56 protein-coding genes and 3 tRNA genes (1 of these 59 running past the window's edge) are annotated in these 55,736 nt (G+C 64.4%); 43 read left to right on the top strand and 16 right to left on the bottom strand.

The window, feature by feature from the left end:
- The 3 genes in view from ACFULT_RS25600 to ACFULT_RS25590 are tightly spaced (each overlapping or abutting the next) and all read left to right on the top strand, a layout consistent with a single transcriptional unit that may run on beyond the window.
- Positions 1-94, top strand: the 3' end of a protein-coding gene (locus ACFULT_RS25600; RefSeq protein ID WP_378482890.1) for an enoyl-CoA hydratase/isomerase family protein. It extends 1,004 nt beyond the left edge of the window; only the last 94 of its 1,098 coding nucleotides appear in the window; its start codon lies off the left edge, out of view; its stop codon occupies positions 92-94.
- Positions 91-999, top strand: coding sequence for a 3-hydroxyisobutyrate dehydrogenase (mmsB, locus tag ACFULT_RS25595; RefSeq protein ID WP_378482889.1), 909 nt, complete (start codon positions 91-93; stop codon positions 997-999). The genes ACFULT_RS25600 and mmsB overlap by 4 nt, the downstream gene beginning before the upstream one ends.
- Positions 996-1,772, top strand: a complete 777-nt coding sequence (locus ACFULT_RS25590) for an enoyl-CoA hydratase (RefSeq protein WP_037104649.1) — start codon at positions 996-998, stop codon at positions 1,770-1,772. The genes mmsB and ACFULT_RS25590 overlap by 4 nt, the downstream gene beginning before the upstream one ends.
- Here ACFULT_RS25590 and ACFULT_RS25585 read toward each other — a convergent pair.
- Positions 1,762-2,613: a hypothetical protein gene (locus ACFULT_RS25585; protein ID WP_241483600.1), complete on the bottom strand. Its 852-nt coding sequence runs from the start codon at positions 2,611-2,613 to the stop codon at positions 1,762-1,764. The two genes, ACFULT_RS25590 and ACFULT_RS25585, sit on opposite strands and share 11 nt — an antisense overlap.
- Before the next feature lie 78 nt (positions 2,614-2,691).
- Positions 2,692-3,225 (bottom strand): MarR family winged helix-turn-helix transcriptional regulator, encoded by a 534-nt coding sequence (locus tag ACFULT_RS25580; protein ID WP_378482888.1) that lies wholly within the window; start codon positions 3,223-3,225, stop codon positions 2,692-2,694.
- 115 nt (positions 3,226-3,340) lie between these two features.
- Between ACFULT_RS25580 and ACFULT_RS25575 the strand changes: the two genes are divergently transcribed.
- Positions 3,341-3,414: transfer RNA gene (locus ACFULT_RS25575), tRNA-Cys, on the top strand.
- Between the two features lie 847 nt (positions 3,415-4,261).
- On the opposite strand, the gene ACFULT_RS25570 is transcribed toward ACFULT_RS25575, so the two are convergent.
- Together ACFULT_RS25570 and ACFULT_RS25565 are read right to left on the bottom strand one after the other, a co-directional pair.
- Positions 4,262-4,468, bottom strand: a complete 207-nt coding sequence (locus tag ACFULT_RS25570) for a hypothetical protein (RefSeq protein ID WP_378482887.1) — start codon at positions 4,466-4,468, stop codon at positions 4,262-4,264.
- Between the two features lie 4 nt (positions 4,469-4,472).
- Entirely contained in the window at positions 4,473-5,702 is a 1,230-nt protein-coding gene (locus ACFULT_RS25565; RefSeq protein ID WP_378482886.1) for a hypothetical protein, read from the bottom strand.
- Between the two features lie 760 nt (positions 5,703-6,462).
- Here ACFULT_RS25565 and ACFULT_RS25560 point away from each other — a divergent pair.
- The 8 genes from ACFULT_RS25560 to ACFULT_RS25525 all read left to right on the top strand — a co-directional run bounded on the left by ACFULT_RS25560 (position 6,463) and on the right by ACFULT_RS25525 (position 13,662).
- On the top strand, positions 6,463-7,296 hold the full coding sequence (locus ACFULT_RS25560; RefSeq protein ID WP_378482885.1) for a hypothetical protein: 834 nt from the start codon (positions 6,463-6,465) through the stop codon (positions 7,294-7,296).
- A gap of 184 nt (positions 7,297-7,480) precedes the next feature.
- On the top strand, positions 7,481-9,808 hold the full coding sequence (locus ACFULT_RS25555; protein ID WP_378482884.1) for a bifunctional DNA primase/polymerase: 2,328 nt from the start codon (positions 7,481-7,483) through the stop codon (positions 9,806-9,808).
- A gap of 204 nt (positions 9,809-10,012) precedes the next feature.
- A complete protein-coding gene (locus ACFULT_RS25550; protein WP_378482883.1) occupies positions 10,013-10,231 on the top strand; it encodes a hypothetical protein in 219 nt (72 codons plus the stop codon).
- Positions 10,232-10,485: 254 nt separating this feature from the next.
- Entirely contained in the window at positions 10,486-11,076 is a 591-nt protein-coding gene (locus ACFULT_RS25545) for a hypothetical protein (RefSeq protein WP_378482882.1), read from the top strand.
- Positions 11,077-11,178: 102 nt separating this feature from the next.
- Positions 11,179-11,421, top strand: a complete 243-nt coding sequence (locus ACFULT_RS25540; RefSeq protein ID WP_378482881.1) for a hypothetical protein — start codon at positions 11,179-11,181, stop codon at positions 11,419-11,421.
- Complete coding sequence (locus tag ACFULT_RS25535; protein ID WP_378482880.1) at positions 11,418-12,077, top strand: recombinase family protein; 660 nt, start codon at positions 11,418-11,420, stop codon at positions 12,075-12,077. The genes ACFULT_RS25540 and ACFULT_RS25535 overlap by 4 nt, the downstream gene beginning before the upstream one ends.
- A 20-nt stretch (positions 12,078-12,097) precedes the next feature.
- Positions 12,098-12,268, top strand: coding sequence for a hypothetical protein (locus ACFULT_RS25530; RefSeq protein ID WP_378482879.1), 171 nt, complete (start codon positions 12,098-12,100; stop codon positions 12,266-12,268).
- A complete protein-coding gene (locus tag ACFULT_RS25525; RefSeq protein ID WP_378482878.1) occupies positions 12,268-13,662 on the top strand; it encodes a tyrosine-type recombinase/integrase in 1,395 nt (464 codons plus the stop codon). Before ACFULT_RS25530 ends, ACFULT_RS25525 begins: the two co-directional genes overlap by 1 nt.
- Here ACFULT_RS25525 and ACFULT_RS25520 read toward each other — a convergent pair.
- Positions 13,659-14,519, bottom strand: coding sequence for a hypothetical protein (locus tag ACFULT_RS25520; protein ID WP_378482877.1), 861 nt, complete (start codon positions 14,517-14,519; stop codon positions 13,659-13,661). The two genes, ACFULT_RS25525 and ACFULT_RS25520, sit on opposite strands and share 4 nt — an antisense overlap.
- Positions 14,520-14,568: 49 nt before the next feature.
- Entirely contained in the window at positions 14,569-15,255 is a 687-nt protein-coding gene (locus ACFULT_RS25515; RefSeq protein ID WP_378482876.1) for a DUF5343 domain-containing protein, read from the bottom strand.
- A gap of 245 nt (positions 15,256-15,500) precedes the next feature.
- Between ACFULT_RS25515 and ACFULT_RS25510 the strand changes: the two genes are divergently transcribed.
- A tRNA-Ser gene (locus ACFULT_RS25510) sits at positions 15,501-15,560 on the top strand.
- A gap of 86 nt (positions 15,561-15,646) precedes the next feature.
- On the opposite strand, the gene ACFULT_RS25505 is transcribed toward ACFULT_RS25510, so the two are convergent.
- Positions 15,647-16,144, bottom strand: coding sequence for a MarR family winged helix-turn-helix transcriptional regulator (locus tag ACFULT_RS25505; protein WP_037104653.1), 498 nt, complete (start codon positions 16,142-16,144; stop codon positions 15,647-15,649).
- A 115-nt stretch (positions 16,145-16,259) separates the two neighbouring features.
- Here ACFULT_RS25505 and ACFULT_RS25500 point away from each other — a divergent pair, with 115 nt between their 5' ends.
- Positions 16,260-17,201: an NADP-dependent oxidoreductase gene (locus tag ACFULT_RS25500; protein ID WP_378482875.1), complete on the top strand. Its 942-nt coding sequence runs from the start codon at positions 16,260-16,262 to the stop codon at positions 17,199-17,201.
- A gap of 7 nt (positions 17,202-17,208) precedes the next feature.
- Here ACFULT_RS25500 and ACFULT_RS25495 read toward each other — a convergent pair whose 3' ends face one another.
- Positions 17,209-17,685, bottom strand: coding sequence for a DUF1707 domain-containing protein (locus ACFULT_RS25495; protein ID WP_378482874.1), 477 nt, complete (start codon positions 17,683-17,685; stop codon positions 17,209-17,211).
- A 97-nt stretch (positions 17,686-17,782) separates the two neighbouring features.
- Here ACFULT_RS25495 and ACFULT_RS25490 point away from each other — a divergent pair, with 97 nt between their 5' ends.
- Positions 17,783-18,346, top strand: a complete 564-nt coding sequence (locus ACFULT_RS25490) for a PadR family transcriptional regulator (protein WP_378482873.1) — start codon at positions 17,783-17,785, stop codon at positions 18,344-18,346.
- On the opposite strand, the gene ACFULT_RS25485 is transcribed toward ACFULT_RS25490, so the two are convergent.
- Complete coding sequence (locus ACFULT_RS25485) at positions 18,312-18,902, bottom strand: class I SAM-dependent methyltransferase (RefSeq protein WP_378482872.1); 591 nt, start codon at positions 18,900-18,902, stop codon at positions 18,312-18,314. The genes ACFULT_RS25490 and ACFULT_RS25485 overlap by 35 nt on opposite strands.
- A 72-nt stretch (positions 18,903-18,974) precedes the next feature.
- Between ACFULT_RS25485 and ACFULT_RS25480 the strand changes: the two genes are divergently transcribed.
- Positions 18,975-20,108: a 3'(2'),5'-bisphosphate nucleotidase CysQ gene (locus tag ACFULT_RS25480; RefSeq protein ID WP_378482871.1), complete on the top strand. Its 1,134-nt coding sequence runs from the start codon at positions 18,975-18,977 to the stop codon at positions 20,106-20,108.
- On the opposite strand, the gene ACFULT_RS25475 is transcribed toward ACFULT_RS25480, so the two are convergent.
- On the bottom strand, positions 20,081-21,313 hold the full coding sequence (locus ACFULT_RS25475; protein ID WP_378482870.1) for an erythromycin esterase family protein: 1,233 nt from the start codon (positions 21,311-21,313) through the stop codon (positions 20,081-20,083). The two genes, ACFULT_RS25480 and ACFULT_RS25475, sit on opposite strands and share 28 nt — an antisense overlap.
- 52 nt (positions 21,314-21,365) lie before the next feature.
- Between ACFULT_RS25475 and ACFULT_RS25470 the strand changes: the two genes are divergently transcribed.
- Positions 21,366-22,190 (top strand): TioE family transcriptional regulator, encoded by an 825-nt coding sequence (locus tag ACFULT_RS25470; RefSeq protein WP_378482869.1) that lies wholly within the window; start codon positions 21,366-21,368, stop codon positions 22,188-22,190.
- Here ACFULT_RS25470 and ACFULT_RS25465 read toward each other — a convergent pair.
- Both ACFULT_RS25465 and ACFULT_RS25460 read right to left on the bottom strand, forming a co-directional pair.
- The gene (locus ACFULT_RS25465; protein ID WP_378482868.1) at positions 22,120-23,040 is read right to left on the bottom strand and encodes a hypothetical protein; all 921 of its coding nucleotides are present in this window, start codon (positions 23,038-23,040) and stop codon (positions 22,120-22,122) included. The genes ACFULT_RS25470 and ACFULT_RS25465 overlap by 71 nt on opposite strands.
- A gap of 34 nt (positions 23,041-23,074) precedes the next feature.
- Positions 23,075-23,147: transfer RNA gene (locus ACFULT_RS25460), tRNA-Arg, on the bottom strand.
- Between the two features lie 122 nt (positions 23,148-23,269).
- Between ACFULT_RS25460 and ACFULT_RS25455 the strand changes: the two genes are divergently transcribed.
- A complete protein-coding gene (locus ACFULT_RS25455) occupies positions 23,270-25,666 on the top strand; it encodes a phosphoketolase (RefSeq protein ID WP_037104667.1) in 2,397 nt (798 codons plus the stop codon).
- Here the strand turns inward: ACFULT_RS25455 and ACFULT_RS25450 are convergent.
- Together ACFULT_RS25450 and ACFULT_RS25445 are read right to left on the bottom strand one after the other, a co-directional pair.
- Positions 25,659-26,366: a DUF305 domain-containing protein gene (locus tag ACFULT_RS25450; protein WP_037104669.1), complete on the bottom strand. Its 708-nt coding sequence runs from the start codon at positions 26,364-26,366 to the stop codon at positions 25,659-25,661. The genes ACFULT_RS25455 and ACFULT_RS25450 overlap by 8 nt on opposite strands.
- Positions 26,366-27,280, bottom strand: coding sequence for a DUF3105 domain-containing protein (locus ACFULT_RS25445; RefSeq protein WP_037104672.1), 915 nt, complete (start codon positions 27,278-27,280; stop codon positions 26,366-26,368). The genes ACFULT_RS25450 and ACFULT_RS25445 overlap by 1 nt, the downstream gene beginning before the upstream one ends.
- A 219-nt stretch (positions 27,281-27,499) precedes the next feature.
- On the opposite strand from ACFULT_RS25445, the gene argS reads away from it, so the two are divergent.
- From argS to ACFULT_RS25330, 23 genes are all read left to right on the top strand, one after another.
- Positions 27,500-29,152 carry an arginine--tRNA ligase gene (argS, locus tag ACFULT_RS25440; RefSeq protein WP_037104673.1) on the top strand — a complete coding sequence of 551 codons (1,653 nt, stop codon included), beginning with the start codon at positions 27,500-27,502 and terminating at the stop codon, positions 29,150-29,152.
- Positions 29,149-30,570, top strand: a complete 1,422-nt coding sequence (gene lysA / locus ACFULT_RS25435) for a diaminopimelate decarboxylase (RefSeq protein ID WP_019667265.1) — start codon at positions 29,149-29,151, stop codon at positions 30,568-30,570. Before argS ends, lysA begins: the two co-directional genes overlap by 4 nt.
- Positions 30,567-31,865, top strand: a complete 1,299-nt coding sequence (locus ACFULT_RS25430) for a homoserine dehydrogenase (RefSeq protein WP_019667266.1) — start codon at positions 30,567-30,569, stop codon at positions 31,863-31,865. Before lysA ends, ACFULT_RS25430 begins: the two co-directional genes overlap by 4 nt.
- On the top strand, positions 31,862-32,929 hold the full coding sequence (gene thrC / locus ACFULT_RS25425; protein WP_019667267.1) for a threonine synthase: 1,068 nt from the start codon (positions 31,862-31,864) through the stop codon (positions 32,927-32,929). Before ACFULT_RS25430 ends, thrC begins: the two co-directional genes overlap by 4 nt.
- Before the next feature lie 17 nt (positions 32,930-32,946).
- Positions 32,947-33,873 carry a homoserine kinase gene (gene thrB, locus ACFULT_RS25420; protein WP_019667268.1) on the top strand — a complete coding sequence of 309 codons (927 nt, stop codon included), beginning with the start codon at positions 32,947-32,949 and terminating at the stop codon, positions 33,871-33,873.
- A gap of 415 nt (positions 33,874-34,288) precedes the next feature.
- Entirely contained in the window at positions 34,289-36,364 is a 2,076-nt protein-coding gene (rho, locus tag ACFULT_RS25415) for a transcription termination factor Rho (RefSeq protein ID WP_378482922.1), read from the top strand.
- Between the two features lie 201 nt (positions 36,365-36,565).
- Entirely contained in the window at positions 36,566-36,799 is a 234-nt protein-coding gene (gene rpmE / locus ACFULT_RS25410; RefSeq protein ID WP_019667270.1) for a 50S ribosomal protein L31, read from the top strand.
- 95 nt (positions 36,800-36,894) lie between these two features.
- The gene (prfA, locus tag ACFULT_RS25405; protein WP_094721011.1) at positions 36,895-37,974 is read left to right on the top strand and encodes a peptide chain release factor 1; all 1,080 of its coding nucleotides are present in this window, start codon (positions 36,895-36,897) and stop codon (positions 37,972-37,974) included.
- A gap of 62 nt (positions 37,975-38,036) precedes the next feature.
- Positions 38,037-38,777, top strand: a complete 741-nt coding sequence (locus ACFULT_RS25400; protein ID WP_378482867.1) for an SHOCT domain-containing protein — start codon at positions 38,037-38,039, stop codon at positions 38,775-38,777.
- Positions 38,778-38,818: 41 nt separating this feature from the next.
- The gene (prmC, locus tag ACFULT_RS25395; protein WP_378482866.1) at positions 38,819-39,703 is read left to right on the top strand and encodes a peptide chain release factor N(5)-glutamine methyltransferase; all 885 of its coding nucleotides are present in this window, start codon (positions 38,819-38,821) and stop codon (positions 39,701-39,703) included.
- 85 nt (positions 39,704-39,788) lie between these two features.
- Positions 39,789-40,454, top strand: a complete 666-nt coding sequence (locus ACFULT_RS25390) for an L-threonylcarbamoyladenylate synthase (RefSeq protein WP_037104693.1) — start codon at positions 39,789-39,791, stop codon at positions 40,452-40,454.
- Complete coding sequence (glyA, locus tag ACFULT_RS25385; RefSeq protein WP_378482865.1) at positions 40,451-41,734, top strand: serine hydroxymethyltransferase; 1,284 nt, start codon at positions 40,451-40,453, stop codon at positions 41,732-41,734. The genes ACFULT_RS25390 and glyA overlap by 4 nt, the downstream gene beginning before the upstream one ends.
- The gene (locus tag ACFULT_RS25380) at positions 41,731-42,945 is read left to right on the top strand and encodes a glycosyltransferase family 4 protein (RefSeq protein ID WP_019667276.1); all 1,215 of its coding nucleotides are present in this window, start codon (positions 41,731-41,733) and stop codon (positions 42,943-42,945) included. Before glyA ends, ACFULT_RS25380 begins: the two co-directional genes overlap by 4 nt.
- Positions 42,946-42,976: 31 nt before the next feature.
- A complete protein-coding gene (locus tag ACFULT_RS25375; RefSeq protein WP_019667277.1) occupies positions 42,977-43,417 on the top strand; it encodes a hypothetical protein in 441 nt (146 codons plus the stop codon).
- Between the two features lie 408 nt (positions 43,418-43,825).
- Positions 43,826-44,551: a F0F1 ATP synthase subunit A gene (atpB, locus tag ACFULT_RS25370; RefSeq protein ID WP_019667279.1), complete on the top strand. Its 726-nt coding sequence runs from the start codon at positions 43,826-43,828 to the stop codon at positions 44,549-44,551.
- 93 nt (positions 44,552-44,644) lie between these two features.
- The gene (locus ACFULT_RS25365; protein ID WP_019667280.1) at positions 44,645-44,896 is read left to right on the top strand and encodes an ATP synthase F0 subunit C; all 252 of its coding nucleotides are present in this window, start codon (positions 44,645-44,647) and stop codon (positions 44,894-44,896) included.
- A gap of 6 nt (positions 44,897-44,902) precedes the next feature.
- Positions 44,903-45,466 carry a F0F1 ATP synthase subunit B gene (locus ACFULT_RS25360; RefSeq protein WP_019667281.1) on the top strand — a complete coding sequence of 188 codons (564 nt, stop codon included), beginning with the start codon at positions 44,903-44,905 and terminating at the stop codon, positions 45,464-45,466.
- 7 nt (positions 45,467-45,473) lie between these two features.
- On the top strand, positions 45,474-46,295 hold the full coding sequence (locus tag ACFULT_RS25355) for a F0F1 ATP synthase subunit delta (RefSeq protein ID WP_019667282.1): 822 nt from the start codon (positions 45,474-45,476) through the stop codon (positions 46,293-46,295).
- 91 nt (positions 46,296-46,386) lie between these two features.
- Complete coding sequence (gene atpA, locus ACFULT_RS25350; RefSeq protein ID WP_019667283.1) at positions 46,387-48,030, top strand: F0F1 ATP synthase subunit alpha; 1,644 nt, start codon at positions 46,387-46,389, stop codon at positions 48,028-48,030.
- 55 nt (positions 48,031-48,085) lie between these two features.
- Positions 48,086-49,060: a F0F1 ATP synthase subunit gamma gene (locus ACFULT_RS25345; RefSeq protein ID WP_094721014.1), complete on the top strand. Its 975-nt coding sequence runs from the start codon at positions 48,086-48,088 to the stop codon at positions 49,058-49,060.
- Positions 49,061-49,063: 3 nt separating this feature from the next.
- Positions 49,064-50,512, top strand: coding sequence for a F0F1 ATP synthase subunit beta (atpD, locus tag ACFULT_RS25340; protein ID WP_019667285.1), 1,449 nt, complete (start codon positions 49,064-49,066; stop codon positions 50,510-50,512).
- Positions 50,513-50,542: 30 nt separating this feature from the next.
- On the top strand, positions 50,543-50,902 hold the full coding sequence (locus ACFULT_RS25335) for a F0F1 ATP synthase subunit epsilon (protein ID WP_019667286.1): 360 nt from the start codon (positions 50,543-50,545) through the stop codon (positions 50,900-50,902).
- A 32-nt stretch (positions 50,903-50,934) separates the two neighbouring features.
- Positions 50,935-51,372 carry a DUF2550 domain-containing protein gene (locus ACFULT_RS25330; RefSeq protein WP_037104705.1) on the top strand — a complete coding sequence of 146 codons (438 nt, stop codon included), beginning with the start codon at positions 50,935-50,937 and terminating at the stop codon, positions 51,370-51,372.
- A 1-nt stretch (position 51,373) separates the two neighbouring features.
- Here the strand turns inward: ACFULT_RS25330 and ACFULT_RS25325 are convergent, their stop codons facing one another.
- Positions 51,374-51,958, bottom strand: coding sequence for a cob(I)yrinic acid a,c-diamide adenosyltransferase (locus ACFULT_RS25325; RefSeq protein ID WP_378482864.1), 585 nt, complete (start codon positions 51,956-51,958; stop codon positions 51,374-51,376).
- A gap of 55 nt (positions 51,959-52,013) precedes the next feature.
- Between ACFULT_RS25325 and murA the strand changes: the two genes are divergently transcribed.
- Positions 52,014-53,267 carry a UDP-N-acetylglucosamine 1-carboxyvinyltransferase gene (gene murA, locus ACFULT_RS25320; RefSeq protein WP_094721016.1) on the top strand — a complete coding sequence of 418 codons (1,254 nt, stop codon included), beginning with the start codon at positions 52,014-52,016 and terminating at the stop codon, positions 53,265-53,267.
- Here the strand turns inward: murA and ACFULT_RS25315 are convergent.
- Positions 53,260-54,648 carry a PLP-dependent aminotransferase family protein gene (locus ACFULT_RS25315; protein ID WP_378482863.1) on the bottom strand — a complete coding sequence of 463 codons (1,389 nt, stop codon included), beginning with the start codon at positions 54,646-54,648 and terminating at the stop codon, positions 53,260-53,262. The two genes, murA and ACFULT_RS25315, sit on opposite strands and share 8 nt — an antisense overlap.
- A gap of 76 nt (positions 54,649-54,724) precedes the next feature.
- Here ACFULT_RS25315 and ACFULT_RS25310 point away from each other — a divergent pair, with 76 nt between their 5' ends.
- Positions 54,725-55,420: a pyridoxamine 5'-phosphate oxidase family protein gene (locus tag ACFULT_RS25310; protein ID WP_378482862.1), complete on the top strand. Its 696-nt coding sequence runs from the start codon at positions 54,725-54,727 to the stop codon at positions 55,418-55,420.
- Positions 55,421-55,736: the final 316 nt, after the last annotated feature.

Below are 55,736 nucleotides of genomic sequence, written 5' to 3'. Positions count from 1 at the left end.
CGTCGATCGGTACTTCGCATCGTTGGGTGACAGGGAACTGGGGTTGGAGTGGAGCCTGCAGAAACGACCGATGGGACTGGAGAAGAACGCATGAGTGAGAAGACGATCGGCTTCATCGGTCTCGGCCACATGGGCGGCCCGATGGCGGCCAATCTGGTCAAGGCCGGGTACACGGTGCAGGGTTTCGATCTGGTCCCGGCAGCGTTGGCGCAGGCCGAGTCCGACGGGGTGACCGTCGTCGACTCTGCGGTGGCAGCAGTGAAGGATGCGGGCATCGTCGTGACGATGCTTCCGAACGGGCGGCTTGTCCTCGATCTGTACAAGGATCTGCTGCCGGCGGCGGCGGCGGGCACGTTGTTCATCGACAGTTCCACGATCGATGTCGCCGACGCCCACGCCGCGCACAAGCTGATCGACGACGCGGGCCATCGCGGTCTCGACGCGCCGGTGTCCGGCGGAGTCGGCGGGGCGGCTGCGGGGACGTTGACGTTCATGGTCGGTGGCTCGGAGGAGGACTTCGCCTCGGCAGCAGCGGTTCTCGATGTGATGGGCCGCAAGGTCGTGCACTGCGGGCAGGCCGGTAACGGTCAGGCCGCCAAGATCTGCAACAACATGATCCTCGGCGTGTCCATGATCGCGATCAGCGAGGCGTTCGTGCTGGGGGAGAAGCTCGGACTCAGCAATCAGGCTCTGTTCGACGTTGCGTCGACGGCGTCCGGTCAGTGCTGGGCGCTCACCACCAACTGCCCGGTTCCGGGCCCGGTCCCCACTTCGCCGGCGAACAACGACTACAAGCCGGGCTTCGCCGCTGCTCTGATGGACAAAGACCTCGGTCTCGCTGCCAATGCGTTGCGCGACAACGGTGTCGAGGGAGTTCTGGGGTTGCAGGCCGCCGAGATCTACGCGAAGTTCAAGGAGACGTCCGGCGGCGGTACCGATGTCGACTTCTCCGGCATCATCAACGACATTCGTGAGCGTTCGACAGGAGCAGCGCAGTGACTGACTTCGAAACCATTCTGCTCGAGCGTCGTGGACGGGTCGGCATTGTCACTCTGAATCGGCCGAAGGCATTGAACGCGCTCAATTCTCAGCTGATGCACGAGGTCGTCTCGGTCGTCGAGGAACTCGATCGTGACGAGAACATCGGCGCCATCCTCATCACCGGTTCGGAGAAGGCGTTCGCTGCCGGAGCGGACATCAAGGAGATGCAGCCGAAGTCCTACATGGACGTGTACCTCGACGACTTCTTCACGGCATGGGATCGTCTGGCCGCGGCCAGAACACCGATCGTGGCGGCGGTATCCGGCTATGCGCTCGGCGGTGGGTGCGAACTCGCGATGATGTGCGACGTCCTGATCGCCTCCGACACCGCGGTGTTCGGTCAACCCGAGATCAAGCTCGGTGTCATTCCCGGAATCGGTGGTTCGCAGCGTCTTACCCGCGCGGTCGGCAAAGCCAAGGCGATGGAGATGGTGCTGACCGGGCGTAACATGAAGGTCGAGGAAGCCGAGCGAGCCGGCCTTGTCTCACGCATCGTCCCAGTAGCCGACCTGCTCGAGGACGCCATCGCCACCGCGACCACGATCGCGGAGATGTCGCTTCCTGTCGCGATGATGGCGAAGGACGCCGTGAATCGGTCGTTCGAGTCCTCGCTCGCCGAGGGAGTCAGGTTCGAGCGTCGCCTGTTCCATTCGACGTTCGCGACCGAGGATCAGAAGGAAGGCATGGCCGCGTTCGTGGAGAAGCGTCCGGCCAAGTTCGTCAATCGCTGAACTGCTGATCGGTTGCACCATTGATCGTGGACAGCAATGCGGCTCCCCGGGCTGAAACCAGCTCGGGGCGCTGCGGCACCACCGTGCGCAGACGCAGGCGTTTCTCGAAGGCCGCGCCGATCGACGTGACGTTGGCGCCCCCACCGAGCAGGACGATCGACGCAGGTTTGGTGCCGGACAGTTCGATCGTCTGTTCCACCACCATCGTCGCGTAACGCACCGGACCGGCGATGATGTCGTCGAAGTCCCCTCGCGTCAGTACGTGGTGGCCCGCGCCGTCGCGATCGCGCGCGCTCACCACACCGCCGTCACTGAGCCGCTCCTTGAGTGCGCGGGACGAGTCGATGTCCGTCCGGACCCCATGGTCGGCGAGATGTCGGCGAACGAGGTGGTCCAGGTCGTCACCACAGAACGTCTCTGTTCGACGCGCGGCGACGGTGTGGCCCGCGGCGAGGTCGAGCACGGACACCGTCATACCGGTACTCCCCAGATCGCACAGTACTGTCGAGCCGTGCGCGGGAACGGTTCCGGTGAACCGAAGGTAACGCAGCTGCGCTGCGGTTTCGTGGACGAGTTGGGCGTAGCGCGGATCACGGTGGGCGCTGATGGCGTCGGCTTCCTCGGCCAAACGGTACGCGATGGCCGAATGCTGCACCGGTAGAGACAATTTGGCGGCGATGGTGTGCAGGGCGGACACCCCGTCGGAGATCGTGGAGACCAACGACTGACCTCGTCGACGACGCACGGTGCGCGACGCCACCGGCGCGCGATGAGGACTGTCGAGATACGTCAGGATTGCGCGCGCACCGTGTGCACCCGCGCCTACACCCACAACCAACACTGCTTTGCTCCAACCTGGGAGCGGCCCCCGCCACCCCCCAGTGACCATTTGATCATGAAACGGGTGAGCGAGCGCGATTCACCAGGCCGCAGCGGCCCCGTCGTTCTCGAAATCGCCAGCGGTGCGCCTCAGTTCGGCCAGGATTCGCACCAGCGACGTCAACCGGTCCTTCGCCAGACCGGGCTTGCCGAACACCTGCGCATTGAGCTTCTCGGTGGCATCGACTGCCAGTTCGCGGCCGCTGTCGGTGATTTCGACGAGGGTGGTGCGTCGGTCGCTCGGATGCGGCGTCCGGCGCACGTACCCGGCGGTCTCCAACCGATCCACCGCATTGGTGACACTCGTCGGGTGGACCTGCAGGCGCGCACTTGCTTTTGCCATCGGGATCGCACCGGTCTTGGTGAAGGTCAGCAACGTCAGCAACTCGTAGCGCGAGAACGTCAAACCAGTCGGCTTCAGCACTTCCTCGACCCGCGCGAGCATGATCTGCTGCGCACGCATCAACGACGTGACCGCGGCCATCCCGTCGGCGACGTCGCCCCATCCATGCTTGGTCCACTGACGGTGGGCCTCTGCAATGGGATCGAGTGGAAGCGGCGACGAAGCAGACATGCCCTCCATCCTCCCATGGCATCCGGCCTGGGCGCCGTCGTCTGCCGTGTCTTTGAAATCACGCTGAGCAGAACGATGGTCACATCGGGTTCACTGGGGCAATCTTGTCCTCGATGCGGGTGTGGCTGAGTGGCTAGGCACCGGCCTGCAAAGCCGTTTACACGGGTTCGAATCCCGTCGCTCGCTCCATCATCGAGGCTGGCCAGCAATGGCCAGCCTCGATTCGTTTCTGCAGGTAGATGAGGCTGTATGACGGTTGCGTGCGCGCACCGTACGCGCTCTGTGGTTGAACCGTAAACGGGTCGTGTTCACGTCAAGCGGAGGTACCGTTGGGGTACCGTTTGATCGGTTCGAACGCACGTCCAAGACCGGCTGAACCGGCAGACACTTCTGCCCTCGGTGGTACCGGGCACATGGTCACCGAGGGCAGAAGCGGACAGACCCCGAACGGTCCGTCTACCGGAGGCCGAGGCCCAACCTCCGGGGTGTGGGCGTGGTGGCGGCTGGCACTGAGATGCGGTTTCGAGTGGCCCTGCTGCCTCAGGGTCGGACTTGAGCACCCGTGTTGCTACAGGTGCCCAACTCGGAGGCCGTCAACGCCGTAGACGGGTTCCCGCACCGGTCGACTTGTTTGGTGCCGACCGCGTCTTGCTGCCTGCGGATGCCTTGGCAGACGGCGCGGACTTGCGTGCCGAATTCGGGCGCACGGTAACGGTTAGCGTTTTCGCTTGTTTCGACAACACCGGAGAAACGTCTAGCCGACGGTCGTCGCGGCCGCGATACCCGATCGTCCCGCGAACCAGCCCACCGCGCCCGGTCGGTGTCCGTAGTTCAGCACCGACCGTCGCGGACTTGAAATTTCCCGACGGCCCCACGTCTAGATGCCGGAAGGCAGAGCCGCGTACGTAGGACTGCCGGACCTTGGCGGTGGCCTTACGACCCACAGCACGCGTCGCCGTCTTGGTGGCGACTTTTACTCCGGCAACCCGAGAGAACCGACCCCGACTATCTCGTTTCAAATTTCTTTGCCGCGCCATCAGTCGTCCTCGCCGTCGAGTTCACGCTGCAACTGCACCAGCGCGGGGTCGGTCGGTGGACGGGGCGGCTTCGCCCTGTAGCGGCCACCGAGCCTGGGAGGTGCGCCTTCCAACCCCGGCGGCGTCAACCCGCTTCCGTAGCCGAATTCGGACGCTCCTCTGTCCTCCCGCTGGCCATAGTTGAGACCTTCTTTGCCGGGTGACATTGGGTCACTTCGGGATAACTGGCGGCGTGTACGTGCTGCCGGTAGTCACCTGGAGGCATGCTGCCGCAGAGCGATACCGTACCCCCGTACCAAATGAGCGTGCAAAATAACTCTCGACCAGCGGATACCGGGTGTCACGCCCCGGAATCTGACGGAGGCCACGATATTCAGGCGCTGGGAACTCCCTCAGACCGATCGGATTCTGCGACGAGCCTGGCCCGCCGGTGGCTACAACGGTGACGTACCCGGCCGGGATGAACTCGGATTCGATGAGCCACGCAGGGCCGTACGAACCCAGCACGGGCAACCCGCCATACTCACCCGGCGCAACCTGACCGATCACGGTCTGGTCCGTCAGGTATGCGGGAGCCGTCGCGCTCGGAATGAACGAGTGCAGAGGCAGCGGGCCTGTAGTCTCCGACCCGAACGGTGCGCGCGACGGAATGTCCCGTTGAAATCCCTGGATCCGACGGCTTTCGGCTGGGTTGGCGAGAATGAGCAACTGCGTGCCGTTGCCGGTGCGGTAGCCCTTCACCGAGACCATGTCAATCAGGTCTTCGATGTCGCCGCTGTCGATGACGGGCGCACCCGACGCTAGATAGTGGTTTGTCGTGGTCGGAAATGCCCTGCCTAAGTAGGGAAGTGGACCTAATCCATCGGCGCCATTCCACAATCCGAAGACTCTGTTCCCCTCATCGTTGACGCGTTCGCGCGGGTCGAAGAGCCGGTCCAGTATTGTTCCATTGACGAGCTTGTTGTCGGCAGCGAGCGCAAGGTTGAAGATTCCCTGCACTTGCTGCGATGTGTACGCCCTGAGCGCCTTCCATGTAAACCTCGTGGATCGGTCCCAATCGTCCAGGTCGAATCCGACCAGGAGTGGTTTAGCCGCTGTGGCAATGCCGGTTGGCTCGCCGAATTCACTAGCGCGCTCGAATGATTCGGACTCCAGCGTCTGAGCGACGGGCTCGGCGCTGACTGTCGTCGGGAACGAGAGCAAGCTGGCGATCCGGCTCCGTTGCTCGTTGAAGAGCGCGACTGTTGCTTGCTGTTCTTCCCAGATTCGAGAAAGTGGAATGCCGTCGGCGGTTTTCGTGACGAGGGCTCCGCCGAGCGTGTTGTATCCGCGTTCTGCGCCGCACAGCGGACGCAAGAAAGCCGAGCGGTCGGGGCCGGTGGTCGGGAGGTCCGGCACTCCGAAGCCAGGGCGGATGGTTTGGGGATGCGTGGTGGTCATTTTAGGTCTCCGTATGGGTCGAGGCGAATGATTGGCTCCCTCGCGACTGCGATGGAGGTTCGACCTCGGGCCTTAGAGACGTTGCAGCAGAACAAGTTACAAACCTGTCGTTGCTGCACAATTAGTGTACCTCAGGGTGTTCTGGGCACCTGGAACGCACTTCACAGGTGAGGCTTGCGCAACATGTACGCGGTGTGCATACTGGTGCCAGCACGCCCACAACTGCACAGTGCAACCACTGGTTCCGAAGGCCGACACAGTCGGACTGGACGGCCAGGGATATGTAAAGACCGTACGAGCTAATGGCGGGTCGAGCTTCGGCTCCCCGTACAGACACCTACGCGACATGTATGCCGACTAGTGGACACATCGAAAACCGACCCGTTCGGGGTGTGTCTGCAGGTCGGTTTTTCTCGTTTCTGTGGCACGCCCCTCATCTCCTGAGGAGGCACACCATGAGTACAGCTACTCGAACGCCCGCACCTTCGGCGCATCCGACCCCCATTGATCCTCTCGATCGCCCTGACCTGACCGAACGCGCTCTGGCCGAATACTTTCGCGACGAGCTTCAGGCACCCTTTATCACTCCGCGCGCAATCCGTCGGGCTATCGCCAACGGCGAACTTGTCGGTGTTCGTAAGTCTGGCCGCAACCTATTCACGCGTAGGGAAGCCGTCCGATGGTGGACCACAAGCGACGGCGACGGCGGTGCCAGCGCATGAATAGCGGTGAGTCGCCTGACGAGTTCGTGGACCGGGCCATGGCAAACTTCCGCACCCCTGAGGCGGTAGGTGACCGCATCGCAGCGGGGATGCAGCACGACAGGCTCCCTTTGTTCAACGGCGAGGCACAGCAGGACTTCTCACCGAGTGCCCATGCGCATCCGGATATCGCTACGGCGATTGATCAGATTCGTGGCGAGGCGCGGACGCGTCCAGACGTGCGGTGGCTGGAAGCGAACGGGTTCACCTATGCGCGAAGTAATGCGACGAACCGGCCCGCTTCTCCCACGAACTACGGATGCGAGGCTCAGGACTGCAACTGCGGAGACACCGGTGGCCATCCCGACACGGGTGTGCTCGTCGACATCCGTGGCGGCAACCCAGTCGACCAGTTTCGCAGTGGCGCAGCGATTTCTGTGCGTGAACCGTACGGCGTGAAGGAAGTACACCTGCACGACCCCAACGTGCCGATGTTCAAGCCCAACCTGCCGTGGAGTATGACCGCCGACGGAGGAGTCACGCCGTCGTTGGTGGCGCTGCCGGTGATGTTCGACTACAGCACGGAACGGGTCGCTCGCGCAGCGATGGAACGGTTCGCATCTCGATGCTACTGGACCGGTCGGTGGACTCGCAGCGCAGACAAACTGGCTCGGTCTTACTGCTCCCGTACGGCTGACCGGGGCTTGTTGGTCTCTTCGGGGAAGGTCACCCGCGTATTCCCGATCTGCGATTCGTGCGCATGGGATTTAGCAAAAGACGTCACTCCAGGCGGCTGGGAACGCGGAACCGGCGAGGACGGGGGACGACTCGATTATGTCGTCAACGACGGCTGGGACCGCGCGGCCAACTATCCACCCGATAAGAACCGATAAACACCTCCGGTGACCTGACTGTTTCTGCTGTCAGGTCACCGGAACTGGAACCGTGAATTCATCGCCGAGCTCTCACCCTCGGCAGGCCAGGAGGGCCTCAGACATGGCACATGCTACCGCACCGAAGCGGCGCAACACCAGCTCAAACCCGCAGCAACGCAATCGGCTTGGTGTCGATAGCTTCATGAATGCGGCCATAGATCTGCGCGAGCGGGGCTGGCACCCGGTTCCGATCGGCGGTGATACTGGTAAGCAACCCTTGCTCGGAGGAGTGACCGGACGCAACGGTATCGATATCGAAAACGTCGACGAACTCCGGCACGCAGTACGCAGGTGGGCGCGCAGTGGACTCGGTTTGAACATCGCATCTCGAGCGCCGCGCGGTGTGATCGGCATCGACGCGGACTTCTACGGCGGAAAATCTGGACGGCATACCCTCATCGACGCCGAACAACGCTGGGGCGTTCTACCGCCGACGTGGGTTACGACCGCTCGGACGGACGGCTCCGGCATCCGTTGGTATCGACTCCCGGAACAGGTTGTCGAACAGGGGTGGGAGTCTCGGGGCGTTTTGGGTGCAGGTGTCGAGATCGTTCAACGTCATCATCGCGTCGGCGCGATGCCGCCGAGCGTGCATCACACCGGTCGTCGTTACGTGATCTTGGGACCAGACGGAAAACGGTGCGACGCGCTTCCGCGCCCCGAACTGCTGCCCACGCTTCCCCCGGCCTGGGTCGACGGCTTGCGCCGTGATGCGACATACGGGCACGCGCTCGGGAGCCGGGCTCAGGCCAAAGCGGTTGTCGAACAGTTGCGGGACGGTGAGTTGACCGGAGAGACGTCCCTCTTGTTCAACAGATGCCTCGCGGCGTTCCGTCAGGATGGTGGCCGGTACGACGCCCTCAACAAGTTCGTGATCTTGCTGATTCGCCAGGGTGCGTGCGGCGCTCCTGGAGTGCCGACGGCACTGCGGATTCTCCGGGAAGAGTACGTCCGCGCGGTGTCGGAGGCGCGTGGTGGCCCGGCTGGCGCGCACCGCGAGTTCGATGTTGCCGAAGCCGACGCTGCGCAGATTGTTGCGGGCGACGGTACCGCCGGTGTCGAGGCTTGGGCGGCGCTGCAACCGGGTGGTCTGTGGCATCCGTCAACGCCGTTTCCTGGTCGTGACCGTGCGCATCTGCGTGAACTCGGATTGCTCAACGACGCCGGCGAAGTTACTGATCTCGAACCCCCTCGATCGTCGTGGGAGCCGGTCGACGTTGCCGCCGCGCTCAGCGGTGGTGGTCCGCCGCCGCCGGTGGTGTTGCGCCGAGACGACGGTGCCCATCTGTTCTACGCAGGAAAGGTTCACTCCGTGCATGGAGAGAGCGAGTCCGGCAAGTCGTGGCTCGTGCAATGCGCTGCGGCACAGGTACTTCAAGCCGATGGATCAGTGCTTTACGTCGACTTCGAGGACGACGTGGACGGCGTTGTGGGACGGCTATTGCTATTGGGCGTCGCCAAAGAAGTACTGACCGATGTCGACCGGTTCGTATACGTGCGGCCGGAAGAATCTTTCGGGGCTGTTGCTGCGCGGGATGCCTTTCAGCAGACGTTGTGTCGGGCGTTCGCGCTGGCGGTCGTGGACGGCGTCACCGACAGCATGGGTACGTTCGGGTACTCGGTAACAAACAACGACGACGTCGCTGCGTGGCAGCGAGAAGTACCCCGGCAGATCGCTCGGCGTACCGGTGCAGCCGTGGCCTGCGTGGATCACGTCAGCCGCGACACCGAAGGGCGAGGACGCTTCGCTCTGGGTGGGCAGCACAAGCTAGCCGGGTTGGACGGGGCCGCGTTCGTCGTCGAGATGGAGAAACCGTTCGCGGTGGGAATGGCGGGCTTTGCCAGTGTCCGCGTTGGCAAGGACCGCCCCGGTCATGTTCGTGGTCTGGGAGGAAGCTGGCGCAAGAACGACCGCACGCAGCGCGTGGCCGATTTCCACCTAGACAGCACTGATCCCACGTCACCGATCTGGACGCTGAGCCCACCGGTAAACGCGGGCCGCACAGTAGATGTGGTCGAGAGCGACGGATCTGGGGCTAGGGATGGGTCTGCGTTCCGTCCTACGTGGTTCATGGAGCGGGTCAGCCGGTACTGGGAGACGACCGAAGACCGCGCCCAACGTTCGACCACGAAAACTGTCGATGCCATGATGGCCGAACGCAAAGCGGCCAACAAAGAGCCGAAGCGCGCGCTGTGGCGTAAAGCGATCGATCTTCTGGTGGACGAGAGCTACGCCCGCCGAGAGGAAGGCCCTCGTAAGACGCACGAGCACTCGGTGGTGACGGCCTACCGGCAGACGGCCGATCCTCAGTCCGACAGCTACCTAGGCGCAGACACCGCCGACTACGTCCATGGTGACCGGAAGTCCGGCACCAAGTTTCGGCTGCGGACGACCGTTGTGCCGTCGAGTGTGGACGCTGTGGGCGATGACGAGGCTGTCGAGGCGGTGGAAGTGGTGATGAAGCCATGACCCGGCCCACCCGGCCACCACCAGGCCGGGCACCCGGCCAGCCGGGTGGCCAGCACCAGGCCACGCACCAGGCCACAGCCCGCCCCCCCTACGGGGCGGCCTGGCCGGTGCGGCCGGGTGGCGGTGCCCCTGGCGCGGTGGAGAAATTACGAAATGTCCGGCCGGGTCAAAACCCTTAGAAGTGTCAAACGAAGGAGTGGATCAGTGAACGACAAGCAAAAGCTCGAAGCAACGACGAGGGGCGTCACGCAGGCGTGGGACTGGTGGCTGCACGACCATGAGGTCACCGCACCGGGAGCCGTGGAGACAGGTGTGCAGCTCGCGTTCGACGACTGGCTCGTGAAGAACACCGACGCGCTGATCGAAGCGATCGCTCGGGTAGTAGCAACGAACTCGCACATCGCGCAGGGAGCGAAGTTATGACAACGAACGGCGGTAGTCCGCTCGACGGCTCGGGGGCCGGTGACCTATCGAGGCAGGGTCCTAGGGAGGTGGTGTGGGGAGACGGCCGCAGACCCGATCCGTCAACCATCTGCAGCAAGCGGCGCACCAACGGCGAACCCTGCCGCAAGACAGCGATAAAGGGAACGCAGCCACCGCTCTGTGCCAGCCATGGAGGCAATGCCCCGGCGGTTCGAGCCAAGGCGCGACTGCGTCTGGAAAACGCAGCCGACCGCATGGCCAAGCAACTGCTCGGCATCGCCAGCGACGAGGAGACCCCACTGCCGTTGCGCCTCAGCGCGATCCGCGACGTTCTGGATCGCACGGGCATCACCGCGAAGACCGCCGTGGAGGTGGAGGTCGGGCCGACGCCCGCATGGAAAGAAGTGTTCGACGCCGCTATGGGTGGCGGCAGCCGCGCTGAGAGCCGCGCACTGCGCGGTACCGCCGACGAAGTGCCGACCGTGATCGACGCTGAAGTGATTGGGTTCGACCCTGACGACGGCCCGCTCGCCTTGCTCGACGGCGCGGGTAACGGCAGTACTGCGCCACGGGCCAATGCGCAGGTGCCACAACCCGATTTAGACACAGCTGGGCTAAACGGCAGCAACTCAACGGGTAGCGGCAGCGGCACCGGCCCCAACAAAGCCAGTCAACGAGTTACAGGCGATCTGGGCGGTTCTCGGGTCGACGCGAACTACCCACCCATCGTGTCGCTCGCGGAAGCCCACCCCGAAGACGAACCGCCCCGGCGCATCCGCACGAACGAACGCAACCGGGCGATCACGCCGAAGATGAGCAACGGCAAGAAGCGCAGGCGCGAATAGTCAGCTGTCGCAACGCAACTGAATTGTGAGTTGCATCACCCCGGCGTAAGTTGGGCGTTAGGCGTAAACGGTGGTTTGCGCCCAACTACCAAGGGAGACACAATGGCTGAGTTCAGTGGAGGGCGCATCCCACCGGGGCATGAGATATGGACGGCGTTCGTCGGGATGCCGGGTGAAGGTTGCAGCGAGGAAATAGACGTGTACGTGCCACGCGGCAGTACTGACGCCCACATTCGCGCAGACGTGCAGGCCATCCTCGATGCCGACTACGCACCGGGCCTCGTCATCATCGGCATGACCGAATTCAGTGGGGCCACCATCTACACCGCAGGAGCGCTGGGATGAACAACCATCGCCCACACATGCTCGGGTACGTGCGAGTGAGCACTGAGGAACAGGCAGACAGCCGCCTCGGGCTAGAGGCACAAGAGGCCGCACTCGTCGCTGAAGCGGACCGGCGCGGCTGGGAGCTCACGATCCTGCGGGACGAGGGCGCGAGCGGCAAGAACGTGAACCTGGGTCTGCGGGATGCGTTGGAGCAGTTAGCCGCTGGCCTCGCGGATGGCTTGGTCGTGACCAAGCTGGACAGGTTGGCACGCAGCACCGGCCACGCCAGCGACATCATGGAGCGAGCACAACGGCAGGACTGGAACCTGGTCATGCTGGACATCGGCATCGACCTGCGAACACCCAACGGCGAGGCGATGGCCGGGATGCTGGCGGTGTTCGCGCAGCTGGAGCGCAGGCTGATCGGCGAGCGGACCAAGGCAGCGCTCGCAGCGAAGAAGGCGCAGGGAACTGCGCTGGGTCGGCCTAGCCTGATGCCGACGGCAGTAGCGCGGCGGATCATCGAGATGCGGGCCACCGGCCAGACCTACGGCGCTATCGCAAGGACGCTCACCGACGAACAGGTACTTAGTCCAGCGGGTCGCCCGATCTGGCACGAGAGCACCGTGCGCCGGTTCTGCAAGTCGGTGGAACTCGCCAAGGCCGACGCCTGATGGCCCGTGCCGTCCGCCCAATGCGCATACGCGACGAGCGCGCCCGCCGTCAGGCTGCGGAAGACCGTCTCTTCGTTGAGACCGCCGGTAGCTACGCGGCGTCGCAGTCCCGCCAGGACGACCCGCTCCGGCCGATCGCCACGCGCGGACCAGACATCACTTTTACCGACGAGGAACTCGAGGACTTCTAATGGCCAGCATCCGCAAGATCACCAGCAAGCGCACCGGCAAGGCGGTGTATCAGGTCAAGTACCGGACGCCCGACGGCAAGCAGCGGACCAAAGGTGGTTTCGGGACGAGGAAGGCTGCCGAGCTCTATGCGACGAGCGCCACCTACACCACACAGCGAGGGCAGACCTACGACCCAAAGTCGGGCGGGGCTACGTTCCGCGACGTCGCGGACGCATGGTTGGCCAGCCGCGTCGATCTCAAGCCGAGGACGCGCCAGGGCTACGCCTACATCCTTAACGCCCGGGCCGACCTAGACCGCACGTTCGGCGGGTACCCGCTCAACAAGATCACACGGGTGCTGGTAGCCGAATGGATAGCTCGGCGCACCGCAGAAGGCAAGAGGCCATCGACCGTCCGGCATCAGTACTTCATTCTCAAGCAAGTGCTGGACCAAGCCATCGCCGACGGACGGCTCAGCGCAAACCCGTGCGAGCACGTCACCCTGCCCACCGAGCGGACCGCCGTCGCATCGACGGCATCGTCGGTGGACGGAGTGGTAGATCCGGCGCAGTTCCTCTCGGCTGGCCAGGTGTCGGCGTTGGTCGACGCAACGCCGTGGCCGTACAACGTCACGGTGCACGTAGCCGCGTGGACCGGTCTCCGCGCTGCCGAGCTCGCCGGACTGCAAATCGGCGACCTGGACCTACCCCCGGAGAACCGGCCCAACGCACCCGGCGCGGTGCACGTCCGCCGGACGGTGTTGGTAAAGTACGGGCCGCTCGCCGAGGGCGAACGGAAGCCCGGTCGGCGGGCGGGGGAGCTGCAACCTGAGATCGTCTACGACACACCCAAGACGCGGGGGAGCCGTCGCCGGGTGCCGCTGACGCCCGCCACCGTCGCAGTGCTCCGGGACTACCTGGCAGTGCATCCACGGGCTAACGAGCTGGACGCGCCGTTGTTCCCGGCGTGCAGCTTGCGGGCCATCACGCCGACCGGGAAGGCCGCGCCCACCCACGCGGACGGACGGCGGATGTCGCCGGCGGAACAGGCCGCAACCGCCACGGTGGCCCAAGCCGAAGCCCGCCTGGTGCTTGATTGGACCGTGCCCCTGGTGCACCGCAACTTCTACGGCGCGGTGTACCGGCCTGCGGTGCTGCGGGCAAACCTCAACCGCGCAAAGCTGTTGCCTAACTTCAGGTTCCACTCGTTACGCCACACGTACGCCAGCCTGTGCATCGCTGCGGGCATCGCGCCGTTCAAGCTCAGCAAGTTCATGGGACACGCCAACACGAACGTCACACTCGGCGTGTATGCGCACCTATTCGAGGACGACCACACCGACGCCATGGCCGCTCTGGGAGCAGTGGGACGACTCACCCGCGCGGATAACGTGCTACCGCTGCGAACGGGTTAGTCACCCTCAGATTTGTAGATCGAGTCAGCGAGGCTTTCGAGCACTGCGATATCGTCTGCAATCTTCTGTAAGTCATCAACCCTCGTACCGTTATGTTCTGCTCTCGTCAGCTGATCCCTGCGTCGCCTAAGTACTCGCAATTCAGTCTTCAAATTCTGGACAGAGTCGGTGCTCTTCCTCGGGGTTTGATTGCTGCTAGTTCCAGTTTTCAGCGCAATAGAAGGTGGGAGCAGCGGGGTGTCAGAAATCTCCGGCCTAATGAAGGAGGGCTGTTTCGTTAACGTTCGTATCAAGGGAATATAAGAGTCAAAGTCATCTGGATCGATCGGGTAGTAGTTTAGTCGCCGTAAGTCGCGTGGTATGTCCGCGGTCTTACCGCCAGGTAGAATAATGAACTTTACTCGGCGCTGAAGCTCGTCCTGATCGTCCTGGAACATTCCCTTCAGTGCATCGGCCTCGCCAGCTGCACCAGCGCCCACAGTCGGGTCGTTTGTTCCAGCCCACCTCTCACCCCATGCCTTGGATATTACAACGAGTGTGAAGTCGCATTGGTCGATTTGCTTGGGGCCAAACCGAGTCCAGTCAATGACCAGCTCATCAGAGTGATACAGGTCAATGTCCGCATCGATCCCTCCTGGATTTCGGAGAGTGGCTGTAAAGCTTAGTACGGTGTCACGCCACTCGTCAGCTTGCTCGTCGGACCACCCGGGATTGCGATGCGCCCAAGAGATCAAAGCGGAGACACGTTGTTTCTCGGGTGGATTGGTCGGGAGTGTCTCTTGGGGCTTGGTTGACGAGGCCCTTCCATCAGACTCGACGTCGGATGACCTTGAACCGGAAATATCAGGTTCTTTCATGCCCTCCGCCGCGTTTCGTACCCTTCGTAAAATTTCCCGAGATTGTGGTTCATCCATTGAGGTGTTTCCGAATTCCTGCGAAAATTGCATCAATTTGGTCAGACGATGATTCAGGGGAGATGTGAATTTGCAAATTAACCTGCAACGAAACCCCATTTGATTTCGCTTCTGGAGTAACCTGCGCTGCTCTCGTAATGGGCGGAGGCGTCGGATCGCTAGTTTCTTTTGCACCCGTGCCGACTGGCGTCTTTGCTTTGTTATCGGTCGAGTTTCCTGCCGCTCTGGTTCGCTGCACGTATTCCGTCGTTGGCGGCTGTCCGCTTGCGAGCATTGCGTAAAATTTTGATTGAACTTTTGCAGTTCCAATGCTGGACCCGGCGTTGCGAGTGAACCACCCGATGAGTCGTTCTTGGTCGTCATCTGCGGGCTTAGGGAATACCTCTATGAGAGTCTCAGGATAGACTGCTTCAATCATTTTTTCGCAAGCGGAAGCGTAGTGATCGTCGCTTCTTAGATCTTTCCCGAGCTCGGTAAATTGGTTTTCACCGTCGATTAGTCCGAGATTCCTTAATTGTGGTTGTACGTTTTTGGCGTTCTTTTCCGAGATTCCCAGAATCGACTGTAGGTAGTCCAGGCTTACAGAACGTGGAGCGGTCTTAACCCATGCATTGCGCAGCGACGACCACAGGCCAATTGACAAGTAGGGGTAGCTGCGGCGGGGCTCCGTGTTAGTCATGCGGCTATTGCCTCTTCTTGTTTGACATTGGGAACCGTCATGGTACGAGACCGGTCGGTCTTTGGTCTGACGACACGCCGATCGTCTGCCGCGCCCCAGGGTGGGTATGTCGGTCTATGCCTGACAAGTACGTTCTGGTGCCGCCAGCTTTGGAGGTACCACGGAGGTACCGATGCTCAGAGCGTCGGCGCAATACTGCCGGATAGCGCCCTGGCCAGTGGCTATGCGCGCCGCGTTACCAGCGCGCGGGGTAGGTCAACCGGCCTGCAAAGCCGTTTACACGGGTTCGAATCCCGTCGCTCGCTCGAAGGAACCGCCAGGCGACCTGCCTGGCGGTTCCGCTTTTATCACCGTGCCTCGTCCGCCGGCTCATGCTTCTCGCTGGTTCTGCTCAGCGCTTCCGGCGTGCTGCCGCCGAGCGTGGGGGTGCTGTCCGCATGTGATCGCGGACCGGCGACAGGAGTTCTCCGAGCGCCCGGGTGTCCGACGGTGATAGTGACGAGAACAGTTGTTGCTGAACGATCTCGACGTGGCCGGGAATTACCTTGGCGATCAACGCCCGTCCGGAGTCGGTGACCGTGACGGCGACGCTGCGTTCGTCGTCGGGCGACGGTCCGCGGGACACGAGCCCCGCTTTTTCGAGCAAACCTGCCTGGTAGGTCAGTCCGCTACGGCTGTAGACGACGCCGTCGGCGAGGTCGGTCATGCGTTCGCTGCCCGACGGCGAGTCGAGGGCCAGGCGAGCGAGCAACTGGAACTGCACGTAGCTGAGGTCTCCGTCCTCCCTCAGTTGCTGCTCCACCGCGTGACGCAGCAGGCCGGCGACCTCCATGAGCGAGAAGTACGCGCCGAGTTGAACGGAGTCGAGGGCGGGCGGTTGTTCCGACATGAGGCCACTCTACAACTGCTTCGTATTCGAAAGACTTGCTTCGAATTCGCAACAATGCTAGCTTTGCGGTGTGCTTCGAAATCGAAGCACTTCGAGTTCGAGGAAAGGCAACACCATGAAGGCCATTCGCTTCCACCAGTACGGCGACGCCGATGTTCTGCGGTACGAGGACGTCGAGACTCCCGTTCCCGCAGCCGGCCAGGTTCGAGTTCGCGTTGCAGGCACCACCTTCAACGGTGTCGACGGAAATATCCGGGCGGGCAACATGCAGGAGCCGATGCCACTGACACTGCCGCACATCCCGGGTGTCGATGTCGCAGGAACCGTCGACGCGCTGGGCGACGGAGTCGACGATCAACGAGTCGGGGACCGAGTGATCGGATTCCTGCCGTTCGTCACGGACGGTGCGTCAGCAGACTTCGTGGTCGTCGACGCCGACGCGCTCGCTCCGGCGCCGACGTCGATTCCGCTCGCCGATTCGGCAGTGCTCGGCGTGGTTGGACTGACTGCGTGGCAGGCTCTGTTCGATCACGCCGAGCTGAAGCGCGGACAGCGCATCCTGGTGAACGGCGCGGGCGGAGCCGTCGGTGGGTTCGCCGTGCAGTTGGCCCACGAGGCAGGCGCGTACGTCGTCGCGACGGGTCGTGCGTCGGAGACGGAGCGCCTGAGGAAGCTCGGTGCCGACGAGGTCGTCGACCACTCGGCGGTCGACGTCGTGGTCGCGCTGACGACGCCCGTCGACGTTCTGGTGAACTTCGCGCCCATCACGCCGGACCTGTTCGGCGCCCTGGCAACCCGAGTCGCGGACGGCGGCGTGGTCGTCAACACCACGGTCTGGATGCCCGCGCCGAGTGACGAGGCGCGCGGTGTTCGCGGCATCGACATGTACCTCCGCAGCGACGCCGCGCAACTGTCCGAACTCTCGACGCGTGTCGACCGAGGCGAGCTCGTCGTCGACGTGGCCGACCGAGTTCCGCTGCGCGACCTCGCGACGGTGCACGCCCGCGCCGCAGCGGGGAACCTGCCGGGCAAGGTCGTCGTGATTCCTGGTTCGTGACGTGGTGTCAGCGACTGGTGCAGCCCATCGGCATGCCGGTGACCCGGTGCAGTGCCAGCATCGCGCCCCATGGACCGATGACCCATACCGGCCAGGGGTAGAGAAAGTTCCCGGTGGCGACCGAGGTGACGGCCCAGATGGTGAGGCACAGGACTCCGACGCTCGCCCACGCCAGCAGTTCGCGGCTCATCGGTGGGCGTTGCGGGGACTGCGGCTCGATCGGTGTCGAGGCAACAGGTGTCGAGGCCACCGCTTTCGAGGCTATCTGCTTCGAGGTCGCAGGTGCGGGGAGGTCGCGGAACACGTCGTCGAGGTCGGCGTGCGTGACGGCGGCGTAGGCCTGGGCGGCGCGTCCGTCGAAGTCGTCGATCGTCAGGCGGCCGGACGCCACATGGCTGGTCAGGAGGTCGACGGCGGCATCGCGGTGCGCGTCGGACAGGCGGGTGTTCGAGTTCGTTTCACGGACGTTCGGTTGGTACGGCATCTGCACTCCAACTCCGGACTGACGTTCCATTGTGGACTGTCGGTGTGTCCAGCATCGACCTACCACTGTGGAATGTCAAGGTGTGGGAGCATGACGTGTGCCCGAAACACCACCGTTGAACGCGACCGCGGCGTCACTGCTCGGGTTTCTGCATCGCGGCCCCATGACCGGCTGGGACCTTCATGCCACTGCCGTTGCCTGCATCGGCGGCTTCTGGACCGTCACGCGGAGTCAGGTGTACCGAGAACTCGCGGCGCTGACGAAGCGAGGCTTGGTCGAGGAAGGCGCGGTCGGTGCCAGGGCTCAGAAACCGTTCACCATCACCGACGACGGGCGGGTCGAGTTCGCCCGGTGGATCGATCGGGCTCCCGGTGAGGAGAACATCCGACACCCGCTGTTGTTGACTTTGGCGTTCGGCGAGCATCTAGCCCCGGGGCGGGTGGCGGGGATACTGGCCGACCACCGACGTCGGCACGCAGACACCCTGGCTCGCTATCGGGAGCAGCGCGCCGCGTCGGACGGCGCGACTGTCTTCGACCTGGCCACATTGGATTTCGGGATCAGGTACGAGCAGGCGACACTCGACTGGTTCGATGCACTACCCGACCAGCTTCAGGCCGGGAGCTTCAGGCAAGAAGCTGAGCCGCCCGCGCCACGGTGACCGCCCAGTCGGAGTCCGATCGCCACGGCCGCAGATCCCAAGTGCCGAAACGATGTTCGACGATAAGGCCGGACGCGGCGAGATCGTCGTCGAACTGTCCCACGGTGTACTCGCGATCGGTGGCGAACCCTGCGACGAACACGCCGCCCGGCGTGAGATGCGCTGCGATCCGCTCCACCGCAGTGCGTTCGGTCCCGGGCTCCATGAACACCATCACGTTCCCAGCCGCGGCGACTGCGTCGAACGTCCCACCGAGGTCGAGCTGGGTCAGATCGGCCTGGTGAACGGTGATGTCGGGGTTCAGGCGGGCTGCGTCGACGAACACCGGGTCGAGGTCCACTGCGGTCACCCGATGTCCGCGACGGGCGAGCTCCGCGCCGAGACGCGCTGTGCCACATCCCGCGTCGAGGACCGAACTGCCCGGCGCGAGCAGCGCGTCGACCATGCGTGCCTCACCGTGCACGTCGACGCCGCGAGCCTCGAGCCGAGCGAACCTGTCGACGTATTTCCTGGACTGTGCCTCGTCGTTCTCGGTCTGCCAGCGTGTCGGAGCCATGGTGGACACTCTAGGCGGCCGCTGCGCACACCTCCGCCACACGATCGAGCGCAATCGTGCAATGGTGAACCCGTGAGTGCATCTTTTACACCCGAAGACGACGCGCGGTTCGCGGCCGACGTTGCGCAGGCTGCAGGCAGAGTGCTGCTCGACATTCGTGCGCGCGAGAACGGAACAACGGAAGGCCGCGAGCTCGGCCGCCTCGGAGATGCCGAGGCAAACCGGCTGATCCTGGCCAGATTGAGTGCCGATCGGCCGGGCGACGCCGTGCTGTCCGAGGAGTCCGCCGACGATCCGGCTCGGCTCGACGCGCAACGCGTCTGGATCATCGACCCACTGGACGGGTCACGTGAGTACGGCATTCAGGGGCGCGCGGACTGGGCCGTCCACGTCGGACTGTGGGAGGCCGGGAAGGGGATGACCGCGTCCGCAGTCGCCCAACCTGCTCTCGGAGCCGTCTATTCGACGGTGAAAACGGGGCAGCGAGCACCGTCGAGCGGCAGGCTGACCCTCGTCGTGAGCGACAGTCGTCCGCCCTACTACATCGAAGCGGTCGCCGGCGACGTCGGTGGAGATGTCGTCACGATGGGATCGGCCGGGGCGAAGGCGATGGCCGTCGTCCGCGGGGACGTCGACGCGTACGTGCACTCGGGCGGTCAGTGGGAATGGGATTCGGCTGCGCCAGTGGGCGTTGCCCTCGCGGCAGGCCTGCATTGCTCACGCATCGACGGAACGCCGTTGCTGTACAACCAGTCTCATCCCTACCTCCCGGATCTGCTGATCTGCCCCACCGAACTCGCAGAGCCGTTGCTGGCGAGCATCGCTCGGCATGCGACGAGGCAAGCAGACACCGGGCGCGTCGCGATGGCACGCGAATACATCAAGGCCTTGACGAGTCACGACGCCACCAAACTACGCCTCGCGGAAGGATGTCGACGCGTCGAGAACGGCGACGTCACCGGGGAGAGCGGGCAACACATTCGTGACGACCTGGAACAGTCGTCGCGGTACCGTCGCGTCACCGCAGTACGTGACGTGGACATCGAGGAGTGGGAGTCCTTCGTCGTCGCACGGTACCGAATCGAACTGGACGACAACACGACACTGTCCACGGTCGAACATTTCGCCATCCCCGCCGGCGACATCACGGCCATCACGACGATCGTCGTTCCGGATCGTCAATCGGTCGATCCCGCGGGACCGTAGCCGGTCGAATGATCTGCGTCGTCGACGAAAAGCAAGCCGTCGTTGTCGACGAGGTGATCGGGGTCGAGCGGCGCATAACCGAACCACGGTGACACGCGGGCGTCGGGGCGCTCGGGTCCCAGTGCTTCGGACAGGGTGCGCGTGTCGACGAGGCTCCGCCCGGAACGCAACGAAAACAGATGGCCCTCTACGGTGTTCGGCAACGGCGGGCCGACGTCGTGGCGCTCGATCGTGCCGACTGCGGTCGGCAGAAAAGCGAAGTCGGCGCCGAGCCGGGCGTCGACGAGGGCGCCCGCACTCCACCATTCGATCGAGCCCTGCCACATCTGCATGCTGCTCTTCCAGCGTTGGAGGTGGCTGTTGTGCGCCGATACCAACGTCGGTCCCCGCTCGGCGAGTGCCAGGAGGTTCTCCGCCATCATGGAATCTCGTAGGCTGCACAACCTTGTCATGCGTGCCGCGGAGCCGTCCGCCATCCAGTAGTGGTAGCGCAGTAGACCGATGGCGGTCCGAGCACACAGGTGTGCGTCGAACCAGGACTCGCGGGCTGTCACCGCGCGGAGACGTGGCGCCTGCATATCGAGGAGACTCGCCAGATCGTCTGCGACGAGCCGCAATTCGATGGCTTCTGCACTGCGTCCGAAGGACCGTGACGGGGAGTGCATCGCATCGGGATCGGTCCATCGCTCGTCCGGACCGAGCAACCGATCCAGAGTCTCACCGATGACGGGGATCAGATCCGATTGCACCCAACGGGCGAGGTAGGCATGGAGTTCGGTGAGTGCGTGCCGTGGGCTGGCTGCCGACGCCATCTCCAGCGGTGCATCGAAACCAGCGAATCGGACGGCCTCGGAGACCGGGTGCCGACGGTTGTGCTCACGCATCCACTGCACGAGCTGCCGATTTCCGTCCAACGTGCCCCACTCGTGGCTGAAGCCGTGTGTTAGAACGTGATCGAGCGTGCCGACGCCGCTCACGACGTAGTCGTCCACCAATCGACCCATCAGGCAGTCGCTTTCGATGGAGATGGTGCGGTAGCTCTCGTTCTCGACGAGTTCGCGGAAAAGGTCGTTCCGCAGTTCCAGGAGTCCATGAGTGCCGTGGGTCGGCTCTCCGACGGCGAGCAGTTGCGGCCGGGTGCCCAGCAGTTGGACGAGGGAAGACCCTTGGGCTGGATGGACGACGTGGTCGATCGAAGCAGGCATACAGTGAACGCTATCGTTGAACCGTCCTTTGAAGCTTTGAAAGGATCCTGCCATGTCGACCACCGAAAAGCCTCGATTGCGTCCCGTCGACCTGGCTCGCGAACACGGGGTGTCGACGCAGGCTGTGCGTAATTACGAGGATGCCGGAATACTTCCCGCGGCCACGAGAACCGAGCACGGTTATCGGACGTACACGCCGATGCACGCGCACGCCTTGAGGACGTTCCGAGCTCTCACTGCGGGGCACGGTCACGCGATGTCGACGGCCATCATGTGCGCCGTTAATTCCGATGACGTCGGCTCCGCGCTCCAGATGATCGACGACGCACACGCACAGCTGCGCGAAGAACGTGCAACCCTGCGGTCGGTCGAACATGCTCTGGCAGGAGTGGAGCCTGCAGGAACGACTCGAGGGGGAGTGGAGCCTGCAGGAACGACTCGAGGGGGAGTGGAGCCTGCAGGAACGACGCCCGCCGGGTTGTTCATCGGCCCGCTTGCTCACAAGCTGGGTGTCGAGCCCGCGACCTTGCGCAAGTGGGAGCGCGCCGGTTTGGTGAGACCCGACCGTGACAGGAAGACGGGGTATCGCGTCTACGCCGAGTCCGCGGTACGCGACGCGCAGCTGACCCGGCAGCTGCGGCGAGGAGGGTTTGCGCTGAGCCGGATTGCGCCGCTGATTGCTCACGTTCGAAGCGCGGGCGGGGTGGAACCGCTTGCGGATCTGATGGACGACTGGCGCGGCCGGATCCATGCTCGCGGGCGCGCGATGCTGACCGGTGCCGCGGAGTTGGACAGGTACCTCGTGCTCAGGAATCCTGACGGTCCAGTTCGTCCAGAGCTGCCCGTTGCTCCGCCGTCCGTGCCTGTGCATCGGTGAGAATCCTTCGTAGACGGCGGGATTCGCGCTCGGTCGACTTCTCGTCCTTTCTGGCGTCGGCTTCGTGCTCTTCGGCATCGTGCAACTCGGAGCGCAGCTGAGCCAACCGCTCCTTGATCTCGGTCAGCCGGGTCGACGCCGCCTCGGCTGCGGCGTCGGCGACAGCGGCGGCGTTCTCGGCTGCCTGCTCGTCCTCCCGAGCCTCCTCGAACCGTTCCCTGGCCTCGTCGAATCGCTTCCGAGCCTCCGCTTGCACCTCCGCGGTCCTGGCGGCTGCCTCTGTGTCCTCCTCGTGCGTCGCCTCGTCCGGCTGCTCGGATTCGGCAGTGTCGGTGGATGTGGTCGGTTCCGGGGCCAACGACAGCACGGCGGGGCCGAAGCCGCTGTAGGACTCGGCCGTCACCACTCGTCCCGCGCGTACACGCTCGGCGACATCGGGATCTGCGAGTGCGGCACCGAGGGTCTGACCGACTTCGCGGGCCGCGTCCTCCGTGGTGGTCCGTCCGCGATCGGCGGCGATCTCGACGGCACGGGCGGACAGGGCGCGGATCGATTTCTGACGGTCCGCCGACAGTTCTCGGAGGTCCCCGGCGGCCGATCGGCGCTGGGCGTCGCGAAGCCTGTCGCCGAGGTCGAACAGATCTGCCACGTCCTCGGGTTCTTCGCGGACCAGGAGATTGACCATCCATCCGACGGTCGTTGGCTTACGGAGCTTGGTGATCGCGGCCGCTAGTTTGCGGTTGCCCGAGTCCTTGGCGGCGGCAGCAGCGGATGTGCGAGCGGCGACGAACTCGGCCGGATCGACGGAATACAGCTCGGCTGCAACGTCGTCGAGTTCGGCGGAGGACATGTGCGCAATTGTTGCACCGTGCGGCAAGAATATGTGCCCCCGGCAGGATTCGAACCTGCGGCCTTTCGCTCCGGAGGCGAACGCTCTATCCCCTGAGCTACGGGGGCGCGCCGAGACGAAGAAAACCTACGTATCCGGCGTGCCTGTTGGGCGGCTCCAAGACTAGCGCATTGCAACCGTCACCTGAAATCGCACCTGGTGTTAACGGAAGAGGAGGACAGTCGAGGGCATGACCGACTACGAGTATTCGGACGACGCTCTCGATCTCGACCTGGCGTGGTGGTCGGCAGCGAACTATCTGACCGTCGCGCAGATATACCTGAAGGACAACACGCTTCTGCGTGAGCCGCTCGACGCGTCGCACATCAAACCTCGCCTGCTGGGGCACTGGGGGACAAGCCCGTGCCTGTCGATGATCTACACCCTGCTCAACCGTCACATCAACGAGACCGACACCGACTGGCTGTACGTGACAGGCCCGGGACACGGCGGACCGGCCCTCGTGGCGTCGACCTATCTCGAAGGGACGTACACCGAGATCTACCCGCACGTGTCCCGCGACGCGGACGGAATACGACGCTTGTGCCGTCAGTTCTCCGCTCCCGGCGGGATACCGAGTCACGTCAGCGTGCAGACGCCGGGCAGCATCCACGAGGGCGGCGAACTCGGCTATGCACTTGTTCATGCGGGCGGAGCAGCATTCGACCGACCACAGTTGACGGTCGCGTGCGTCATCGGTGACGGAGAGGCAGAGACGGGTCCGCTCGCGGGCTCCTGGAAGCTCCCGGCGTTCCTGAACGCGCGACGCGACGGTGCGGTGCTGCCGATCATCAACGTGAACGGCGCGAAAATCGCGGGGCCGACGGTGTTCGGCCGGAGTCGCGACGAGGACATCGTCGACTTTCTGCACGGGCAAGGATGGGAACCCGTCGTGGTGGCCGGTGACGATCCACGTGTGGTGTTCCCGGAACTGCTGCGCGTGCTTCGTGAGTCGCATCGGAGAATCCGAGCGATCCAGAGCGCCGCTCGAACCGGTGAGCCCGAGACCGGTGCCCGATGGCCCGCGATCATCCTGCGCACACCCAAGGGCTGGACGGGCCCTCACACCGTCGACGGTGTCCTCGTCGAGGGCACTTTCCGGGCGCACCAGGTGCCCCTGTCCGGTGTCAGGACCAACCCGGAGCACCTGGCGCAGTTGGAGACCTGGCTGCAGTCCTACCGTCCCCATGAACTGTTCGACGGCGACGGAACCCTTGCCCCGCAGATCGCCGCGCTGGCTCCGGCGGGGGACAAACGAATGGGGTCGACGCCGTACGCCAACGGCGGCCGTCTGCTGCAACCACTACGCATCCCGCCACTCGAGAACTACGAGATCTCGATCGAGTCGCCCGGCGCAGGTTTTCACGAGACGACGAGGGTGCTCGGTGAGTTGATGCGCGACATCTACGCGGGGAACACCTCGGACGACGGTGGAGGAAACTTCCGGTTGTTCTCGCCGGACGAAACCTCGAGCAACCGCTTGGCTGCGGTCTTCGAGCAGACCGACCGCTGCTGGCAACTCCCGACGGAGGACTGGGACGACCACCTCTCACCCGACGGACGTGTGATGGAGGTACTCAGCGAGCACCTGTGCGAAGGGTGGCTCGAGGGCTATCTTCTGGCGGGAGGCCACGGACTGTTCGCGAGCTACGAGGCATTCGCGATGGTGAGCGTGTCCATGATGATCCAGCACGTCAAGTGGCTGCAGCACGCCGCCGATCTGCCGTGGCGAGAACCGGTGGCGTCGCTCAACGTGCTGCTGACCAGTACGTGTTGGCGCAACGACCACAACGGGTTCAGCCATCAAGGACCAGGCATGATCGACGCGGCGATTCCGCTCTCGCCCGAGGTCGTGCGAATCTGGCTACCACCGGACTCCAACACCCTGCTGTCGATCGCCGATCACTGCTTCCGCAGCAGGGACCACGTGAACCTGATCGTCGTGGACAAGCAACCTCACCTGCAGTATTTGACGCTCCAACAGGCGGCCGAGCACTGTGCCGCGGGCGCGTCGGTGTGGCACTGGGCGGGAACGGAAACCGAGTCCGCCGGGAGCCCCAGCGAACCCGACGTGGTGCTCGCCGCAGCGGGTGACGTACCGACCCAGGAAATCCTCGCCGCCGCACAGATCCTCGCCGAGTGGGTTCCCTACCTGCGTGTCCGCGTCGTCAACGTCGTGGATCTGATGGCACTGGTGACGCCGGGGGACCACCCACACGGGTTCACGCACGAGAAGTTCGTCGATCTCTTCACCGCGGACACCGACGTGGTGTTCGCGTTTCACGGCTATCCCCGCGCGGTGCACGAACTACTGCACGGCAGGCCGAAGGTCGATCGGTTCCACGTACGCGGCTTCAACGAACAGGGCACGACCACAACGCCGTTCGACATGGTGGTGCTCAACAGAATGAGCCGCTACCACCTTGTGCTCGAGGCCCTGCGTCGGTCGAGGCGGGTACCGGAGCGCGGCGCAGAACTGGTGTCGTACTGCAACGCCCAACTCGAGCGGCATGCGACCTACGTCGTCGAGCACATGGAGGACATGCCCGAGGTCGCGGACTGGACGTACTCGCCGACTCTCAGTTAGTACCGAGGGGCTGAGCACCTTTGTCGGCGAGCATCTGTGTCATCAGGGTGGATTCGCTTTCCTGAGTCGAGATCATCGACTGAGCGAGACGAACGAGTGCAGGAGTTTCAGCGTGATCCGCCGCGTATTCCATCATCGAGAGTCCACCCTGGTGGTGACGCAGCATCAGTTGCAGGAACATGACGTCGACGGCCGGTCCGGTTGCCTGGCGGAGGGCGGCAAGTTCGTCGCTGGTGGCCATTCCCGGCATTGCCGCGACGGGCCCCGTCGTCTCGGATCCGTCGGAGCCGGCTGACATTCCGGCCATCGAGTGGCCGTGTTCGTCACCGGTCATCCAGCCCATGTAGCCGTCGGTCCCGACGGGGGAGCGGTCCCAGATGGCGAGCCAACCCTGCATCTGGCCGACCTGGTTCTGCTGCGACGTGAGCATGTCGAACGCGAGGTTACGGACGAGCGGGTCGGTGGCATTGGTCATAGCGATCGACGACATGTCGATGGCTTGATTGTGGTGCACCGACATGTCCTGCGCGAAGCCGACGTCCACCGAATCGGATGCAGGAACGTTGTCGTTTCCGCCGAGGAAGTTCGTTCGTGCCAAGAATCCCAGAGCGAACCCGATTGCGACTGCGGCGACGACGCCGAGGGCCAGCAGAGCCACCAATTGTGGCCTGCTGACCCTCGGCTTCGTGGGAGCAGTCATCAGGAAGCGGGTGCCGGGGCTGCCGGTGCTTCGGTCGGGATCTGAAGGTCGCTCGGAAGCTGCAGGTCCGACGGCAGGCCACCGGTTGCGCCCGTCTCGCTGGCGTCGGGTGTGATGCCTGCGCCGTCCATCGGGACTGCGTCGGGTCCGGGTGCCGAGGCGTCGAACAGCGGTGGGTTGTCGGGATCGAATCCGCCACCGGGTACGGTCGCGCAGCTCGCACCGACCTCGGGGTACTGGTACCGGTTGAGCCGCAGCGCGGAGATGAACTGGTTCACTCGTTCGTCGTCGACACTGTCGACCTTGAGCTGGTGTCCCCAGGACTGCAGTGAGACGGGAGATTCCTGACCGGGGTAGGGCGACATCAGCATGTAGGTCTCACCGTCGACCTTGTCGGCGAGCACCTGGATCTGATCCTCGGACAACGCGTCGGGGTTGTAGGTGATCCACACGGCTCCGTGCTCGAGCGAGTGGACTGCGTTCTCGGTGCGGATCGCTTCCGGGTACACGACGCCGGTGCAGGTGGCCCACGTCGCGTCGTGGGGGCCGCCGAACGGAGGCGTCTGGTCGTAGGCGACGCGCTGCGTGGGGGACACGTGCAAGGCGGCCTCGTACGGCTGAACCACGACGTCGGCGATGTTCGACGATGGGTCCTGGTTGCTCTCGCTGGGCTCCCATCGCTGGGCTTCGGCGCGGTCCTGATACTTCGGGAAAAGGTTGATGGCCAGAGCCGCGATGAGGCCGACCACGACGACGACGGCTCCGACGGTCAGCCACGGGACCTGGCGGTTCTTGGGCGCGCCCGATTTCTTCGTCGCAGGGACGCCGCTGCTTTTCTTTGCAGCCTTGATGGCCTTGTTGGCTTTGGCTGCAGACTTCTTGTCCGGACCGCCGTTGTTGGAACCCGTGGGCATCGCTGTCGTCGCTCTTTCGGTTGTCGGAGGTGCAGTTGGGTGCGCAAAACTACTTGTGATCGCAGAGCGCCCTTACTGTACGGTCCTTGTCTGAGTGCTTGCTTTGAGGTGCCGCCAGTACAGGCTGTTGTCGCCTCAGGCCAGTGGTTGCCGACAGCCCCCGCCTCAGACCACGGGCGCCTCGTACCTCGGGCACCTCAGACCATAGGATAGACACCTGTGACTCCCGCCGACCTTGCCGAACTACTACGCGCGACCGCAAGTGCGGTGCTCGCCGACCGCGGCCTCGACGTATCCGTCCTGCCTGACAAGGTGACGGTCGAGCGCCCTCGCAACCCCGAACACGGCGATTACGCGACGAACGTCGCCCTGCAGGTCGCGAAGAAGGCGGGCGCGAACCCGCGTGAGTTCGCCGGGTGGCTCGCCGAGGCGCTGAGCGCCGACGTGTCGATCGCCAGCGCCGAAGTGGCTGGTCCCGGCTTTCTGAACATCCGTCTCGACGCCGACGCCCAGGGCGCGATCGTCGCGCAGGCACTCGACGCCGGTGCCGCGTACGGCACGTCGTCGACGCTGGCAGGCACCAAGATCAACCTCGAGTTCGTCTCGGCCAATCCAACGGGTCCCATTCACCTCGGGGGAACGCGGTGGGCCGCGGTCGGCGATGCACTCGGCCGCATCCTGTCGGCTCAGGGCGCCGAGGTGGTACGTGAGTACTACTTCAACGATCACGGTGCTCAGATCGACCGGTTCACCAACTCCCTGATCGCTGCGGCCAAGGGCGAGCCTGCTCCGGAGAACGGATACGCAGGCGCTTACATCCACGAGATCGCGCAGCAGGTGCTCGCCAAGAGCCCCGAGGTTCTTGCCATGGCCGATGTGCCGCAGGCCGAGACCTTCCGGTCGATCGGCGTCGAGCTCATGTTCGACCAGATCAAGAACAATCTGCACGAATTCGGCGTCGACTTCGACGTGTACTTCCACGAGAACTCGCTGTTCGAATCCGGTGCGGTGGAGAAGTGCGTCGAGTTCCTGAAGAACTCGGGAAGCCTCTTCGAGGACGACGGTGCGTGGTGGCTGCGCAGTACCGACTACGGAGACGACAAGGACCGCGTCGTCATCAAGAGTGACGGCAATGCCGCCTACATCGCCGGGGACATCGCGTATTTCCAGAACAAGCGCCAGCGCGGTTTCGACCTGTGCATCTACATGCTCGGCGCGGATCACCACGGGTACATCGGCCGTCTCAAGGCAGCCGCGGCAGCATTCGGTGACGATCCGAACACGGTCGAGGTGCTGATCGGCCAGATGGTCAACCTGGTTCGCGACGGTGTCGCGGTGAAGATGAGCAAGCGTGCAGGCACCGTCATCACCCTCGACGACCTGGTCGAGGCCATCGGTGTGGATGCGGCCCGCTACGTGATGGTTCGTTCGTCGGTGGACTCCAGCATCGATATCGATCTCGAACTGTGGGCGAGCGCGAGCAACGAGAATCCGGTCTACTACGTCCAGTACGCGCACGCGAGGCTCGCGTCCCTGGCGCGCAACGCCGCCGACCTGGGTATCAGCGGGGACGATCCGGACCTGAGCCTTCTCACGCAGGATCAGGAAGGCGAATTGATCAGGACCATCGGCGAGTATCCGCGGGTCGTCGCCAGCGCTGCCGACCTCCGTGAGCCTCACCGCATCGCGCGGTACCTGGAAGAATTGGCCGGCGCGTACCACCGGTTCTACGGCGCATGCCGAGTACTGCCACAAGGAGACGAGGAGCCAGGCCCCGTGAACACTGCTCGATTGGCATTGGGCAACGCAACCCGTCAGGTACTGGCCAACGGCCTGCGCCTGCTCGGTGTCAGCGCACCGGAGCGGATGTGAGCGCGCATCCGGCGGGTCCGAAGCACGCGGACGTACGCTCCCAGGACGGGCTCGCCGAACGCCCGAAGGTCGCTTCCGACATGACTGCTCTTCCCGAGCACGTCTACCCGCGCAACGCTGCTCGCGGCGACGACGGTGTGGTCACGCTTGCGGGTGTGCCGGTCACCGAGTTGGCCGAGCAGTACGGGACTCCGCTGTTCGTCATCGACGAGGACGATTTCCGTTCCCGCGCAAGGGAAATGGCGGAAGCGTTCGGTGATCCCGCACGGGTTCACTACGCCTCGAAGGCATTTCTGTGCGGCGAGATCGCACGGTGGGTGGCGGACGAAGGATTGTCCCTCGACATCTGCTCCGGCGGTGAACTGGGGATTGCACTCGCGGCGGGCTTCCCCGCTGAGCGAATTGCGATGCACGGCAACAACAAATCCGTCGCGGAGTTGACGGCCGGTGTTCGAGCGGGCGTGGAGCACGTCGTGCTCGATTCCATGATCGAGATCGACCGCCTCGACGCAGTCGCCGCGGACGAGAAGAAGGTCCAGGACGTTCTGGTTCGCGTGACCGTCGGCGTGGAAGCTCATACCCACGAGTTCATCGCGACGGCGCACGAGGACCAGAAGTTCGGCTTCTCCCTCGCCGACGGTTCGGCACTCGAAGCGATCAAGCGCGTGTTCGCGACCGACAACCTCCGCCTCGTCGGATTGCACAGCCACATCGGTTCGCAGATCTTCGAGGTCGACGGCTTCGAGCTGGCCGCGCACAAGTTGCTGGGCCTGCTGCGAGACGTGGTGGCGGAGTTCGGCGTCGAGAAGACGTCCCAGATCTCGACGGTCGATCTCGGCGGAGGAATGGGAATTTCCTACGTGCCGAGCGACGATCCGCCGCCGGTCGATCAACTCGCCGCGAAGCTGAAGTCGATCGTCGCCACGGAATCCGCTCTGGTGGGTCTTCCGGTGCCCAACATCGACGTCGAGCCCGGCCGTGCCATCGCGGGCCCGGGAACGGTGACGCTGTACGAGGTCGGGACCATCAAGGACGTCACCGTCGACGCGCAGACTCGTCGACGCTACGTGAGCGTCGACGGCGGAATGAGCGACAACATTCGCACCTCCCTGTATCAGGCGGAGTACGACTGCAGGCTCGTCTCGCGTGACTCCGACGCCGATGCAGTGCTCGCTCGCGTCGTCGGAAAGCATTGTGAGAGCGGTGATGTGGTGATCAAGAACACCTGGATGCCGAGCGATGTCGGCCCCGGTGATCTGCTTGCCGTCGCCGCGACCGGCGCGTACTGCTACTCGATGTCCAGCCGGTACAACTTGCTGACGCGACCCGCCGTCGTCGCGGTGAAAGACGGAAAGTCTCGGCTCGTCCTGCGCCGAGAGACACTCGAAGACCTGCTCAGCTTGGAGGTGCAGCCATGACAACGAAGCCGTTGGGAGTAGCCGTTCTCGGCCTCGGGAACGTCGGAAGTGAAGTCGTCCGAATTCTGACCGAGAACGCCGAGGACCTCGCCGCACGTGTCGGTGCACCTCTCGAGATTCGCGGCATCGCGGTCCGGCGAGTCGATGGAGATCGCGGAGTCGACACCGCGTTGCTCACCGACGATCCCGAGTCCCTCGTCGCCCGCGACGATGTGGACCTGGTCGTCGAGGTGCTCGGTGGTATCGACATCCCGCGCAAACTGATCCTGTCGGCTCTGGAGAAGGGCAAGTCGGTCGTCACGGCCAACAAGGCTCTTCTCGCGGAGTACACCGGCGAGCTTGCCGACGCTGCCGAGAAGTCACGCGCAGACCTGTATTTCGAGGCCGCGGTCGCCGGTGCCATTCCCGTCGTACGTCCGTTGATGCAGTCGCTTGCAGGTGACCGCGTCAACAAGGTCGCCGGAATCGTCAACGGCACCACCAACTTCATCCTGTCCGCCATGGACGAGACCGGCGCGGACTACGCCGAAACCCTGGCCGAGGCCGGACGGTTGGGCTACGCCGAAGCCGATCCCACGGCCGACGTCGAGGGATACGACGCGGCGTCGAAGGCTGCGATTCTGGCGTCCATTGCCTTCCACACCCGCGTGACCGCGGGGGATGTCTACCGCGAGGGAATCTCGAAGATCACCTCGGCGGACCTGGAGACGGCTCGCTCGCTCGACTGCACCATCAAGTTGCTGGCGATCTGCGAGCGCATCACGACGCCCAAGGGCAAGGAACGCATCTCGGCGCGTGTCTACCCGGCGCTCGTTCCGCGTGACCACCCGCTTGCCACCGTCAACGGGGCCTTCAACGCCATCGTCGTCGAGGCGGAAGCCGCTGGACGCCTGATGTTCTACGGGCAGGGTGCCGGCGGAGCCCCGACCGCGTCGGCAGTTCTGGGTGACCTCGTCATGGCTGCCCGCAACAAGTTCTACGGCGGCCGAGGCCCGCTGGAGTCGAAGTACGCGAAGCTGAAGGTAGCTCCCATGGGCGACATCCCCACGCGGTACTACGTCAGCATGCAGGTGGCGGACAAGCCAGGGGTCCTCGCGACCGTGGCGGCGGAGTTCGCCACTCGCGACGTCAGCATCTCCACCGTTCGCCAGGCCGGTTCGGGTGACGGGGCGAGGCTCGTCGTCGTCACCCACCTCGCCGCCGATTCCGCTCTGTCCGAAACCGTCTCGGCGTTGGACAAGCTCGACGTCGTCACCTCTGTAGTCAGTGTTCTGAGATTGGAAGGCACCGAATGACCGTGCATACGCCGTGGCCGGGACTGATCGAGGCGTACCGCGATCGTCTGGCGATCGGACCGGACTGGAAGACCGTCACGCTGCTCGAGGGCGGCACGCCGCTGATCCACGCCGAGCGTCTGTCCGAGATGACGGGCTGCGAAGTCCATCTCAAGGTCGAGGGCTTGAACCCGACGGGCTCGTTCAAGGACCGCGGCATGACCATGGCCGTGACGGATTCCCTTGCGCGCGGCCAGGAAGCGGTGCTGTGCGCGTCGACGGGCAACACGTCCGCGTCCGCTGCCGCGTACGCCGCGAAGGCAGGTATGGGCTGCGCTGTCCTCGTCCCGCAGGGCAAGATCGCGATGGGCAAGCTCGCGCAGGCAGTCATGCACGGCGCCAAGATCATTCAGGTGCAGGGCAACTTCGACGACTGCCTCGAGCTGGCGCGCAAGACCACGGCCGAGTTCCCGACCATCGGCCTCGTCAACTCGGTCAACCCGGTGCGCATCGAGGGCCAGAAGACGGCTGCGTTCGAGATCTGTGACGCACTGGGCAACGCGCCCGACGTCCATGCGCTGCCGGTGGGCAACGCAGGCAACATCACCGCCTACTGGCGGGGCTACTCCGAGTACTTCCGTGACGGATTGACCACGGTGAAGCCGCGCATGCTCGGCGTCCAGGCCGCCGGTGCTGCACCGCTGGTTCACGGCGCGCCCGTCGCGGACCCCGAGACCATCGCCACGGCCATCCGGATCGGCTCGCCCGCGTCCTGGAACGGTGCGGTCGCCGCGAAAGAAGAGTCCGGCGGTGCCTTCCGCGCGGCCACCGACGAGGAAATCCTCGAGGCGTACCGTCTGGTCGCGAAGACCGAAGGCGTCTTCGTCGAACCCGCGTCCGCGGCTTCCATCGCCGGCCTGATCGCAGCCCGCAAGGAAGGCTGGCTGGACAGCGGCCTGCGCGTCGTCTGCACGGTCACCGGCAACGGACTCAAGGATCCGGACACCGCGTTGTCCGGAATGCCGGTGGTCGAGCCCATTCCCGTCGACCCTGTCGCTGTGGCATCTGCGCTCGAGTTGGCGTAGTGGCAGAGTCTCGTTCCATGACGACGACACTGCCGCACGGTTTGACGGTCACGGCGCGGGTTCCTGCGTCGAGCGCCAACCTCGGCCCCGGATTCGACACCTTGGGGATTGCCCTCGGGCTGTACGACGAGATCAAGGTCACCACCACGGCGTCGGGTCTGAGTATTCACGTCGAGGGCGAAGGTGCCGACGACGTCCCGTGGGGACCTTCGCATCTCGTCGTCCGTGCCATCGAACGGGGCCTCGAAGCCGCCGGTGTCTGGGCTGATGGCTTGGACGTGGTGTGCACCAACGTGATTCCGCATTCACGTGGGCTCGGCTCGTCGGCGTCCGCTGTCGTCGGTGGACTGTCGGCAGCGAACGGTCTTGCGGCCAAACTGGACTCGTCGTTCGCATTGTCGGATGCCCAGTTGGTTCAGCTCGCATCCGAGTTCGAAGGTCACCCGGACAATGCGTCGGCGAGCGTCCTGGGCGGTGCCGTCGTCTCCTGGAGCGAGCCCGCGAGCATCACGCAGCGGACGTACTCCGCGGTGCGACTGCCCGTGCACCCCGATATCCACGTGGTGGCGTTCGTCCCCGCGGAGCGATCGTCGACATCGCACACGCGAGGCCTGTTGCCCGAGTTGGTTCCGCATCGCGACGCCGCGTTCAACGTCAGCCGCGGCGCGTTGGCCGTCGTCGCGCTCACCCAGCGTCCGGACCTTCTCATTCCCGCGACCGAGGACATGCTGCATCAGGGGCAACGTGCGAGCGCGCTCCCGGGTGCCACGGAATTGATTGCTTCACTTCGGTCCAGGGGAATCGCGGCTGTACTGTCCGGTGCCGGACCGACGGTCCTTGCTCTCTGCACCGAACCGTTCCCGCAGGACCTCAAGGACAAAGCCGTCGCCGACGGCCTGCGGGTCCTGGAACTCGACGTCGCCGACGGCGTCAGCACGTCCTGAGAAAACCTATCGTGACTCGCCGGTAGGTGCTTCTTGCCGACCGAGAGGATCGACGCTATCCTGAGGGTCGTCCGTACATCGTGCGCTTCAGACGCCGGTTTTCGCCAGGGCAATCACGTCATCGCATTCGGGGGGTTCCACGCCCGAGTCGGCGGTCGTCCTTGGAGAGGAGCCTGCGGAGTGACCGGAAGTCGCCGGCTTCGACCCACCGTGGTTCTCACACGGCTGCGGGTCGGTCGTCCGTCGGAAGTGGCGTGATCGTGAACGGCAATATCCGTGCTCGAAAGAGATTCGAGCTGCGGAACGAACCCTTGGCTGCGCAGACTGCGAGCGAGGGAAGGAAAGGACCTCCGTGACCGATACGGAACTGATCTCTGCGCCCGAAAAGACGCGTCGTGGAGCTGGCCTGTCCGGAATGGTGCTCACCGAGCTGCGTACTCTCGCGGGCGAACTCGGAATCAAAAGCATTTCCGGCATGCGCAAGGGCGATCTGATCGCCGCCATCTCTGCACGTCAGGGCGGTGGTGCGTCGGCAACGACCGAGGCGCCCAAGGCAACAAGGCGAGGCGCAGCCGATAAGGCTCGTGCGCAGGACGCCGCTCCCGCTGCCGAGGCTCCTGCAGCCGAAGCCCCGGCCGCAGCAGATGCGCCCGCGTCCGACGACGCGTCGACCGAGCCGCCCCGCCGGACACGTGGTCGACGCACCGCAGGCCGCCGAGCAGGCGCTCCCGACCAGCTTCCGCTGGACGACACTGCCTCGCAGTCGGTCGATTCGGACGCCGCTCAGCAGGACTCGGGATCGACCCCCGATGCCCCGGCGTCGGACACCGGTTCATCGACGCGACCGCGTCGCGCTCGCGCCGATCGTGGTGACCGAGAGAACCGCAACGCTGCCGACAACCGCAACGCTGCCGATAACCGCAACGCTGCCGACAGCAACGACGGTGCTCGCGCACAGCGCGGTGACGCACCCGGCCGTGATTCGGCAGGCCAGGACGGCGAGGGCAACCGCGCCGAGGGTGGCCGCGGAGACCGCAACCGCGACAACAACCGTGGTGACGGCAACCGGGACAGCCGCGACGGCAACCGGGACAGCCGTGACGGCAACCGGGAGAACTCGCGCGGCGAGAACGGCCGGAACCGCAATCGCAATCAGAACCAGAACGACAACCGTTCCGAGGACCGCGGCAATGGTCCGCGTGACGGACGGGACAATCGGGACAACGCCGAGGACGACGGCGACGGCCGCGGACGCAGGGGCCGTCGGTTCCGTGAGCGTCGGCGTGGTCGTGACCGCGGCGAAGGCGGCGGTGGCAACGAGCGCGAGCCCGAGATCCGCGAGGACGATGTTCTTCAGCCGGTAGCGGGCATCCTCGATGTCCTGGACAACTACGCGTTCGTGCGTACGTCCGGCTACCTTGCGGGCCCGAACGACGTGTACGTGTCGATGAACCTGGTGCGCAAGAACGGTCTTCGTCGCGGTGACGCGATCACCGGCGCCGTCCGGGTGGCCCGCGAGGGTGAGCAGTCGAACCAGCGTCAGAAGTTCAACCCACTGGTGCGTCTGGACACGGTCAACGGCGGAGACGTCGAGGCCGCGCGCAAGCGTCCCGAGTTCGGCAAGCTCACGCCGCTGTACCCGAACCAGCGTCTGCGGCTCGAGACCACGCCGAACATCCTGACCACGCGCATCATCGACCTGGTCATGCCGATCGGTAAGGGCCAGCGTGCATTGATCGTGAGCCCGCCGAAGGCAGGCAAGACGAGCGTTCTGCAGGCCATCGCCAACGCGATCTCGGTCAACAACCCCGAGTGCTACCTCATGGTCGTTCTGGTCGACGAGCGTCCCGAGGAAGTGACCGACATGCAGCGTTCGGTGAACGGTGAGGTCATCGCCTCCACGTTCGACCGTCCGCCGGGCGATCACACCTCGGTCGCCGAGCTCGCGATCGAGCGCGCGAAGCGTCTCGTGGAAGCCGGCCAGGACGTCGTCGTGTTGCTCGACTCCATCACCCGTCTGGGTCGTGCGTACAACAACAGTTCACCTGCGTCGGGCCGGATCCTGTCCGGTGGTGTCGATTCCACGGCCCTCTACCCGCCGAAGCGTTTCCTCGGTGCTGCTCGCAACATCGAGAACGGTGGATCGCTCACCATCATCGCCACGGCGATGGTCGAGACCGGTTCGACCGGCGACACGGTGATCTTCGAGGAGTTCAAGGGCACCGGTAACGCGGAGCTCAAGCTCGATCGCAAGATCGCCGAGCGTCGTGTGTTCCCTGCGGTCGACGTCAACCCGTCGGGTACCCGCAAGGACGAACTGCTGCTGAGTTCGGACGAAGCCGCGGTGCTGCACAAGCTGCGTCGCGTGTTGTCCGGTCTCGATTCGCATCAGGCGATCGATCTGCTGATCGACCGGTTGAAGAAGAGCAAGAGCAACATCGAGTTCCTGATCCAGGTGTCGAAGACGGCACCCGGCGCGCTCGACGACTGACCTCGTGAGTACTTGTGTGTCCCCTGGGACACACAAGTACTCCCAGCGGGGAACAAGCCGACAGGGGTTCGTGTTGAAGCCACTGTCGGTGAGCGATTAGCAGGTCGGATCGCATATCTGGCATACTGAACGGCCGAGTCCGGTTCCGGTTCACGTCCTCGAACGGCGAGGTCGACCCGGCGACCATATGAAAGGGACACCATGAAGGCAGGAATTCACCCCGACTACACGCTGACCACGGTCGTGTGCGGTTGCGGAAATACTTTCGAGACGCGCAGCACCACCGACAAAGAGCGCATCAACGTCGAGGTTTGCTCGCAGTGCCACCCGTTCTACACGGGCAAGCAGAAGATCCTCGACACCGGTGGTCGCGTTGCACGCTTCGAGGCTCGCTACGGAAAGCGCGCCGGCAAGAAGGCTGCAGCCGACAGCTAGCTGCTCTCCCGACGCCCGTCCTGCGATGTCTGCAGGGCGGGCGTTCGGCTTTTCACCACCGATTCTTTTTCAGGGAAGCAGAGCGGAGCGACACCATGGCGAGGACCACGAAGCCTTCGGCCATCGACGACATTCTGGCCGAACATTCAGGCCTCGAGCAGCAGTTGGCCGATCCGGCTCTGCACAACGATCCGTCCGCTGCGCGCAAGGCCGGCAAGCGTTTCGCCGAGCTGGCGCCCATCATGTCGGTACACGGAAAGCTGGTGTCCGCCACGGATGATCTGGCTGCAGCTCGTGAGCTCGCCGCCGACGACGCGTCGTTCGCTGCCGAGATCCCGGAGCTCGAGCGCACCGTCGAGTCGCTCGAACAGACGCTCGCCGATTTGCTCGCACCGCGCGATCCGCACGACGGCGACGACATCGTCATGGAGGTCAAGTCCGGTGAGGGAGGCGAGGAATCAGCGCTGTTCGCCGCGGACCTTGCACGGATGTACGTCCGGTACGCCGAGCGTCGCGGATGGCGCGTCGAAATTCTCGATGCGAACGTGTCCGATCTCGGCGGATACAAGGATGCGACCCTGTCGATCAAGGCCAAGGGCGATCCGCTCGACGGTGTCTGGGCGCGGCTGAAGTTCGAAGGTGGCGTCCACCGCGTGCAGCGCGTTCCCGTGACCGAATCGCAGGGCAGAGTGCACACGTCGGCCGCCGGAATTCTCGTGTACCCGGAGCCCGACGAGGTCGAGGAAGTCCAGATCGACGAGACCGACCTGCGCATCGACGTCTACCGGTCCTCGGGCAAGGGTGGTCAGGGCGTCAACACGACGGACTCCGCGGTGCGCATCACGCACTTGCCGACGGGCATCGTCGTCACCTGCCAGAACGAGCGGTCGCAGTTGCAGAACAAGGCGCGTGCGATGCAGGTTCTCGCGGCGCGGTTGCAGGCCGCCGCCGAAGAGGCCGCCGACGAGGAAGCCGCGGCCGGTCGGGCGAGCCAGGTCCGTACCGTCGACCGCTCGGAACGCATCCGCACGTACAACTTTCCGGAGAACCGCATCACCGATCACCGGATCGGGTTCAAGTCTCACAATCTCGACGCGGTGCTCGACGGCGAGCTCGACGCTCTCCTCGACGCCCTGGGCAAGGCCGACCGCGACGCTCGGATGCAGGCAGAATGATGTGGTCGTGAGCGCGTAGGTTCCGCTGCACGAGACCGCACGGGCACACGAAGGGGAAACCGATGCATCAGCAGCTCACACCCACAGGCGAGGACGCCGTGGCGGACCTGGCCGCTCGTCACGGCGTGTCCACCGACGCTGTGCGGGCGATGCTCGACGCCGTGAATGCCGGCCGGGGATCGATGGCTCAGTTCCACATTCCCGAGCTCGGTGGCGGTGGCCAATGGATGCGCGGCGGAATGACGATGGTCGGCAACATGTTCGATCACGGTCTCAAAGCTCGCGTCGACGGTTTGTGCCGTGATCTCTCCGAGCTTCTGGCCTCGCACCAGATCTATCCGCCGCTGCCGTCGAACCAGGGTTTCGGCGGGAACTGGTGGCCGAGCGACCTCGGAAGCCCCAGTTCGAGCGGCGGTCAGAACGGTTCGCAGTACGCGTATTTTCCTGCTGCGCGGCGGCTCGCTGTTCTGGTCGGTGGACGGTTGTCGGTGTACGACACTCTCGACCACTCGATCGGCGGTGTTCAGCAACAGCAGGGCGGGAGTCCAGGCTCGGTGGAGTTCGCCAGCCAGTACGGAACGTTCACCGCGGCAAGTCTTCCGCTGGTGGATCCCGCGCAGGCCGATTCGAATTCCGGTTCCGCACCAGATCCCGCGCCCACGACGAGCCCGGTAGCGCCACCGTCGACGAATCTGGACGAGATCACGTCGGCCATCGAGGCGTTGGCGGCACTGCACGGCAAAGGGATCCTCACGGACGACGAGTTCTTCTCGAAGAAGGCCGAGCTGCTGAAGCGAATCTGACCGTCGCGTGGGTGGCCGGCGGGACGTGGCAGGCTGTAACCGTGACCCGGAAACCTCTTCGACTGGCCATTCTCGAAGCAACAGCGACGCTCGAAGCGGCCGGTGTTCCGAGCCCACGGGTGGACGCGGAGCTGCTCGCGTCTCATCTCGTCGGAGTCGAGCGCGGTCGGCTCGGTCTGGTCCCTCTCGTGGAACCCGAGGTGGTCGAGGCCTACAACCGCACCATCGAACAGCGTGCCAAGCGAATCCCGTTGCAGTACATCACCGGAACGACGGCGCTCGGCAACATCGACGTCGAGGTCGGACCGGGGGTTTTCGTTCCGAGGCCGGAGACGGAGCTGCTGCTCGGGTGGGCGCTCGCATTCCTCGAGGGTGTCGATCGCAAGCCGCCGGTGATTCTCGATCTGTGTACCGGATCGGGGGCACTCGCGCTGGCGCTCGCCAACGCCAGGCCCGACGCTCAGGTCCACGCCGTCGAACTCGACCCGTCGGCTCTCGCGTGGGCTCGGCGCAACGCAGACCTGCGGGCCGAGCGGGGAGACACGCCCATCACCCTCCACCACGGCGATGTCACCGACCGCGACCTGCTGCGAGAACTGGATGGTCGCGTCGACGTCGTCGTCGCCAATCCGCCTTACATCCCGGAGGGCGCCGAGCTGGATCCCGAGGTGATCGATCACGACCCGCATCTCGCACTGTTCGGAGGTGTCGACGGTCTGTCGGTCATCGAGCCGATGATCCAGAACATCGCGCGGTGGCTGCGGGTCGGCGGGGGAGTAGGCGTCGAACACGACGATTCTCACGGTGACCGTGTCGCTGCGCTGTTCGAGAAGCGCCGTGTGTTCGGCAACGTCGTCGAGCACCCCGACCTGTCCGGACGCCCCCGGTTCGTCGTTGCGTCGCGCGCAGTGTCCGCAGACAGCTGACGTCACTCGGCTGCCGCCGGACGGGTAGGCGACGCACGGCAGAGGCGTCCTGCACCGCGGGAGACACAGGTGAGAAGATGAACAGGTGAGTACCGTCTACGACTGCCAGCACACCGATTCACGAACAGCAGGGTTGTCTGCAGCCAGAGGCGCACTCAAATCCGGTCGCCTCGTCGTCATGCCGACGGACACGTTGTACGGCCTCGCGGCCGATGCGTTCGACGGCAGCGCGGTCACCGATCTTCTCCGCGCCAAGGGCCGTGGGCGCGACATGCCGGTCCCCGTTCTCGTGGGTTCGTGGAACACCATCGACGGACTGGTCGGCAGCGTCAGACCGCGCACCAGAGATCTGATCCGAGCCTTCTGGCCGGGCGCGCTGAGCCTCGTCGTGCAGCAGGCACCGTCTCTTGCCTGGGATCTCGGTGACGCGCAGGGCACGGTGATGCTCAGGATGCCGCTGCACCCGGTGGCGCTCGAACTGCTCCGCGAAGTCGGACCGCTTGCCGTCTCGAGTGCGAACATCTCCGGACAACCCCCGGCGACGACGGTCGTCGAAGCTCGCGATCAGCTCGGCGGATCCGCGGCGGTGTATCTCGACGGCGGGCCCGCGGCGCACGCGAAAGCGTCGACGATCGTCGACCTCACGTCCGAGCAGCCGAGGATCCTGCGCGCCGGCGCCATCGCGACCGAAGCCGTCGCCGAGGTGCTCGGAGTGACGGCGGAGAGCCTGACGCAGGGGAGTTCGACATGACCGAGCCGCGTTTCCACGGACCCGACTTCGCGGCGCTCGAGGCGTCCGATCCCGAGATCGCGGGGATCGTCCTGGACGAGCTGGACCGTCAGCGCGGCGGTCTGCAGCTCATCGCGAGCGAGAACCTGACGTCGCCTGCTGTTCTCGCGGCGCAGGGGAGCGTGCTGACCAACAAGTACGCCGAGGGTTACCCGGGTGCGCGGTACTACGGGGGCTGCGAGGTCGTCGATCGTGCGGAGACCATTGCGATCGAACGAGCGAAGGCGCTGTTCGGCGCGGATCACGTCAACGTGCAACCTCATTCCGGCGCTTCGGCGAACCTCGCGGTCTATGCAGCCTTTGCGCAGCCGGGCGACTCGGTTCTGGCGATGAGCCTCCCACACGGCGGCCACCTCACCCACGGGGCGACGGTCAACTTCTCCGGCCGATGGTTCACCGCGGTGCCGTATCACGTGCGAAAAGACACGGAACTGATCGATTACGACGAGGTCCGTGAACTCGCGCTGGTCCACCGCCCGCGCATCATCGTCGCGGGGGCGACGGCGTACTCGCGTGAGCTCGACTTCGCGGCCTTCAGAGCTATCGCCGACGAGGTGGGCGCCATTTTGTGGGTGGACGCGGCGCACTTCATCGGACTGGTGGCGGGCAAGGCGATTCCCTCGCCCGTTCCGTACGCCGACGTGGTGTCCGCGACCACTCACAAGGTGCTGCGAGGGCCTCGCGGAGGAATGTTGATGTGCCGCGCGGAGCATGCGCGCGCCGTCGACAAGGCTGTGTTTCCGTTCGGTCAGGGCGGGCCGATGATGCACACGATCGCGGCCAAGGCCGTCGCGTTCGGTGAGGCGCAGACCGAGAGTTACGCGCGCTATGCAGCCCAGGTCGTCGCGAACGCCCGGACACTGTCCACCTCTCTGGTCGACGCCGGGATGCGCGCAGTGTCGGGAGGGACCGACACGCATCTGATTCTGTTCGACCTCCAGCATCTGAGAATCGACGGCCGTACCGCGGAGGCGCGCTGTGCCGCAGCCGGGATCACGCTCAACAAGAACGCGATTCCGTTCGACCCTGCTCCGCCGGCGGTGGCGTCGGGCATCCGGGTCGGTTCCGCGGCGGTGACGACTCAGGGATTCGACGCAGAAGATATGAATGCGGTCGGATCTCTCGTGGCCCGTGCGGTCCGCGCGGAGGCAGGCACCGCGGACGGTGACCGTGAACTCGCCGCCGTCAAGGACGAGGTCACCACCCTCGTGGCACGCAAGCCTGCGTATCCCGTCATATGACGGTCGAGGTTCTTGCACAGTCCGGCCAGGGCGCAGGCGTCCCGATTCGCGAGCTCCTGCTGGTGTTCTTCACGGCTGCCGTGGTGACGTTCCTGGCGACCGGCGGTGTGCGAGTTCTCGCCGTCAAGTTCGGCGCCGTCGCCGCTCCGCGTGACCGCGACGTGCACGTGACGCCGACGCCGCGTCTCGGCGGGACCGGAATGTTCCTCGGGATGCTGGTTGCCTTGTTGTTCGCGTCGCAGCTACCTGCTCTCGCACGTGGTTTCGACTCGGCCTACAACCAGGACGTCCGAGCTGCGGCCGTCGCCGGGTTCGTGATCGTCGCGGTAGGGATCATCGACGACCGGTGGGGCCTCGATGCGCTCACCAAATTCGTCGGGCAGGTGACGGCGGCGGGTGTGCTCGTCGTGATGGGCGTGAGTTGGAACATCGTCTATCTGCCTTGGGGGCCGGACGGCGGTAGCACTCTCGTGCTCGATCAGCTCCAGGCCGGGCTGGTGACGGTGCTGGTGACGGTCGTGATGGTCAATGCCATGAACTTCGTCGACGGTCTGGACGGCCTCGCGGCAGGGCTCGGGTTGATCGCGTCGCTCGCCATCTGTGTCTTCTCCGTCGGACTGTTGCACGAGCAGGGCGGCGACACCGGTATCTATCCGCCGGCGATCATCGCGGCGACGTTGGCCGGTGCCTGCCTGGGATTTCTTCCGCACAATTTCCAGCCTGCGCGGATCTTCATGGGCGACTCCGGGTCCATGATGATCGGGCTGATGCTCGCGACGGTCGCAACCAGTGCGTCGGGCAGAATCCCGCTCGTCGCGTACGGCCCACGCGACCTCCTCGGTCTGCTGTCGCCGTTGCTCCTGGTCGGCGCGGTGATGTTCATCCCGATCCTCGATCTCCTTCTCGCGGTGATCCGACGGACGCGCGCAGGCCGAAGTCCGTTCAGTCCCGACAAGATGCATCTGCACCACCGTTTGCTGCAGATCGGGCACTCTCACCGGCGCGTGGTGTTGGTGATCTACCTCTGGGTCGGTGTCCTCGCGTTCGGCGCCGTCGGCTCGTCGTTGATCGACCGTCGAATAGTGGTGTTGCTGGTTGCTGCCGGATTGGTGTTCGCACTGGTGGTGACGGCCGTGCCGAGCATCCGTCTCGACATGGCCAGGCAGCGCAGGCGCACCAGAAAGTCCGCTGGACGAGGCCGTCGGGCCTGAAGTCGGACATGGCTGGGTAGTCTGTGCGGCTGTGAGCTTCTCTCCTTCTCCGGTGCCCGATCAGTCCGACTCGATGCGAGCCGCGGTTCGGTACGGAATCATCGGCCTCCTTGCGCTGACGGTTCTCGGAGCCGTCGTCGCCACGGTGGCCGCCGGTCTTCCCGGTTTGTGGGGTGCGCTCATCGGTGCGGCACTCGGTGGGGGATTCATTCTCACCACGGCGCTGTCCATCGCCCTGACGTCCAAGTTTCCGCCGACGATGGCAGGCGCGGTGCTGCTCGGTGGCTGGATCGTGAAGATGCTTATCGCCGTTGTCGTGCTCGCGGTTCTGAAGGACATGGATTTCTACAACAGAAAAGCTCTTGCCGGGGTGGTGATCGCCGCACTGGTTCTGGTTCTCGGCGCGGAGGTATACGGTGTCGTCCGTACGAAGGCCCCCTACGTCGACGATCCTGAATCCGACAAGGCGTAGTACGACGACCAGTCGTAATCGGTCAAGAAGTAGCCCCACCTACACAACGTCGTAGTTGTGTTGATAAAGTTCCGACCAAGTAAGGGTAGGACTGCCGCTAATAGGACAAAAGGCGTGCAGAACAGCCCTTGCAGGTAACCGAAGCTGCGTGAAATTGCTTACAGACGCGGCCGCAAAGTTACCGAGTCGACGTGAGTCGCCGACACCCGACAGACGCTGGCCTTTCAAGACCAGGCCTCAGCTGCTGACGACCTCGAGCCGATCTCGTCGACTTGATAGATCGTCAATGTCCGATCGAACCGCAGTCCTTTGGCGTCTGCGGCCCGAACACGGGAGAGACCGCTGAGCGTCACCAACCTGGCTGCGGAGTTCCACCCGCCGTCACTATCCGACTTCTTTCCTCCCGCTGTGCTGTTCGAGGGCACACCCTTCGAACTCGACCGGCTGATGCTGATCCGCATCCTGATGACCCTCGTGTTGGTCGTGCTGTTCGCAGTGGCCATGCGCAGCCCGAAGGTCGTTCCGCGTGGTCTGCAGAACTGCATCGAGTACATGCTGGACTTCGTCAAGGTGCAGATCGCCGACGAGATTCTCGGCAAGGAGCAGGGCAGGCGGTTCCTGCCGATCATCATGACGATTTTCTTCGCCGTGCTGTTCATGAACCTGTCGGGCATCATCCCGTTCCTGAACATCTCGCCGAACGCTCGAATCGGTATGCCGATCGTGCTCGCACTGATCGCCTACGTGACGTTCAACTACGTGGGAATCAAGAAGTACGGATTCTTCAAGTACGTCAAGAGCAGCGTCGTGGTTCCGGACGTCCCGCCCGCACTGCACATCATTCTGATTCCGATCGAGTTCATCTCGACGTTCATCCTCCGTCCGTTCACGCTCACCGTTCGTCTCATGGCGAACATGCTGGCCGGCCACCTCATGCTCGTGCTGTTCTTCAGCGCGACTCAGTTCTTCTTCTTCCAGGCCGCGGCGGGAATGAAGATTTTCGGCGTGTTCTCCCTTGCAGCGGGCTTCGGCTTCACGCTGTTCGAGATGCTCGTCATCGGTCTGCAGGCGTACGTGTTCGCACTGCTGACCGCGGTGTACATCGATCTCGCCCTGCATGCAGACTCGCACTGATCTGCACGCCGATTCTCACTAGACCGCACGACCAAGATCTACCTGACCCACGCACCGACCGGTGATGGGCAACAGAAAGGGAACGGAAATCAAATGAGCCTCGCGTACCTGGCACAGGAAGTCACCGAAACCACCGTCACGGGTGGCGGCTACGGCGCAATCGGTTACGGCCTCGCTGCCATCGGACCTGGCATCGGTGTAGGCATCGTGGTCGGAAAGGCTATCGAGGGCATCGCTCGCCAGCCTGAGCTTCAGGGCACCATCCGTACCAACATGTTCCTCGGCATCGCGTTCACCGAAGCGCTCGCGCTGATCGGTATCGTCGCCGGCTTCCTGTTCGGTTAATCCACTATGGCAACCAACATCGCGATCTTGGCCGCGGAGGAAGGCGAGGACATCAATCCTCTCCTCCCCGCGACATACGACATCGTTTGGTCTGCGGTCTGCATCGCTGTCATCGGCTTCGTCTTCTGGAAGTACATCCTTCCGAAGTTCCAGGAAGTGTTGGCGCAGCGTAGCGATCTGATCGAAGGCGGCATCAAGAAGGCCGAAGAGGCTCAGGCAGAAGCCAAGGCTGCTCTCGAGCAGTACCAGAAGCAGCTTGCCGACGCCCGCGCCGAGGCTGCGCAGATCCGTGAGGAAGCGCGCACTCAAGGCCAGGCCATCCTCGCCGAAATGAAGACGAAGGCACAGGAAGAAAGCGACCGGATCGTGGCTGCAGGCCACAACCAGCTCGCTGCGCAGCGCCAGCAGATCGTGACGGAACTCCGTGGCGACCTGGGACGCACTGCAGTCGAACTCGCAGAGAAGGTCATCGGAGAGCAGCTGTCCGACGAGGCCAAGCGCGCTGGTTCGATCGACCGCTTCCTGAGCGAACTCGACTCCGTCACCGCTGACTCTGCAGCGGGAAAGTGAGATAACCATGTACGCAACTTCTCGCGAGGCTCTCGCTCGCACGCGTTCGGTTGCGAACGAAGCACTGGGACAGGCGGGGGACGCGACAGCGGTCGCTGCTCAGACCGGTGCAGAGCTCTTCGCAGTCGTGGAGGCCCTCGACGGCCAGCGCACGTTGCGTACTGCGCTGGCCGACGCTTCGGTCTCTGCCGAACGTCGCAGCGCGCTCGCGGAGGAAGTGTTCGCCGGTCAGGTCTCCGCCACCACGGCGCAGATCCTGAAGTCCGCCGTCGCGGACAACTGGTCCAAGGCGTCCGACCTGCTGAACTCTCTGGTCGAACTGGGTCGGGAAGCACTGCTTCGCGCCGCGGCCGATCAGGATCAGCTCGACACGGTCGAGGACGAATTGTTCCGCCTCGGTCGCATCGTCGCCGCGAATCCTCAGCTGGAACAGGCATTGTCGGATCTCGGCAAGCCGGTTCAGGCGAAGCGTGAGCTGCTGGGTCGGTTGCTGTACGGCAAGGTCACCGCGGTGACCGAAGCCCTGGCAATCCAGACGGTCAGCCGCCTGCGCAAGACGGCACCTGCGGACGCACTCGATGCGCTTGCAGGCTTGGCGGCACAGGTTCGCGATCGGGCTGTCGCACACGTGCGGAGTGCTGCTCCGCTCAGCGCCAGCCAGCTCGAGAAGCTGACCGCGACACTCACACGCACCTACGGCAAGCCGGTCACCGTGCATGTCGAGGTCGATGCCGAACTGCTCAGCGGACTGGTGGTCCGGGTCGGCGACGAGGTCATCGACGGCAGCGGGGCGGGTCGTCTCGCCGCACTACGAAAGACCCTCAAGTAGTCCGCGAGCGGACACCACTTCTTACGAAGAAGCGTTTCGAACCTTCGAAGCCCTTCACACCGCGAACATTGAAGGAAGAGCAGGAAAAAATATGGCGGAGCTGACGATCTCCTCCGACGAGATCCGTAGCGCGATCGAGAACTTCACCGCGAGCTACTCACCGGAGTCCTCTCGCGAGGAGGTCGGCACGGTTACCGACACGAGCGACGGTATCGCTCACGTGTCCGGACTGCCGTCGGCGATGTCCAACGAGCTGCTGGAATTCCCCGGTGGCGTTCTCGGTGTGGCGCTCAACCTGGATGCCACCGAAATCGGTGCCGTCATCCTCGGTGACTACGAGCACATCGAAGAAGGCCAGGAAGTCAAGCGCACCGGCGACGTTCTGTCCGTGCCGGTCGGCGACGGCTACCTCGGCCGCGTCGTCAACCCACTCGGCCAGCCCATCGACGGCCTCGGCGACATCGAGTCCAGCGAGAACCGCGCCCTCGAACTGCAGGCTGCGTCCGTGCTCGAGCGCCAGCCGGTGGAAGAGCCGCTGCAGACCGGCATCAAGGCCATCGACGCCATGACGCCGATCGGTCGCGGACAGCGCCAGCTCGTCATCGGTGACCGCAAGACGGGCAAGACGGCCGTCTGCATCGACGCCATCCTCAACCAGAAGGCCAACTGGGAATCCGGGGACGAGAAGAAGCAGGTTCGCTGCATCTACGTCGCCATCGGTCAGAAGGGCTCCACGATCGCAGGCGTCAAGGCTGCGCTCGAAGAGCAGGGTGCACTCGAGTACACGACCATCGTCGCGGCTCCCGCATCCGATTCGGCCGGCTTCAAGTGGCTGGCTCCGTACACCGGTTCGGCCATCGGCCAGCACTGGATGTACCAGGGCAAGCACGTCCTCATCGTGTTCGACGACCTGACCAAGCAGGCCGAGGCGTACCGCGCCATCTCGCTTCTGCTGCGTCGTCCGCCGGGCCGCGAGGCATACCCCGGTGACGTCTTCTACTTGCACTCGCGTCTGCTCGAGCGTTCGGCAAAGCTGTCCGACGAGCTCGGCGGTGGATCGTTGACGGCGCTGCCGATCATCGAGACCAAGGCCAACGACGTCTCGGCGTACATCCCGACCAACGTCATCTCGATCACCGACGGACAGGTCTTCCTTGAGTCGGACCTCTTCAACAAGGGTGTTCGTCCCGCGATCAACGTCGGTATCTCGGTGTCCCGAGTCGGTGGTGCTGCGCAGACCAAGGGCATGAAGAAGGTCTCCGGTTCGCTTCGCCTCGAGCTCGCTCAGTTCCGTGAGCTGGAAGCATTCTCGGCGTTCGCGTCGGACCTGGATGCTGCATCGAAGGCTCAGCTGGACCGCGGTGCTCGCCTCGTCGAGCTCCTCAAGCAGGACCAGTACGCACCGGTTGCCGTCGAGGATCAGATCGTCTCGATCTGGCTCGCCGGTCAGGGCACGTACGACTCCGTTCCCGTCGGCGACGTCCGTCGCTTCGAGAGCGAGCTGCTCGAGGACCTGCACCGCAACGCGAGCGGCGTCTACGACAGCATCGCCGGTGGCAAGGCTCTCGACGACGACGCTCAGAAGTCGCTGCTCGAGGCAACCGAGAAGTTCAAGGCAGGGTTCCTCGACTCCGAGGGCAACCGCGTCGTCAACGAGGCAGAGGCGGACACGCTGAACCCCGACGAGGTCAGCCAGGAGCAGGTCAACGTCACTCGCAAGACAGTCAGTAAGTAGGTCTTACGAGATGCCAAGTGTCTTTACGAGCAGAGAAGGGAGCGTGAACAGCTAGATGGCAAGCATTCTCGAGCTACGTTCCCGGATCAAGTCGGTCAACTCGACGAAGAAGATCACCAAAGCTCAAGAGCTGATCGCCACGTCGCGAATCACCAAGGCGCAGGCACGCGTTGCGGCTTCGAAGCCGTACGCAGAGGAGATCACCAAGGTCCTCTCCGCGCTGGCCAGTGCGTCGGGTTCGCTCGACCACCCGTTGCTGAACGAGCGCGAAGAGCCCAAGCGTGCAGCAGTTCTGGTCGTCACCAGTGACCGCGGCATGTGCGGTGGCTACAACTCCAACGTCCTCAAAGAAGCGGAGGAGCTGTTTCAGCTTCTGCGCAAGGAGGGCAAGGATCCGGTCATCTACGTGCTCGGCGCAAAGGGCCTCGGCTACTACACCTTCCGTCAGCGCGACGTGAAGGGTGCGTGGACGGGTTTCTCGCAGGAGCCCGGCTACGCGGACGCAGCAAAGGCGAGCAAGCACCTGGTCGAGCTGTTCATGGCGGGTTCGGGCTCCGAGGTCGAGGCTCCCAACGGTGAAGGCACCGTGGAGGGCGTCGACGAGCTGCACATCGTCTACACGCGGTTCGTGTCGATGCTGACGCAGAAGCCCGAGGTTCGGCGTATGGCTCCGCTCGAGGTGTCGTACACGGACGAGGAAATCGAGCTGGGCGCGGATGCTTTGACCGATTCCCCGTCGGCGTCCGAGGTTCAGGCTCAGTACGATTTCGAGCCCGAAGCCGGAACTCTCCTGTCGGCTCTGCTGCCGAAGTACATCAGCACGAGGGTCTACTCCTCGCTGCTCGATGCGGCTGCATCCGAGTCGGCCGCGCGCCGTACTGCCATGAAGGCGGCCACGGACAACGCGAACGAATTGGTCGAGACCCTGAGCCGTCAGGCAAACCAGGCTCGGCAAGCCCAGATCACCCAGGAAATCAGCGAAATCGTTGGTGGCGCAAACGCGTTGGCTGACAGCGCAGGAAGTGACTAAGCAATGACCGCAGCAGTAGCCCAAGAGAACGCGAGCGGAGCGGACACTCAGTCCGGCCGTGTCGTTCGGGTCATCGGCCCCGTTGTGGACGTCGAGTTCCCGCGCGGCTCCATCCCCGCCTTGTTCAACGCACTCCACGCAGAGATCACGCTGCCGACGGTGGCGAAGACCCTGACACTCGAGGTTGCACAGCACCTCGGTGACAACCTGGTCCGCACCATCTCGATGCAGCCGACCGACGGCCTGGTTCGTGGCGCTTCGGTGTCCGACTCCGGCAAGCCGATCTCGGTGCCCGTCGGCGACGTCGTCAAGGGCCACGTGTTCAATGCCCTCGGTGACTGCCTCGACAGCCCGGGCCTCGGACGCGACGGCGAGCAGTGGGGCATCCACCGCAAGCCACCAGCCTTCGATCAGCTCGAGGGCAAGACGGAGATCCTCGAGACCGGCATCAAGGTCATCGACCTCCTCACCCCGTACGTGAAGGGTGGAAAGATCGGTCTGTTCGGTGGTGCCGGTGTCGGCAAGACCGTTCTGATCCAGGAGATGATCACCCGTATCGCGCGTGAGTTCTCCGGTACGTCGGTGTTCGCCGGCGTCGGCGAGCGCACCCGTGAGGGAACCGACCTCCACCTCGAGATGGAAGAGATGGGCGTCCTCCAGGACACCGCCCTCGTCTTCGGCCAGATGGACGAGCCGCCGGGCACGCGTATGCGCGTCGCCCTGTCCGCACTGACCATGGCGGAGTACTTCCGCGATGTTCAGGGCCAGGACGTGCTGCTGTTCATCGACAACATCTTCCGTTTCACGCAGGCAGGTTCCGAGGTGTCGACCCTGCTGGGACGTATGCCTTCTGCCGTGGGTTACCAGCCGACGCTGGCGGACGAGATGGGTGAGCTCCAGGAGCGCATCACCTCGACCCGTGGACGCTCGATCACCTCCCTGCAGGCGATCTACGTTCCCGCCGACGACTACACCGACCCGGCGCCTGCGACGACGTTCGCCCACCTCGACGCCACCACCGAGCTGTCGCGTCCGATTTCGCAGATGGGTATCTACCCCGCTGTGGACCCGCTCAGCTCGACGTCGCGAATCCTCGAGCCGGGCATCGTCGGTGCGGAGCACTTCCGCGTCGCCAACGAGGTCAAGCGAATCCTGCAGAAGTACAAGGAACTGCAGGACATCATCGCCATCCTCGGTATGGACGAGCTTCAGGAAGAGGACAAGGTTCTGGTCGGTCGCGCACGTCGCCTCCAGAAGTTCCTCGGACAGAACTTCATCGTGGCCGAGAAGTTCACCGGCGAGGCCGGCTCGGTCGTGTCCCTCTCGGACACCATCGAGGCGTTCGACAAGGTCACCAAGGGCGAGTACGACCACCTTCCCGAGCAGGCATTCAACAGCTGCGGTGGACTCGACGACGTCGAGGCTGCAGCCAAGAAGATCGCCGGAAAGTAGCCCGACGTGACTTCTGCGGAAAGCTCCGGCATGGAGGTCGCTCTCGTCGCGGTCGAGCGCGAGCTGTGGTCCGGCAACGCGACCCTGGTCAGTGCTCAGACGACCGAGGGCGAGATCGGCATCATGGCCGGCCACGAGCCAGTGCTCGGCCAGCTCGTCGAGGCAGGCACGGTGTCCATCACGACGACCGACGGCGAGAAGATCGTTGCTGCGGTTCACGGTGGGTTCCTGTCCGTGACGGGTAAGACCGTGACGGTCCTGGCGGAGTCCGCGGACTTCGCTCAGGACATCGACGTCGACGCTGCCCGTTCGGTCCTCGACGCCGGCGGCGACGACAAGGAAGCCCTCGCTGTGGCGAAGGGCCGAATTCGCGCCGTCGAGCGGGCCTAGGTTCCACGAGAAAGCCGCGACGAGGTTCTGTGATGCACATGGGAGTGATCGTTCTGATCATTCTGGTTGTGCTGCTCGCAGGCCTCGTCGCGGCTTTTCTGTATCGCCTCACCATTCTTCGTCGCGGTGGGACGGCCGCCATTCTGCGCACGACGCCCGCCGCGGGTGGAAGTGGTTGGCGGCACGGTGTCATCCGGTACGGGGACAACACCCTGGTGTTCTTCAAGCTGTCGAGCCTGCGGCCCGGCCCGGACCACCGGATGAGCCGTCAAGGCATCGAGGTCGGAGAGCGTCGCACGCCACGCAACGACGAATTCGACATCATGTCCGACGAGATCGCGATTCTCGAGCTGACCGATCAGGGCCAGTGTTACGAAATCGCTCTCGACCGGGGTGCACTCACAGCTTTCATGTCGTGGCTGGAATCGAGGCCGTCCGGCCGCTCTCGGCGAGGTCGGCCCGCCGCCTGATCTACGTGTCGGTGGAGCGAGATGCTCCCGGCACCCATTTCACGTCACCCTCGGGGTTCGCGTATCTGCTCAGGATGAACAGCAGATCGGAGAGCCTGTTCAGGTATTTCGCTGGTAGGACGCTCGTGTTGTCGGGGTTGGCGTCCACCGCTGCCCATGCCGAGCGTTCTGCTCGGCGCGCCACTGTGCGGGATGTGTGCAGCAGCGCCGCGAGGGGAGTACCTCCGGGAAGGATGAACGAGTCGAGCGCCTGCAGGCCCTCGTTGAACTCGTCGCACCATCCTTCGAGGCGGTCGACGTAGGACTGATCGATGCGTAGGGGTGGATACTCGGGTTCCGCGACGACGGGTGTCGAGAGATCGGCCCCGGCGTCGAACAGGTCGCTTTGAATCGTTCGAATGACCGAGACGACCTTCTCCGACGGATTGCCCAGTGCCAGAACGACTCCGAGGCTCGCGTTGGTCTCGTCGCAGTCCGCGTACGCAACGAGCCGCGGATCGTTCTTTCCGACTCGCGAGAAGTCGCTGAGACCGGTGGTTCCGTCGTCACCGGTGCGGGTGTAGATGCGAGTCAGGTGCACAGCCATGGCGCTACGGTACCGCCCGGATGGGGCGACCGAACCCTGGCTACGCTGTCGAACTGTGAGTGAACGCTTTTTGGTCTCCGGTGGTAACCGGCTCGTCGGTGAGGTGTCGGTCGGCGGCGCGAAGAACAGCGTGCTCAAGTTGATGGCGGCAGCGCTGCTCGCCGAGGGCACGAGCACCATCACCAACTGCCCGGACATCCTCGACGTGCCGTTGATGGCCGAGGTCCTCCGCGGACTGGGGTGCGAGGTCGTGCTGGAAGGCGACGTCGTGCACATCACCACGCCGGCGGAACCCAAGCACCATGCAGATTTCCCGGCGGTCACGCAGTTCCGAGCATCGGTGTGTGTCCTCGGTCCGCTCGTCGCCCGGTGCAAACGCGCGGTGGTTGCGCTTCCCGGTGGCGACGCGATCGGGTCTCGTCCGTTGGATATGCACCAGTCGGGCCTTCGCCTGCTCGGAGCGCACAGCGAGATCCAGCACGGTTGCGTGGTTGCGGAAGCCGAGGAACTGCGGGGTGCGAACATTCGCCTTGCGTTCCCGTCCGTCGGCGCGACGGAGAACATCTTGATGGCCGCGGTTCTCGCAAAGGGCGAAACCGTCATCGACAACGCTGCGCGTGAACCCGACATCGTCGACGTCTGCAACATGCTCAACGAGATGGGCGCGCAGGTCAGCGGTGCCGGCACGTCGACGTTGACCATCAAGGGCGTCGAGTCGTTGAAGCCCACGACGCACAAGGTGATCGGTGACCGAATCGTCGCTGCGACGTGGGGAATCGCTGCCGCGATGACGCGGGGCGACGTGCGAGTTCGAGGGGTCAACCCCAAGCACCTGTCACTGGTGTTGGACAAGCTGAGGCTTGCGGGTTCGGAGGTGACGTCCGAGGCCGACGGGTTCCGCGTCGTTCAGCGTGAGCGGCCGACCGCCGTGAACTTCGCGACGTTGCCGTTCCCAGGTTTTCCTACCGACCTGCAGCCGATGGCGATCGGTCTCGCCGCGGTGGCCAACGGAACGTCGATGATCACCGAGAACGTCTTCGAAGCGCGTTTCCGGTTCGTCGAGGAGATGATTCGGCTCGGCGCCGACGCCCGTACCGACGGTCACCACGCGGTGGTGCGCGGCGTAGCCCAGCTGTCTAGTGCTCCCGTGTGGTCGTCCGACATCAGAGCGGGTGCCGGGCTGGTACTGGCGGGACTCTGCGCCGACGGGGTCACCGAGGTGCACGATGTCTACCACATCGATCGTGGCTACCCGAGGTTTGTGGAGAACCTGACCGATCTCGGCGGAAGCATCGAGCGAGTCAGCTGACGGACGTCAGCGCGTCGACCAGCATGTCGAGGCCGTAGGTCAGTTCGTCGTCGGACACCGATCCGTATCCGACGATCAGTCCGGTGACGGGCGACGGGGAACGTGTGGATCTAGCGAGAGTGTCGACATCGACGCCGGCAGCCGCCGCTCGTTCTGCCACGGCGGTCGCGGTGGCGGTGTCGAGCAGGAGTGTGGTGTGCATTCCCGCGCCGACACCGCGCAGTTCGCCGAAGGGCGCGAGTGCGGCGGCCACCAGTCTGTCGCGTTGGCGGTAGACGCGTCGGGCGGCTCGAACGGTTCTGTCCCATTCGCCGTCTCGCAGCAGTGAGAGCATGGCCTGTTGGACGGGTGCCGACGGGTAGTCGCCCAGGTCTGCGCGAACGTGCGCGACGTGTTCGACGACGTCGGGCGGGGCGACGAGCCAGCCGAGTCTGATACCGCCGCCGAGCGTCTTCGCGACGGTTCCGAGATAGACGGTACGGTCGGGAGCCAGTTCCGCGATGGTGGGCAAAGGTGCTACGTCGTAACGGAATTCGGAATCGTAGTCGTCCTCGATGATCATCGCGTTGCGTGATCGCGCGAACGCGGCGAGGGCGCGTCGGCGGCCGACGGGGAGCAGGCCGCCGGTGGGGTACTGGTGAGACGGCGTCGAGTACACCGCACGGGTGGTCTGGGGCGTGATGTCCAGATCATCGGTGACAATTCCGTCGTGGTCGACCGGAACGTCGAAGACGGACCACCCCCAGCGTCGGGCGGCTGTGGTCGCGACCCGGTAGCCCGGGTTCTCGTGTGCCAGGACGGGAGGGGAAGTGCCGTCTTCGGGCGACAGCGCGGCCAGGGCCAGGCTCATCCCGTGCATGCTCCCGGTGGTGACGACAACCGATTCGGCTGATGTGTGGAGTCCACGCGCGCGACCAAGTAGGTCTGCGATGGCGACTCGGAGCCTGCGGTCGCCGCGAGGGTCTGGGTATTCCTTCGGTTGCGGCACTGTGCCGACGTCCCGCCACGCGCGCTTCCACGCCGTCGAGATGGGGGGAACCCACGGTGTTCCGGTGGCAAGTCGAATACGGCCGTGGGTGTCCGTGGTTCCGGTCGTACGGGAGGTGGTCGACGGCCGCGTCGGTGTGGTGGCGCCGGTGAGACGGCGCACGAACGTTCCCGATCCCGCGCGCGGTTGTAGCCACCCCTCCGCGGTCAGTTGATCGTAGGCACTCTCGACCACGCCCCGAGCGACTTCGAGTTCGACGGAAAGGGCTCTGCTGCTTGGCAATCGGGTGTTCGGAGCCAGGTGAGCGGAGTCGATGGCCTGTCGTATCCCGTCCGCGATCTGCACCGGAAGCGTGCGGGGATCCGTCCGGTCGACCGAGATGATCAGGGACATCGGCAGCATGCTTGCCTCCAAGTGGTCTATTGAAAAGCGACTCGATTGGATCATGACACTAGGCCAATGGTGACCGATGATCGACGATGTGAGTATCGAAACCGAGTTGTCGCCGACAGAACGCACCACCATCAGGCGAGGGAGAGCGCGAGCGCGGACCGAGCGTTCCGACCTTGTCGACGTTCTGGCGGCGGCGCGGATATGCCATCTGGGCGTGGTGGTCGACGGCAGTGTGCGTGTTCTTCCTACGGTGTTCGCTGTCGATCATGACGGTCCCGACAGGGGCGGGACTCTGTACGTGCACGGATCGGTGGCCGCTCGCAGCTTGGTGGACGCTCCGAACGGGGAGATCTGTGTGACTGTCACTGTTCTCGACGGCTTGGTTCTGGCGAGGTCGGCGTTTCACCATTCCATGAACTACCGAAGTGCCATTGTGTACGGCCGGCCGCGAATGGTTGTCGACGACGAGGAACGCGTGCGCGCACTTGCTGCAATCGTCGATCAGGTGGTGGAGGGGCGCAGTGAGCATCTTCGTGCGCATACGCGGAAAGAGTTGGCGGCAACGGCGGTACTTGCCCTGCCGCTCTACGAGGCATCGGTGAAGGCGCGAACCGGCGACCCGGCGGACGACGAGCGAGATGTCGAAGCGGGTGGAGTGTGGGCAGGCGTCGTTCCCGTGCGCGACGACTTCGCCGAGCCGACCCGGGCTGCGGACGTGGACGCGGGAATCCCTGTGCCCGAGCATGTTCTGGCCCTCGTGCGCCATGGCTGAACGCGTCTATGTCCGGCGTCACATTCACGAATTTTGCGACGAGGCGCCTTCCGGTTCGTCGTGACGAGCGGGCTACCTGCGGAAATCTTGTCCAGAATTTCCTCGACCTGGCGATTTGCGCGAGGGATTCTGCTCGCGTAACTTTTGTCGAGTCAGAGCGACACGGACACCGACCAGGGCCTACACGGTCCCGGACACGAGGTTGGACGTCGGAGCCTGATGGAACATGAAATTCCAGTTCTACCCACCAAGAGTCGGAGCTTGCTTCCGAGACCAAGCTGGGATAGGCTGGAGAAGTTGCCCCAAACACCCTGAA

It is taken from the genome of Rhodococcus sp. NPDC057297 (assembly GCF_042667435.1).
Lineage (GTDB): Bacteria > Actinomycetota > Actinomycetes > Mycobacteriales > Mycobacteriaceae > Rhodococcoides.
The sequence above is the reverse complement of the archived record's forward strand: the minus strand, read 5'-3'. Positions and strand labels throughout refer to the sequence as shown.

Excerpts from the sequence above, each read along its gene's own strand:
- mmsB (WP_378482889.1), top strand. The coding sequence starts at position 91 with ATGAGTGAGAAGACGATCGGCTTCATCGGTCTCGGCCACATGGGCGGC.
- ACFULT_RS25580 (WP_378482888.1), bottom strand. The coding sequence starts at position 3,225 with ATGTCTGCTTCGTCGCCGCTTCCACTCGATCCCATTGCAGAGGCCCAC.
- ACFULT_RS25570 (WP_378482887.1), bottom strand. The coding sequence starts at position 4,468 with ATGTCACCCGGCAAAGAAGGTCTCAACTATGGCCAGCGGGAGGACAGA.
- ACFULT_RS25565 (WP_378482886.1), bottom strand. The coding sequence starts at position 5,702 with ATGACCACCACGCATCCCCAAACCATCCGCCCTGGCTTCGGAGTGCCG.
- ACFULT_RS25560 (WP_378482885.1), top strand. The coding sequence starts at position 6,463 with ATGGCAAACTTCCGCACCCCTGAGGCGGTAGGTGACCGCATCGCAGCG.
- ACFULT_RS25555 (WP_378482884.1), top strand. The coding sequence starts at position 7,481 with ATGAATGCGGCCATAGATCTGCGCGAGCGGGGCTGGCACCCGGTTCCG.
- ACFULT_RS25545 (WP_378482882.1), top strand. The coding sequence starts at position 10,486 with ATGGCCAAGCAACTGCTCGGCATCGCCAGCGACGAGGAGACCCCACTG.
- ACFULT_RS25540 (WP_378482881.1), top strand. The coding sequence starts at position 11,179 with ATGGCTGAGTTCAGTGGAGGGCGCATCCCACCGGGGCATGAGATATGG.
- ACFULT_RS25535 (WP_378482880.1), top strand. The coding sequence starts at position 11,418 with ATGAACAACCATCGCCCACACATGCTCGGGTACGTGCGAGTGAGCACT.
- ACFULT_RS25530 (WP_378482879.1), top strand. The coding sequence starts at position 12,098 with ATGCGCATACGCGACGAGCGCGCCCGCCGTCAGGCTGCGGAAGACCGT.
- ACFULT_RS25525 (WP_378482878.1), top strand. The coding sequence starts at position 12,268 with ATGGCCAGCATCCGCAAGATCACCAGCAAGCGCACCGGCAAGGCGGTG.
- ACFULT_RS25520 (WP_378482877.1), bottom strand. The coding sequence starts at position 14,519 with ATGAAAGAACCTGATATTTCCGGTTCAAGGTCATCCGACGTCGAGTCT.
- ACFULT_RS25515 (WP_378482876.1), bottom strand. The coding sequence starts at position 15,255 with ATGACTAACACGGAGCCCCGCCGCAGCTACCCCTACTTGTCAATTGGC.
- ACFULT_RS25505 (WP_037104653.1), bottom strand. The coding sequence starts at position 16,144 with ATGTCGGAACAACCGCCCGCCCTCGACTCCGTTCAACTCGGCGCGTAC.
- ACFULT_RS25500 (WP_378482875.1), top strand. The coding sequence starts at position 16,260 with ATGAAGGCCATTCGCTTCCACCAGTACGGCGACGCCGATGTTCTGCGG.
- ACFULT_RS25495 (WP_378482874.1), bottom strand. The coding sequence starts at position 17,685 with ATGCCGTACCAACCGAACGTCCGTGAAACGAACTCGAACACCCGCCTG.
- ACFULT_RS25485 (WP_378482872.1), bottom strand. The coding sequence starts at position 18,902 with ATGGCTCCGACACGCTGGCAGACCGAGAACGACGAGGCACAGTCCAGG.
- ACFULT_RS25475 (WP_378482870.1), bottom strand. The coding sequence starts at position 21,313 with ATGCCTGCTTCGATCGACCACGTCGTCCATCCAGCCCAAGGGTCTTCC.
- ACFULT_RS25470 (WP_378482869.1), top strand. The coding sequence starts at position 21,366 with ATGTCGACCACCGAAAAGCCTCGATTGCGTCCCGTCGACCTGGCTCGC.
- ACFULT_RS25465 (WP_378482868.1), bottom strand. The coding sequence starts at position 23,040 with ATGTCCTCCGCCGAACTCGACGACGTTGCAGCCGAGCTGTATTCCGTC.
- ACFULT_RS25455 (WP_037104667.1), top strand. The coding sequence starts at position 23,270 with ATGACCGACTACGAGTATTCGGACGACGCTCTCGATCTCGACCTGGCG.
- ACFULT_RS25450 (WP_037104669.1), bottom strand. The coding sequence starts at position 26,366 with ATGACTGCTCCCACGAAGCCGAGGGTCAGCAGGCCACAATTGGTGGCT.
- ACFULT_RS25445 (WP_037104672.1), bottom strand. The coding sequence starts at position 27,280 with ATGCCCACGGGTTCCAACAACGGCGGTCCGGACAAGAAGTCTGCAGCC.
- ACFULT_RS25430 (WP_019667266.1), top strand. The coding sequence starts at position 30,567 with ATGACAACGAAGCCGTTGGGAGTAGCCGTTCTCGGCCTCGGGAACGTC.
- thrC (WP_019667267.1), top strand. The coding sequence starts at position 31,862 with ATGACCGTGCATACGCCGTGGCCGGGACTGATCGAGGCGTACCGCGAT.
- thrB (WP_019667268.1), top strand. The coding sequence starts at position 32,947 with ATGACGACGACACTGCCGCACGGTTTGACGGTCACGGCGCGGGTTCCT.
- rho (WP_378482922.1), top strand. The coding sequence starts at position 34,289 with ATGGTGCTCACCGAGCTGCGTACTCTCGCGGGCGAACTCGGAATCAAA.
- rpmE (WP_019667270.1), top strand. The coding sequence starts at position 36,566 with ATGAAGGCAGGAATTCACCCCGACTACACGCTGACCACGGTCGTGTGC.
- prfA (WP_094721011.1), top strand. The coding sequence starts at position 36,895 with ATGGCGAGGACCACGAAGCCTTCGGCCATCGACGACATTCTGGCCGAA.
- ACFULT_RS25400 (WP_378482867.1), top strand. The coding sequence starts at position 38,037 with ATGCATCAGCAGCTCACACCCACAGGCGAGGACGCCGTGGCGGACCTG.
- glyA (WP_378482865.1), top strand. The coding sequence starts at position 40,451 with ATGACCGAGCCGCGTTTCCACGGACCCGACTTCGCGGCGCTCGAGGCG.
- ACFULT_RS25380 (WP_019667276.1), top strand. The coding sequence starts at position 41,731 with ATGACGGTCGAGGTTCTTGCACAGTCCGGCCAGGGCGCAGGCGTCCCG.
- ACFULT_RS25365 (WP_019667280.1), top strand. The coding sequence starts at position 44,645 with ATGAGCCTCGCGTACCTGGCACAGGAAGTCACCGAAACCACCGTCACG.
- ACFULT_RS25360 (WP_019667281.1), top strand. The coding sequence starts at position 44,903 with ATGGCAACCAACATCGCGATCTTGGCCGCGGAGGAAGGCGAGGACATC.
- ACFULT_RS25355 (WP_019667282.1), top strand. The coding sequence starts at position 45,474 with ATGTACGCAACTTCTCGCGAGGCTCTCGCTCGCACGCGTTCGGTTGCG.
- atpA (WP_019667283.1), top strand. The coding sequence starts at position 46,387 with ATGGCGGAGCTGACGATCTCCTCCGACGAGATCCGTAGCGCGATCGAG.
- ACFULT_RS25345 (WP_094721014.1), top strand. The coding sequence starts at position 48,086 with ATGGCAAGCATTCTCGAGCTACGTTCCCGGATCAAGTCGGTCAACTCG.
- atpD (WP_019667285.1), top strand. The coding sequence starts at position 49,064 with ATGACCGCAGCAGTAGCCCAAGAGAACGCGAGCGGAGCGGACACTCAG.
- ACFULT_RS25335 (WP_019667286.1), top strand. The coding sequence starts at position 50,543 with ATGGAGGTCGCTCTCGTCGCGGTCGAGCGCGAGCTGTGGTCCGGCAAC.
- ACFULT_RS25330 (WP_037104705.1), top strand. The coding sequence starts at position 50,935 with ATGCACATGGGAGTGATCGTTCTGATCATTCTGGTTGTGCTGCTCGCA.
- ACFULT_RS25325 (WP_378482864.1), bottom strand. The coding sequence starts at position 51,958 with ATGGCTGTGCACCTGACTCGCATCTACACCCGCACCGGTGACGACGGA.
- ACFULT_RS25315 (WP_378482863.1), bottom strand. The coding sequence starts at position 54,648 with ATGTCCCTGATCATCTCGGTCGACCGGACGGATCCCCGCACGCTTCCG.
- ACFULT_RS25310 (WP_378482862.1), top strand. The coding sequence starts at position 54,725 with ATGATCGACGATGTGAGTATCGAAACCGAGTTGTCGCCGACAGAACGC.